The sequence below is a fragment of the Caballeronia choica genome, assembly GCF_001544535.1.
Classification (GTDB): Bacteria; Pseudomonadota; Gammaproteobacteria; order Burkholderiales; family Burkholderiaceae; genus Caballeronia; species Caballeronia choica.
Map to the genome: position 1 here is coordinate 1 of NZ_FCON02000043.1, position 55,197 is coordinate 55,197.

The 55,197-nt window shown below is 64.7% G+C and carries 57 protein-coding genes; 23 read left to right on the forward strand and 34 right to left on the reverse strand.

All coding sequences use genetic code 11. The features are described from left to right. Positions 1–849: YifB family Mg chelatase-like AAA ATPase (locus tag AWB68_RS19530; protein WP_143281964.1), on the forward strand; the 849-nt coding region annotated here is incomplete at its 5' end. Between the two features lie 356 nt (positions 850–1,205). On the opposite strand, the gene AWB68_RS19535 is transcribed toward AWB68_RS19530, so the two are convergent. Beyond that, positions 1,206–1,739 (reverse strand): hypothetical protein, encoded by a 534-nt coding sequence (locus AWB68_RS19535; protein WP_087646046.1) that lies wholly within the window; start codon positions 1,737–1,739, stop codon positions 1,206–1,208. 219 nt (positions 1,740–1,958) lie between these two features. Here AWB68_RS19535 and AWB68_RS19540 point away from each other — a divergent pair, with 219 nt between their 5' ends. After that, positions 1,959–2,495, forward strand: a complete 537-nt coding sequence (locus AWB68_RS19540; RefSeq protein WP_087645995.1) for a peroxiredoxin family protein — start codon at positions 1,959–1,961, stop codon at positions 2,493–2,495. A gap of 57 nt (positions 2,496–2,552) precedes the next feature. Here AWB68_RS19540 and AWB68_RS19545 read toward each other — a convergent pair whose 3' ends face one another. The 3 genes from AWB68_RS19545 to AWB68_RS19555 are packed head-to-tail and all read right to left on the reverse strand — an operon-like array spanning position 2,553 to position 7,206. After that, positions 2,553–3,893, reverse strand: a complete 1,341-nt coding sequence (locus tag AWB68_RS19545; RefSeq protein ID WP_087645996.1) for a sigma-54-dependent transcriptional regulator — start codon at positions 3,891–3,893, stop codon at positions 2,553–2,555. A 25-nt stretch (positions 3,894–3,918) separates the two neighbouring features. Then, positions 3,919–5,889: a sensor histidine kinase gene (locus AWB68_RS19550; RefSeq protein ID WP_087645997.1), complete on the reverse strand. Its 1,971-nt coding sequence runs from the start codon at positions 5,887–5,889 to the stop codon at positions 3,919–3,921. Between the two features lie 33 nt (positions 5,890–5,922). Continuing rightward, entirely contained in the window at positions 5,923–7,206 is a 1,284-nt protein-coding gene (locus AWB68_RS19555) for a dicarboxylate/amino acid:cation symporter (protein ID WP_087645998.1), read from the reverse strand. Between the two features lie 601 nt (positions 7,207–7,807). On the opposite strand from AWB68_RS19555, the gene AWB68_RS19560 reads away from it, so the two are divergent. After that, entirely contained in the window at positions 7,808–8,707 is a 900-nt protein-coding gene (locus AWB68_RS19560; RefSeq protein ID WP_087645999.1) for a glycosyltransferase family 9 protein, read from the forward strand. 86 nt (positions 8,708–8,793) lie between these two features. On the opposite strand, the gene lipA is transcribed toward AWB68_RS19560, so the two are convergent. The 3 genes from lipA to AWB68_RS19575 form a co-directional block, all read right to left on the reverse strand. Beyond that, entirely contained in the window at positions 8,794–9,801 is a 1,008-nt protein-coding gene (lipA, locus tag AWB68_RS19565; RefSeq protein ID WP_087646000.1) for a lipoyl synthase, read from the reverse strand. Beyond that, positions 9,798–10,598, reverse strand: a complete 801-nt coding sequence (gene lipB / locus AWB68_RS19570; RefSeq protein ID WP_087646001.1) for a lipoyl(octanoyl) transferase LipB — start codon at positions 10,596–10,598, stop codon at positions 9,798–9,800. Before lipB ends, lipA begins: the two co-directional genes overlap by 4 nt. A 62-nt stretch (positions 10,599–10,660) precedes the next feature. Next, positions 10,661–10,987 carry a DUF2917 domain-containing protein gene (locus tag AWB68_RS19575; RefSeq protein WP_087646002.1) on the reverse strand — a complete coding sequence of 109 codons (327 nt, stop codon included), beginning with the start codon at positions 10,985–10,987 and terminating at the stop codon, positions 10,661–10,663. 239 nt (positions 10,988–11,226) lie between these two features. Here AWB68_RS19575 and AWB68_RS19580 point away from each other — a divergent pair, with 239 nt between their 5' ends. Further along, positions 11,227–12,180 (forward strand): transcriptional regulator GcvA, encoded by a 954-nt coding sequence (locus AWB68_RS19580; protein ID WP_087646003.1) that lies wholly within the window; start codon positions 11,227–11,229, stop codon positions 12,178–12,180. Here AWB68_RS19580 and AWB68_RS19585 read toward each other — a convergent pair. The 10 genes from AWB68_RS19585 to AWB68_RS19630 form a co-directional block, all read right to left on the reverse strand. Continuing rightward, a complete protein-coding gene (locus tag AWB68_RS19585) occupies positions 12,164–12,460 on the reverse strand; it encodes a YbeD family protein (protein ID WP_087646047.1) in 297 nt (98 codons plus the stop codon). The genes AWB68_RS19580 and AWB68_RS19585 overlap by 17 nt on opposite strands. An 11-nt stretch (positions 12,461–12,471) precedes the next feature. After that, the gene (locus AWB68_RS19590; RefSeq protein ID WP_087646004.1) at positions 12,472–13,374 is read right to left on the reverse strand and encodes a D-amino acid aminotransferase; all 903 of its coding nucleotides are present in this window, start codon (positions 13,372–13,374) and stop codon (positions 12,472–12,474) included. Positions 13,375–13,387: 13 nt separating this feature from the next. Next, complete coding sequence (locus AWB68_RS19595; protein ID WP_087646005.1) at positions 13,388–14,614, reverse strand: D-alanyl-D-alanine carboxypeptidase family protein; 1,227 nt, start codon at positions 14,612–14,614, stop codon at positions 13,388–13,390. Between the two features lie 416 nt (positions 14,615–15,030). Continuing rightward, on the reverse strand, positions 15,031–15,657 hold the full coding sequence (locus tag AWB68_RS19600) for an alpha/beta hydrolase (protein WP_087646006.1): 627 nt from the start codon (positions 15,655–15,657) through the stop codon (positions 15,031–15,033). 14 nt (positions 15,658–15,671) lie between these two features. Next, positions 15,672–16,001: a (2Fe-2S) ferredoxin domain-containing protein gene (locus AWB68_RS19605; protein ID WP_087646048.1), complete on the reverse strand. Its 330-nt coding sequence runs from the start codon at positions 15,999–16,001 to the stop codon at positions 15,672–15,674. Between the two features lie 29 nt (positions 16,002–16,030). Then, positions 16,031–17,203, reverse strand: coding sequence for a VanZ family protein (locus tag AWB68_RS19610; RefSeq protein WP_087646007.1), 1,173 nt, complete (start codon positions 17,201–17,203; stop codon positions 16,031–16,033). Positions 17,204–17,252: 49 nt separating this feature from the next. Beyond that, entirely contained in the window at positions 17,253–17,834 is a 582-nt protein-coding gene (locus AWB68_RS19615; RefSeq protein ID WP_235028417.1) for an ABC-type transport auxiliary lipoprotein family protein, read from the reverse strand. A gap of 160 nt (positions 17,835–17,994) precedes the next feature. Beyond that, a complete protein-coding gene (locus AWB68_RS19620; RefSeq protein WP_087646009.1) occupies positions 17,995–18,954 on the reverse strand; it encodes an MlaD family protein in 960 nt (319 codons plus the stop codon). A 67-nt stretch (positions 18,955–19,021) separates the two neighbouring features. Further along, on the reverse strand, positions 19,022–19,897 hold the full coding sequence (locus tag AWB68_RS19625) for an ABC transporter ATP-binding protein (protein WP_087646010.1): 876 nt from the start codon (positions 19,895–19,897) through the stop codon (positions 19,022–19,024). After that, positions 19,897–21,024 carry an MlaE family ABC transporter permease gene (locus AWB68_RS19630; RefSeq protein ID WP_087646011.1) on the reverse strand — a complete coding sequence of 376 codons (1,128 nt, stop codon included), beginning with the start codon at positions 21,022–21,024 and terminating at the stop codon, positions 19,897–19,899. The genes AWB68_RS19625 and AWB68_RS19630 overlap by 1 nt, the downstream gene beginning before the upstream one ends. Positions 21,025–21,203: 179 nt before the next feature. Here AWB68_RS19630 and AWB68_RS19635 point away from each other — a divergent pair, with 179 nt between their 5' ends. The 3 genes from AWB68_RS19635 to AWB68_RS19645 are packed head-to-tail and all read left to right on the forward strand — an operon-like array spanning position 21,204 to position 23,174. Next, positions 21,204–22,118, forward strand: coding sequence for a biotin--[acetyl-CoA-carboxylase] ligase (locus AWB68_RS19635; protein ID WP_087646012.1), 915 nt, complete (start codon positions 21,204–21,206; stop codon positions 22,116–22,118). Then, complete coding sequence (locus tag AWB68_RS19640) at positions 22,115–22,918, forward strand: type III pantothenate kinase (protein ID WP_087646013.1); 804 nt, start codon at positions 22,115–22,117, stop codon at positions 22,916–22,918. The genes AWB68_RS19635 and AWB68_RS19640 overlap by 4 nt, the downstream gene beginning before the upstream one ends. Before the next feature lie 13 nt (positions 22,919–22,931). Beyond that, entirely contained in the window at positions 22,932–23,174 is a 243-nt protein-coding gene (locus tag AWB68_RS19645) for a hypothetical protein (RefSeq protein WP_087646014.1), read from the forward strand. Positions 23,175–23,186: 12 nt separating this feature from the next. On the opposite strand, the gene rfaE2 is transcribed toward AWB68_RS19645, so the two are convergent. The 3 genes from rfaE2 to AWB68_RS19660 form a co-directional block, all read right to left on the reverse strand. Next, positions 23,187–23,669, reverse strand: coding sequence for a D-glycero-beta-D-manno-heptose 1-phosphate adenylyltransferase (gene rfaE2 / locus AWB68_RS19650; RefSeq protein WP_087646015.1), 483 nt, complete (start codon positions 23,667–23,669; stop codon positions 23,187–23,189). A gap of 149 nt (positions 23,670–23,818) precedes the next feature. Further along, entirely contained in the window at positions 23,819–24,694 is an 876-nt protein-coding gene (locus AWB68_RS19655; RefSeq protein ID WP_087646016.1) for a ferritin family protein, read from the reverse strand. A gap of 473 nt (positions 24,695–25,167) precedes the next feature. Then, entirely contained in the window at positions 25,168–26,151 is a 984-nt protein-coding gene (locus AWB68_RS19660; RefSeq protein ID WP_087646017.1) for a MerR family transcriptional regulator, read from the reverse strand. 240 nt (positions 26,152–26,391) lie between these two features. Between AWB68_RS19660 and AWB68_RS19665 the strand changes: the two genes are divergently transcribed. Genes AWB68_RS19665 through AWB68_RS19675 form a run of 3 tightly spaced genes read left to right on the forward strand, consistent with a single transcriptional unit; the run spans position 26,392 to position 29,819 of the window. Then, positions 26,392–27,693 (forward strand): NAD(P)/FAD-dependent oxidoreductase, encoded by a 1,302-nt coding sequence (locus AWB68_RS19665; protein ID WP_087646018.1) that lies wholly within the window; start codon positions 26,392–26,394, stop codon positions 27,691–27,693. Next, a complete protein-coding gene (locus tag AWB68_RS19670; RefSeq protein WP_087646019.1) occupies positions 27,690–28,544 on the forward strand; it encodes a DUF1365 domain-containing protein in 855 nt (284 codons plus the stop codon). Before AWB68_RS19665 ends, AWB68_RS19670 begins: the two co-directional genes overlap by 4 nt. A gap of 6 nt (positions 28,545–28,550) precedes the next feature. Beyond that, complete coding sequence (locus AWB68_RS19675; RefSeq protein WP_327382898.1) at positions 28,551–29,819, forward strand: SAM-dependent methyltransferase; 1,269 nt, start codon at positions 28,551–28,553, stop codon at positions 29,817–29,819. Positions 29,820–29,825: 6 nt separating this feature from the next. On the opposite strand, the gene AWB68_RS19680 is transcribed toward AWB68_RS19675, so the two are convergent. Both AWB68_RS19680 and AWB68_RS19685 read right to left on the reverse strand, forming a co-directional pair. Next, entirely contained in the window at positions 29,826–30,029 is a 204-nt protein-coding gene (locus tag AWB68_RS19680; RefSeq protein ID WP_087646020.1) for an anti-sigma factor family protein, read from the reverse strand. After that, positions 30,029–30,613 (reverse strand): sigma-70 family RNA polymerase sigma factor, encoded by a 585-nt coding sequence (locus AWB68_RS19685; RefSeq protein ID WP_087646021.1) that lies wholly within the window; start codon positions 30,611–30,613, stop codon positions 30,029–30,031. Before AWB68_RS19685 ends, AWB68_RS19680 begins: the two co-directional genes overlap by 1 nt. Before the next feature lie 201 nt (positions 30,614–30,814). Between AWB68_RS19685 and AWB68_RS19690 the strand changes: the two genes are divergently transcribed. The 3 genes from AWB68_RS19690 to AWB68_RS19700 all read left to right on the forward strand — a co-directional run bounded on the left by AWB68_RS19690 (position 30,815) and on the right by AWB68_RS19700 (position 32,613). After that, the gene (locus tag AWB68_RS19690; RefSeq protein WP_087646022.1) at positions 30,815–31,453 is read left to right on the forward strand and encodes a cytochrome b/b6 domain-containing protein; all 639 of its coding nucleotides are present in this window, start codon (positions 30,815–30,817) and stop codon (positions 31,451–31,453) included. Between the two features lie 15 nt (positions 31,454–31,468). After that, positions 31,469–32,263 (forward strand): molybdopterin-dependent oxidoreductase, encoded by a 795-nt coding sequence (locus AWB68_RS19695; RefSeq protein ID WP_087646023.1) that lies wholly within the window; start codon positions 31,469–31,471, stop codon positions 32,261–32,263. A gap of 89 nt (positions 32,264–32,352) precedes the next feature. Further along, on the forward strand, positions 32,353–32,613 hold the full coding sequence (locus AWB68_RS19700) for a pentapeptide MXKDX repeat protein (RefSeq protein ID WP_087646024.1): 261 nt from the start codon (positions 32,353–32,355) through the stop codon (positions 32,611–32,613). A 76-nt stretch (positions 32,614–32,689) separates the two neighbouring features. Here AWB68_RS19700 and AWB68_RS19705 read toward each other — a convergent pair whose 3' ends face one another. The 4 genes from AWB68_RS19705 to AWB68_RS19720 form a co-directional block, all read right to left on the reverse strand. Beyond that, entirely contained in the window at positions 32,690–33,445 is a 756-nt protein-coding gene (locus tag AWB68_RS19705) for a PhaM family polyhydroxyalkanoate granule multifunctional regulatory protein (RefSeq protein WP_087646025.1), read from the reverse strand. An 86-nt stretch (positions 33,446–33,531) separates the two neighbouring features. Continuing rightward, positions 33,532–34,359, reverse strand: a complete 828-nt coding sequence (locus AWB68_RS19710; RefSeq protein WP_087646026.1) for an enoyl-CoA hydratase/isomerase family protein — start codon at positions 34,357–34,359, stop codon at positions 33,532–33,534. Positions 34,360–34,396: 37 nt separating this feature from the next. Beyond that, positions 34,397–35,515: an ABC transporter substrate-binding protein gene (locus tag AWB68_RS19715; RefSeq protein ID WP_087646050.1), complete on the reverse strand. Its 1,119-nt coding sequence runs from the start codon at positions 35,513–35,515 to the stop codon at positions 34,397–34,399. 161 nt (positions 35,516–35,676) lie between these two features. Further along, a complete protein-coding gene (locus AWB68_RS19720) occupies positions 35,677–36,663 on the reverse strand; it encodes a fumarylacetoacetate hydrolase family protein (RefSeq protein WP_087646027.1) in 987 nt (328 codons plus the stop codon). A 106-nt stretch (positions 36,664–36,769) separates the two neighbouring features. Between AWB68_RS19720 and AWB68_RS19725 the strand changes: the two genes are divergently transcribed. The 7 genes from AWB68_RS19725 to AWB68_RS19755 all read left to right on the forward strand — a co-directional run bounded on the left by AWB68_RS19725 (position 36,770) and on the right by AWB68_RS19755 (position 44,547). After that, entirely contained in the window at positions 36,770–37,606 is an 837-nt protein-coding gene (locus AWB68_RS19725) for an IclR family transcriptional regulator (RefSeq protein ID WP_087646028.1), read from the forward strand. 110 nt (positions 37,607–37,716) lie between these two features. Continuing rightward, complete coding sequence (locus AWB68_RS19730; RefSeq protein WP_087646029.1) at positions 37,717–38,979, forward strand: DUF3108 domain-containing protein; 1,263 nt, start codon at positions 37,717–37,719, stop codon at positions 38,977–38,979. A gap of 63 nt (positions 38,980–39,042) precedes the next feature. Beyond that, positions 39,043–39,831, forward strand: a complete 789-nt coding sequence (locus AWB68_RS19735; RefSeq protein WP_087646030.1) for an alpha/beta fold hydrolase — start codon at positions 39,043–39,045, stop codon at positions 39,829–39,831. Between the two features lie 117 nt (positions 39,832–39,948). Beyond that, on the forward strand, positions 39,949–40,206 hold the full coding sequence (locus AWB68_RS19740; protein WP_087646031.1) for a BTH_I0359 family protein: 258 nt from the start codon (positions 39,949–39,951) through the stop codon (positions 40,204–40,206). A gap of 185 nt (positions 40,207–40,391) precedes the next feature. Beyond that, a complete protein-coding gene (locus tag AWB68_RS19745; RefSeq protein ID WP_087646032.1) occupies positions 40,392–41,477 on the forward strand; it encodes a homocysteine S-methyltransferase family protein in 1,086 nt (361 codons plus the stop codon). A gap of 25 nt (positions 41,478–41,502) precedes the next feature. Then, positions 41,503–44,220: a methionine synthase gene (gene metH / locus AWB68_RS19750; protein WP_200828741.1), complete on the forward strand. Its 2,718-nt coding sequence runs from the start codon at positions 41,503–41,505 to the stop codon at positions 44,218–44,220. A 132-nt stretch (positions 44,221–44,352) separates the two neighbouring features. Continuing rightward, a complete protein-coding gene (locus tag AWB68_RS19755; protein ID WP_087646033.1) occupies positions 44,353–44,547 on the forward strand; it encodes a hypothetical protein in 195 nt (64 codons plus the stop codon). Positions 44,548–44,700: 153 nt separating this feature from the next. Here the strand turns inward: AWB68_RS19755 and AWB68_RS19760 are convergent, their stop codons facing one another. Continuing rightward, entirely contained in the window at positions 44,701–45,027 is a 327-nt protein-coding gene (locus AWB68_RS19760) for a DUF1840 domain-containing protein (RefSeq protein WP_087646034.1), read from the reverse strand. A gap of 300 nt (positions 45,028–45,327) precedes the next feature. Here AWB68_RS19760 and argS point away from each other — a divergent pair, with 300 nt between their 5' ends. From argS to AWB68_RS19775, 3 genes are all read left to right on the forward strand, one after another. Further along, positions 45,328–47,112 (forward strand): arginine--tRNA ligase, encoded by a 1,785-nt coding sequence (gene argS, locus AWB68_RS19765; protein WP_087646035.1) that lies wholly within the window; start codon positions 45,328–45,330, stop codon positions 47,110–47,112. A gap of 128 nt (positions 47,113–47,240) precedes the next feature. Further along, positions 47,241–48,041, forward strand: coding sequence for an SPOR domain-containing protein (locus AWB68_RS19770; RefSeq protein ID WP_087646036.1), 801 nt, complete (start codon positions 47,241–47,243; stop codon positions 48,039–48,041). Positions 48,042–48,183: 142 nt separating this feature from the next. Further along, a complete protein-coding gene (locus tag AWB68_RS19775) occupies positions 48,184–48,837 on the forward strand; it encodes a thiol:disulfide interchange protein DsbA/DsbL (RefSeq protein WP_087646037.1) in 654 nt (217 codons plus the stop codon). A gap of 115 nt (positions 48,838–48,952) precedes the next feature. Here the strand turns inward: AWB68_RS19775 and AWB68_RS19780 are convergent, their stop codons facing one another. The 7 genes from AWB68_RS19780 to AWB68_RS19810 all read right to left on the reverse strand — a co-directional run bounded on the left by AWB68_RS19780 (position 48,953) and on the right by AWB68_RS19810 (position 55,192). Next, entirely contained in the window at positions 48,953–50,287 is a 1,335-nt protein-coding gene (locus tag AWB68_RS19780) for a DUF3443 domain-containing protein (protein ID WP_087646038.1), read from the reverse strand. An 18-nt stretch (positions 50,288–50,305) separates the two neighbouring features. Continuing rightward, positions 50,306–50,866, reverse strand: coding sequence for a DUF2844 domain-containing protein (locus AWB68_RS19785; RefSeq protein ID WP_235028416.1), 561 nt, complete (start codon positions 50,864–50,866; stop codon positions 50,306–50,308). Positions 50,867–51,160: 294 nt separating this feature from the next. Continuing rightward, positions 51,161–51,847, reverse strand: coding sequence for a protein phosphatase CheZ (gene cheZ / locus AWB68_RS19790; protein ID WP_235028420.1), 687 nt, complete (start codon positions 51,845–51,847; stop codon positions 51,161–51,163). A gap of 29 nt (positions 51,848–51,876) precedes the next feature. Then, a complete protein-coding gene (cheY, locus tag AWB68_RS19795) occupies positions 51,877–52,272 on the reverse strand; it encodes a chemotaxis response regulator CheY (RefSeq protein WP_087646041.1) in 396 nt (131 codons plus the stop codon). Between the two features lie 84 nt (positions 52,273–52,356). Beyond that, positions 52,357–53,466: a protein-glutamate methylesterase/protein-glutamine glutaminase gene (locus AWB68_RS19800; protein ID WP_087646042.1), complete on the reverse strand. Its 1,110-nt coding sequence runs from the start codon at positions 53,464–53,466 to the stop codon at positions 52,357–52,359. After that, positions 53,463–54,266, reverse strand: coding sequence for a chemoreceptor glutamine deamidase CheD (gene cheD, locus AWB68_RS19805; RefSeq protein WP_087646043.1), 804 nt, complete (start codon positions 54,264–54,266; stop codon positions 53,463–53,465). The genes AWB68_RS19800 and cheD overlap by 4 nt, the downstream gene beginning before the upstream one ends. Then, positions 54,263–55,192 carry a CheR family methyltransferase gene (locus AWB68_RS19810; RefSeq protein ID WP_087646044.1) on the reverse strand — a complete coding sequence of 310 codons (930 nt, stop codon included), beginning with the start codon at positions 55,190–55,192 and terminating at the stop codon, positions 54,263–54,265. The genes cheD and AWB68_RS19810 overlap by 4 nt, the downstream gene beginning before the upstream one ends. Positions 55,193–55,197: the final 5 nt, after the last annotated feature.

Consider the following 55,197-nt stretch of genomic DNA (forward strand, 5'->3'; position numbering starts at 1 on the left):
GGCGCGGGCAAATCGATGCTCGCCGCGCGCCTGCCGGGCCTGCTGCCGCCGATGACCGACGACGAAGCGCTGACCTCGGCCGCGATCCTCTCGGCGAGTTCGCTCGGCTTCGCGCCCGAGCAGTGGCGCCAGCGGCCGTTCCGGGCGCCGCATCATTCGTCGAGTTCGGTGGCGCTCGTCGGCGGACGCAATCCGCCTCAGCCGGGCGAAATCACGCTGGCGCACATGGGCGTGCTGTTTCTCGACGAACTCCCGGAATTCGACAGAAAAGTGCTCGAGACGCTGCGTGAACCGCTCGAAGCGGGCCGCATCACGATCTCACGCGCCGCGCAGCAGGCGGACTTCCCGGCCGCGTGCCAACTGGTCGCCGCGATGAATCCGTGCCCGTGCGGCTGGCGCGGCGATCCGAACGGCCGCTGCCGCTGCACACCGGAAATCGCCGCACGCTATCTGCGCAAGCTCTCCGGACCGCTGCTCGATCGCATCGATATCCAGATCGAGTTGCCTGCGCTCACGCAATCGGAGTTATCGGCGCGCAGCAGCGTACGCGGCGAGCCGAGCATGAGCGTTGCGCGGCGCGTCGCCGATGCGCGCGAACGGCAGGTGCAAAGGCAAGGCAAGATGAATCGCGAACTGGACGGCCGCGAAGCAGACGCGGTCTGCCGCCCCGATGGGGCCGGCGAGTCGTTGCTGCGCGAAGCAGGCGAGCGGTTCGGCTGGTCGGCGCGGGCGTATTACCGCGTGCTCAAGGTGACGCGCACCGTGGCGGATCTGGCCGGCGCCGACGTGCCCAGCGCCGCGCATGTCGCCGAAGCAGTCCAGTACCGGCGCGCCATGGCGATCGCCTGAGCGCAAGGCAAGCGTGAAATTCGCTTGTCAAGACTTGACTTATGCACAATCGGCCGCTCCGCACGTTGCTTTCGTCCGATCAAACCGTGAATTTTGGACCTTCCCACAGCACATTGATTTTATTGAACTATTTAATTTGCTTCGATTGAAGGCAAAGTAAGAGAACCCGCGTCAGATGGTCATATGAGCGCTAGCCCACACTGTTTTCCACAAAGTTATCCACAGCGCTTGTGGATAGTCGAAAAAACTCAGATAAATCCTCGGATTAGCGATGAAACCTGCGGTGGAACTTTCAATTTGAGATAGCAGTCTGAGCACGCCCGTTCTGTTCCGGCGACGATATTCGAGGCTTCTCTCTAATAGAGTTTGAAGGAGGTAAAGAACTGGTCCGCCTGCTCCGGCGGCGCGGGTTTGGCGGAGACGATCGCCACCTGATACACGTGCGCGCCACGGGCGACGAACTGTGCATGGATCGCGTGCGCCTCGCGCTGTTCGCCGCTCACTCCCTTGACGTCGATCTCGCTACCGGCTACGCGCCCGCCGGCCGCGAGCTGGATCTGCGTCGCGCGCGCGGACGCCGGCGCGTTCACGTTGCTCGCGAGTCCGTGCTGGAGGAAATCGAGGGCGGCGCGTTGCAACGCCGGATCGGCGCTCGGAAGCACGACGGTGCCGACGGCGAACACGGCGTCGCCGGCTTCGGCGGTCTGCATCTTCATCTTCATCGACTGTCCGGCGATGCGGATTTCCCGTTCGTCGGAGCGGGGTTTGGCCGGCAGTGTGATTTCATAGCCGTCGTCGTTGTTCATGATCGTGCGCCAGTCGTAGGCGGGCGTGCAGGCGAGCAACGCGCCGCCCGCCGCAATGGCACACAGCGCGGATTTAATGGGCATCGAAGCAACGCGAAGGCGCTCACGTACGACTGAATGGCGTGCGAAGAAGGCAAAAATTCGGTTCATGACGAAAAAGCGCGGGAAACCATCATTATCGCTTCTGAATACCGGACCTTTCCCTGCGTCACGAACGTCCAACGCGGATTGGCGCTAAAATAGCCGACACTTCTGGCGCTGTTTCGCGCGCACTCTCCCGTCTTTGGTTTCACGAGGTTCATCATGTCCCAGGCCACCCAGGATTCACCCGCGCGCGGCAAGAGCCCTTTGCGCTATATCGTGATGGCGGTGATCGCGGGCGTGATCGCGTGCACCGGCTACTTCGCGTTCGGCGGCCAGCAGCGCGTTCCCGATGCCACATTCACGCTGCTGTCGGGCCAGAAGATTTCGACTTCCGCCGACCTGAAGGGCAAGGTCTATCTCGTCAACTTCTGGGCGACGAGCTGCGAGACCTGCATGAAGGAAATGCCGGAGATGATCAACACCTACAACCGGTTCAAGGGGCGGGGGCTGGAATTCGTGGCGGTAGCGATGAGCTACGACGCGCCGATGTACGTGACGAACTACACCCAGACGCGCAACCTGCCGTTCAAGGTCGCGATGGACGACGGCAGTGTCGCCAAGCAGTTCGGCAACGTGCAACTGACGCCGACCACGTTCGTGATCGACCGGAACGGCAAGATCCTGAAGCGCTATGTCGGCGAGCCGACCTTCGCCGAACTCGATGCCCTGCTGGACAAGGCACTGAACGCCGCCTGACCGGCTGCATCGGACAGAAAAAACCCGCCATCCGGCGGGTTTTTTTTTCACCGGCGTTCACCGCTCCCCTTCATTCTTCACCGCAAGCCCATACCGCTTGATCTTCTCGTAGAGCGTCGCCTTGCCGAGTTGCAGCCGGTCGGCCGCTGCCGCGACCACGCCGCCGCACTGCTCCAGCGCCTCGCCGATCACCGCGCGCTCGAACTGCTCGGTGCGCTCCTTCAGCGACTGCGTCGCGGCATCGAGCGGGACGGCCGTGTCGTCGATCACGCCGAGCACCATCCGGTCCGCCGCGTTGCGCAGCTCCCGCACGTTGCCCGGCCAGTCGCGCTGCATGAGTTCCGCCCGCTGACGGTCGGTCAGCATCGGCGCGGGACGCTCGTAACGCACGGCGGCATCGAGCAGGAAATGGTCGAAGAGCGGCACGATATCCTCGCGACGCTCCGCCAGCGGCGGCAGCGTGATCGTCACCACGTTCAGCCGGTACAGCAAGTCGCGCCGGAAAGTGCCGTCGGCGACGTGTTCCGCCATGTCGCCCTTCGCCGCCGCCACGACGCGGCAATTCGCGCGAATCGGCTGGTTCGAGCCGAGCCGCTCCAGCACGCCGTCCTGTAGCACACGCAGCAGTTTCACCTGCAACGAAAGCGGCATGCTCTCGATCTCGTCGAGAAAAAGCGTGCCGCCCGACGCGTGCTCGAGCTTGCCTACGCGCCGCTTCTGCGCGCCGGTGAAAGCGCCCGCCTCGTAGCCGAACATCTCGGATTCGAACATCTGTTCCGGCAGCGCGCCGCAATTCACCGCGATGAACGGCTTGTCCCGGCGCGGCGACAAGTCGTGCAGGCTGCGCGCAATCAGTTCCTTGCCCGCGCCAGTGTCGCCGTTGATGAGCACGGATGCGTCAGTCGGCGCGACGTTTGCGATCAGCCGCCGCACCTGTTCGATCGCCGGACTGCGCCCGATGATGCGCGGCGCCACGCTGCTCTGCCCCGCAAGTTCGCGCCGCAGCGCCTGGTTCTCCAGCACGAGCTTGCGGCGCTCCAGCGCGCGGCGCACCGCTTCGATCAGCCGCTCGGAGGCGAACGGCTTTTCGATGAAATCGTAGGCGCCATCGCGCATCGCCTGCACGGCCATCGTAATGTCGCCGTGGCCGGTGACGAGGATCACGGGCACTTCGGGCGCGCGCTCGCGACATTGCGCGAGCAGGTCGAGGCCGCTCGCGCCCGGCAGGCGGATGTCGCTCACGATCACGCCGGGGAAAGCCGCGTCGATCGAGCGCGCCGCCGACTCGACGCTGCCGTGTCCGGCGACGTCGAAGCCCGCGAGTTGCAGGCTTTGCACGCTCGCGCGACGCACGAGTTCGTCGTCTTCGATAAAGATGACCTGCAGGCCAGTCGTCATGTCTTGGTCCCGTTTGCGCAAATGGTCAGGCACGTCGCAGCGTCAACACGAATTCTGCGCCGTGCGAGCGATCGGCGTCGGCCTGGGTGCCGCCTTCCGGGCCGTCCACTTCCGGCACCGCCGCCAGATTCCGCGCAACGAGCGTGCCGCCGTAGTCGCGTGCGATCGCCGACGAAATCGCCAGACCAAGCCCGAGGCCGTGCCCCATCTCCTTCGTCGTGAAGAACGGCTCGAACAGGCGCGGCAGGACATCGGCTGGAATGCCGGGACCATTGTCGCGCACGATAAGTTCGATCGCGCCGTCGCGCATGTCGATGAAGATCGAGATGTGCGGCAAATCGCACGAGGCGGCCGCGTCGAGCGCGTTGCCGATCAGGTTGATCAACACCTGCTCCAGCCGCAAATCCTCGCAGCGCACGAACACCGACGCGTTCTCGCCGCCGAGTTCGGGCGCGACATCGAGCGCGACGTTCTGCATGCGCGGGCGCAGCATCGCGAGGACGTTGCGCAGCGCGCGTGCGACATCGGTGCGCGCATTGCGCGGCCGCGCCTTCGCGACGAACAGCTTCAACTGGTTGGTGATGTGGCCCATCCGCTCGGTCAGCGACGCGATTGCTTCGAGATTCTCCCGCGCCGCCACCTGATCGCCGCGCTCGATCAGGACGCGTGTGTTGTCGGAGAAACTGCGCAACGCCGCGAGCGGCTGGTTCAGTTCGTGCGTGATGCCGGCCGCCATCTGACCGAGCGCGGCGAGCTTGCTCGCCTGGATCAGTTCGTCGTGGGCGGCGCGCAGGTCCTGCTCGGCGCGCGTGCGTTCGCTCACTTCCTTCGTCAGTTGCGCGTTGGCGTCCGACAAATCGGCGGTGCGTTCGGCGACGCGCTGGTTCAACTCCGCATACGCGGTCTGCAGCATCTCGCGGCCGCGGATCATGTCGCGTACGCGCACGCGCCGCATGCGCCAGTAGAACGCGAGCAGGCACAGGGAGACGAGCACCAGCCCCGTTACGATCGCCGACGTGCGCGCGGCGCTTTCGACCGGATCGAGGGGCGCCATCGTGGTCAGTTGCCAGTCCGGCTCGCCGATCGAACGGCGCGTCGCGAGATAGCTCGGCGCATTGCGCCCGGCGCCCACGCGCACGATCTGCGCGTCGCCTGGTAGCGACTTGACGACGGTCAGCGGCAGCGGCGTGATGGTCTGCTGCGCATACTGGCGCGTCGCGAACACGGACGCCTCGATGTTCTTCGGCAGCGGCCGCACCGTGTGGTATTTCCACGCGGGCACGGAGGACAGAAAGATCACGCCGTGATCGTCCGTGACGATGAGCGGCTCGGACGCGTCGGCGCTTTGCAGCCATTCGAGATTGAGTTTCACGACGGCGACGCCGGTCAGTTCGCGCGTGCCTTCGCGGTACACCGGCTGCGAAATGTAGTAGCCCGGCTCGCGCGAGACAGTGCCGAGCCCGAAGAAACGGCCGGTATTGCCTTGCGCTGCGTCAATGAAGTACGGCCGGAACTGATATTCCGAGCCGACGAAGGTGTCCGGCGCGCGCCAGTTGCTCGCCGCGACACACAGGCCGTTCGTGCGGATGATGTAGGTGACGGTCGCGCGGGCGCGGCCGTTGAGGTCTTCGAGATAACGATTCGCGCGTGCGATGTTCGGCGCGTTCGGGTCGTCCAGTACGTCCTGGATGAACGGATGGCGCGACAGCAGGTACGGCAGGTATTCGTAGCGGTCGAGCGTGCTCTTGAGCGTGCTCGTCGTGCGGTCGACGCGCAGCGCGGCGTTGCGCCGCAACTCATCGATACCGCGCTGCCAGGCGATGTTCCAGGTCAGCGCGCAGGCCGCCGCGAGCGCGGCGGCGAGCACGATGAACACAAGCAGGCGGCGCATCACGTGAGCGGATTCCGGGAAACTGGATTCCGCGATTGTGGCATACGCTCCGCGCAGGGACGGCTGCGGCGAAGCATCCGTGGTCCGATGCTTCGCCGTGTTCATGGCCGTATCGTCCGGGAGAGTTGGAAGGCGTGGTTAGCTGACCGTTTCGGCTTCCGTGTCCACCGCGCCGTGAGACAGCGCGTCACGCAGCTTGTCGCGGTCGAGCTCCTTCTCCCACGCCGACACCACGACCGTCGCCACGCCATTGCCGACGATATTCGTCAGCGCCCGGCATTCGCTCATGAAGCGGTCGACGCCGAGGATCAGCACCATGCCCGAGAGCGGGATCGTCGGCACGACGGCGAGCGTCGCGGCGAGCGTGATGAAACCCGCGCCCGTCACGCCGCTTGCGCCCTTCGAGGTCAGCATCGTCACGCCCAGCAGCGTGAGCTGCTGCGTCCACGTGAGGTCCGTGTTGGTCGCCTGCGCGATGAAGAGCACGGCCATCGTCATGTAGATGTTGGTGCCATCAAGGTTGAACGAGTAGCCGGTCGGCACGACGAGGCCCACCACCGAGCGCGAGCAGCCGAGCTTTTCGAGCTTCGCCATCAGTTGCGGCAGCGCGGCTTCCGACGAGCTCGTGCCGAGCACGATCAGCATCTCTTCCTTGATGTACGCGATAAAGCGCAGGATGTTGAAGCCGACGATCCGGGCGATGAGGCCGAGCACCACGACGACGAACACGATCGAGGTCAGGTAGAACGTGCCGACCAGCTTGAGCATCGGCAGCAGCGAGCCGATGCCGTACGTACCAATGGTGAACGCCATCGCGCCGAACGCCCCGATCGGTGCCAGCTTCGTGATGATGCGCACGATGCCGAACAGGATGTGCGAGAAGCCGTCGATGAAGGTCGTCACGATCTTCGCCTTCTCGCCGGCCGTCGCGAGCACGGCGCCGAACAGGAGCGCGATCAGCAGGATCTGCAGGATTTCGCCCTGCGAGAACGCCGACACGAACGTGTCCGGAATGATGTGCATGATGAAGTCAGCCGTCGACTGGCCGTGCGCCTTGGCGGCGTACGAAGCGACCTGCTTGCCGTCGAGGGTCGCCGGATCGACGTTGAAGCCGACGCCCGGTTTCAGGACGTGGGTCGCGACGAGGCCGAGCACGAGCGCGAACGACGAGACGATCTCGAAGTACAGCAGCGCCTTGCCGCCGACGCGGCCGACCTTCTTCATGTCCTCCATGCCGGCGATGCCGGTGACCACCGTACAGAAGATGATCGGCCCGATCACCATCTTGATGAGTTTGATGAACCCGTCGCCGAGCGGCTTCATGTTGACGGCGAAGGAGGGAAAGAAGTGTCCGAGCGCGATGCCGATGGCAATCGCGATCAACACCTGCGCGTAGAGCGTTCTATAGAAAGGTTTCTTCACGATGGTTCCAGGCAGATTTCAGGCAGTTGGCAGGAAGAGCCAGTGGCGATGAGCAAGAGGTGCGTCGGTGCAAAGTTGCCGCACATGAAACGCGCCGCGAGCAGCAGCCAGGCCGCTACGACAACGGTTTCAAGGGCATTTCGAAGGAAGGGGGTGCATCGATTTGTCTCCTTGGATTTTATTGAGCGACCTCGGTGGGCCACGTTTCTATATTGCAAGGGCGATGCCAGTTATTGATCTTGTTAAACGATTGATTTCAAACGACTTTTATTGACGCAAAGACCACTTCAATCCGGCTTTCCGGAATTCCGGAAAGCTCCCGTCCGACGATCCGGACGGCTCCCGGGTTTTCCCCTAGAGCCTTTATCTACGGGCTTTCCCGAGGTTTTTTGTGGATCGCGGCGCGGGTCATGCCCGAGACATTTGTCGGTGAATCCGAACGACCCAGAAGCCCCCGTGAAACCGGCCGTAATAGTTCTAGACCAACGCGCCGTAGAAGCCGAAAAGCGCAACTGAGATAATCTGACACTTCATTCGTGCTATCAAAAGGGCAATAGGAGCCCTCCGATTACTGGGAATTCGCGTTCCCAATGGAGCCTTCATGCGCCTCACCGCTGGCCAAACCATCGCGTTCCAGATGTCGCAGTGCCTCGGCGATTCGCTGCTCGCGATGATCGTCGTCAACAACCTCGCCCGGAACGGCTATCGCGTCGTCGTCTTCGGCGACTACATTCATGCGCTGAAGGACTGGTTTCCTTCGTTCGAGATTCATCCGACGGTCAAGCCCGAACATGCTCACGAAGTGCTCGGCCGCTTCGACGTGCTGCTGCACGCTTATCCGCGCAACGTCGTCGAGGGCACGCGCGACTGGCATCCGCAATGTCTCGTCATGGACGAATGGCCGACCTTCCGGCAGACCAGGAACATGGTGGAGATTCATGCCGACATCTGCCGGCTGGACCTGGGCCTCGCCGATGTCGTGCCGGACAACGGACTGGTTGCGCCCGCTCATCTGCGGCATCGGGTTCACTCGAAACGGGTCGCGATTCATCCAACGGCGAGCCTGCGCAAGAAGATGTGGCTTCCGAAGCGCTTCCTGGCGCTTGCCCTGCGACTCCGAAACAATAATTTCGCCCCTGAAATCGTTGTCGCGCCCTCCGAACGCGACGAGTGGATGCACCTTCAGGACCACGGATTGCCCGTTCGGACGTTTGGTTCGCTAAACGAAGTGGCGGAATGGATTCACGAATCGGCGTGGTTCATCGGCAACGACTCGGGGCTTGCGCATCTTGCGTCGAACGTCGGCGTGCCGGCGATTTCCCTGATGGTGCGAAACAAGATCGCGCGACGCTGGCGGCCGGGCTGGACTTCGAGCCGCGCGGTCCTGCCGTTGCCGATATTGCCCGGGAAGATCGCGAAGGATCTGTTGTGGCAGCGTTTCCTGCCCGTGTCGCGGGTGATGCGGGCATTCGCGGACTTGCGGGCCGCCACCGCGCGTTGAAGGATGCGGTCAGGGAGGCGCCCAAAAACAAAAACCCACGCAAGCGTGGGTTTTTTCATGCGTCGCGATAACGCGGAGGCTTGGGCTTAAACCACGCCCGCGTCGTGCGCCTGCTGATCGGCGTGATAGCTCGAACGCACCATCGCGCCGACCGCCGCGTGCGTAAAGCCCATCTTGTACGCTTCTTCCTCGTACATCTTGAAGGTATCGGGATGCACGTACGAACGCACCGGCAGGTGATGTTCCGACGGTTGCAAATACTGGCCGATGGTCAGCATGTCGACGTTGTGCTCCCGCAGATCGCGCATGACCTGAAGGATTTCCTCCTCCGTTTCGCCAAGGCCGACCATCAGCCCCGATTTCGTCGCGACTTCGGGATGCAGCGCCTTGAAGTCCTTCAGCAGCTTGAGCGAGTGGTGATAATCCGAGCCCGGACGCGCTTCCTTGTAGAGACGCGGCACCGTTTCGAGATTGTGGTTCATCACATCGGGCGGAGCGGCGGTCAGGATGCCGATCGCGCGATCCAGCCGACCGCGAAAATCCGGTGTCAGGATTTCGATGCGCGTCTGCGGCGAATGCTCGCGCACCTGCCGAATGCATTCGACGAAATGCGCCGCGCCGCCATCGCGCAGGTCGTCGCGATCGACGCTCGTGATCACCACGTACTTCAGCTTCAGCGCGCCGATCGTGCGGGCGAGGTTCAGCGGCTCCTCGGTGTCGAGCGGATCGGGCCGGCCGTGGCCGACATCGCAGAACGGGCAGCGGCGGGTGCACTTGTCGCCCATGATCATGAACGTCGCCGTGCCCTTGCCGAAGCATTCGCCGATGTTCGGGCAACTCGCCTCTTCGCACACCGTATGCAGGTTGTGCTCGCGGAGAATCTGCTTGATTTCGTAGAAGCGCGAACTGCCGGTCGCGGCTTTCACGCGAATCCACTCGGGCTTCTTCAACTTTTCGATCGGGACGATCTTGATTGGAATGCGCGCCGTCTTCGCCTGGGCTTTCTGCTTGGCGGTGGCGTCGTAGGCGGCGGGAGCGGCCGGGGTTGAAGAAGCGGTGAATTCGCCTGCCAGGTTTCCGGTTGCGTCAGTCATTCGGTCGATCCATTCAGACGGTCAGGCCGTTCTGCGTTTGAGGGGCGGCTCTCGGGGACGCCGTCGATTTGATGGGTTAGCCGTTCGGCGAGACGCCCGGCCACTTCATGCCAGTCTGCCGCGACGCCGAGCGTCGCCATGTCGACTGTTTCAAGCCCTGCGTAGCCACACGGATTGATCGCGAGAAACGGCTGCAGGTCCATGTTCACGTTCAGGCTCACGCCGTGATAGCTGCATCCGTTACGAATCTTCAGACCCAGCGCGGCGATCTTCGCGCCTTCGTGCAGACTGTGCGGATCGGCATCCGGGCCGCCTGCGAGCGGATTTTCGAACGATCGTGAGACGTAGATCCCGGGCGCGCCGGCCTTGCGATCAGTCGCCAGATTATACGCCGCAAGCGTTTCGATGACGGCCTCCTCGATCCGCCGCACGAGTTCGCGCACCATCAGCTTCCGGCGGCGCAGGTCGAGCAGCAGGTACGCGACCACTTGCCCCGGCCCGTGATACGTGATCTGACCGCCGCGATCCACCTTGACGAGCGGTATGCCGCTATCGGCATTCAGAAGATGCGCCGGGTTGCCGGCCAGGCCGAGCGTGAATACCTGCGGATGCTCCACGAGCCAGATTTCGTCGGGCGTGTCGGGCGTGCGGGCGTCGGTGAACGCGCGCATCGCATCGAAGCTTTGCGGGTAGGGTTCGAGACCGCGCCAGCGCAGGGTGACAGGATGCGCGCCGGAGCCGATGAGGCTCGCGGCGGCGTCAGAATGAAGCGGGGAATGGAGCGGCGTGGCGGACATTGTCGCCGTAGTTTACCCAAATCGCGTGACACCCGCCGCACCATGGTTCACGCGATCAAACCTCAAACGGTCCTCCAGCTCGAACGGAACCGGTCGGCCAGTCGCCCGATGCCGCTTGCGATCCAGTTCATCGCCCGCTGGTCGGTGCGCGGCACGATCGTGAACACGATCTGCGCCGGCCGGTCGCCTTCCACGCTCAGCCAGAGCCGTTCGCGTTCGCGCAGCTTCAGCTTGTCACCGGGGGTGAGCCAGTAATCTTCGGTGTCGTTGCTGCGCGTCGCCCAGACGGCGGCGCCGCACACCGAGAGCCGGGTGCTGCGGGTGATGCGCATCGGCACCGTTTCGCCGGGCTTGATTTCGAACGTAACGCTTGTGGAAATTTCTCGCATGACGGCCTCCGCCGAAGTTTGTTTCCCTGGCTACAATCGTAGGCGCAGCAAGGGGCTACACAAAACGAGCAATTTTCACCGCTATGTGAGATAAATTAGCGAACCAGCCGGTTTGCCACGTGCGCTACGAGATCGGAACGACGCCCGCGGACGAGCATTCGACGTCCCCAACCGAAGCGGCCAGAACCACGCCTGAGCAGCGAGCCGCCGGTGAAACACCACCGTTATGCCAAGGACCCATGGACCTCCGCCAACTCCCCGCCCTCAATGCCCTGCGCGCGTTCGAAGCCGCCGCGCGCCACGAAAGCTTCTCGCGCGCCGCCGACGAACTCTTCGTCACGCATGGCGCCGTCAGCCACCAGGTGCGTGCGCTCGAAGCCGAGCTCGGCGTGCCCCTATTCGCCCGCGACGGCAAGCGCGTGCGCCTGACCGACGGCGGCCGCCAGTACGCGGCCGAAGTCCGCGCGGCGCTCGTCACGCTCGCGGAGGCCACGCGCCAGGTGCGCGCCGGCGACCGCGACCGGCGTCTGGTCGTGTCGATGTTGTCGTCGTTTTCGGCGCGCTTCGTGACGCCGCGCGTCGGCGGATTCATCGAAAAGCATCCGGAAATCGACCTCGAATTGCTGTCGACGAACGCACTTACCGACTTCACGCGCGATGACGTCGACGTCGGGATTCGCTTCGGTTTCGGAAAATACGCGGGGCTGCACGCGGAGAAGCTGCTCGATGAGGTATTTTTCCCCGCGTGTTCGCCGAAGTTCAACGGCGGCAAGCTGCCCCGCGCGCCCGCCGATCTCGGCAACGCGCCGCTGTTGCGCTCGAACGACGAACTGTGGCGCCCCTGGTTCGACGCCGCCGGGCTCACCGAGATGCCGGAGCCCAAGCGCGGCGTGCTATACGAGGATTCTTCGAATTTGCTGCAGGCGGCCATCGACGGCCAGGGGATCGCGCTCGTGCGCCGCTCGCTCGCGATGCATGAAATCGTCGCGGGGCGGCTCGTGCGGTTGTTCAATATCGACGGGCCGAGCCCGTGGACCTACTTCTTCGTCTGCCCGCCGGCCTTGCTCAAGGCGAAGCGGGTGCAGGATTTTCGCGCGTGGATCTTCGATGAAGCCGAGCAGTTCAAGCGCATCTACGAATGCACGCCCTGCGCGTGCGATGCGCCTGTCGCCGAGCTCAGAGCACTATCTTGACCATCGGATGGCCGGTGAGCGCGCGATAGATGTCGTCGAGATGGGCGCGGCTTTGGGCGCGCACGGTGACCGTCAGGCCCGTGTAGTTGCCGCCGGACGACGGCCGCGTTTCGATGCGCGTGACGTCGAACTCGCCGTCGTATTCACGGATCACGGTGACGATCGCGTCGTGGAACTCGGGATGCGCCTTGCCCATCACCTTGATCGGGAAATCGCAGGGGAAATCGAACAGATCGTCGGCGGTTGTAGGGGTGCTCTTGGGTGTTTCGGGGGTAGTCATGGCTTTCTCCTTCACTTCGCGCGCGCGGCCCATTCGCTCAGTTCGCGCGCCTTCGCCCGCTGATAGGCGTCATACAAGGCAGCATAGACCGGGCCGGGCCGTCCCGCGCCGACCGGCTCGCCGTCCAGCAAGGTGATCGGCATCACTTCCTTGGTCGCGGAGCTGATCATGATTTCGTCGGCGTCGCGCAACTCGGCCTCGGTGATATCGCGTTCCTCGAACGGAATGCCGGCTTCCGCGGCCAGTTCCTCGATGAGCGCATAGCGGATCCCTTCGAGAATGCGCGGCCCGCGCGGGGCGCCGAGCAGCCTGCCGCCCTTCACGATCCACACATTCGACGACGACCCTTCCGTCAGCAATCCGTCACGCAACTGGATGGTCTCCAGCGCGTCGTTTTCGGCGGCATGCTGCGCCATCAGCACGTTGCCGAGCAGCGACACCGACTTGATGTCGCAATGTAGCCAGCGCTTGTCTTCGGCGGTGACGGCGCGCGCGCCCTGCTCGCGGCTCTCGGCGCTCGGGAAGGTGAGCGGATTGACCATCATGAAGACGGTCGGCTCGATGCCCGCCGGAAACGCGTGGCCGCGCCGTTTCGCGACGCCGCGCGTCACCTGGATATAGACCAGCGCGTCGCCATCGCCGTGATTCGTTTCGATCGCCCGGGCGATCAGCGCGCGCCAGCCGGCGTCGTCGAACGGGTTATCGATGCGGATCTTGCCGAGGCTGCGCGTGAGCCGCGCCAGATGCTGCGTGAGCCGGAACGGCGCGCGGCCGTCCGGCGTCGCGTACAGCGGCACGACCTCATACACGCCGTCGCCAAAGATGAAGCCGCGATCGAGCACCGGAATGCGCGCTTCGGAAAGCGGTCCCCACACGCCATTCAGGTAGACGGTGGGATCGAAATCGTCGCTCATCGCGGCTGCTCCTTTAAGACTTGCGCTTGTCCCACCACAGCAGCGCTGAATCCCACAGGCGTCCGACCATGCCCGCCTCCGGTACGTCCTGCAACGCGACGAGCGGAATCTGCGCGACTTCCTTGCCGTCCGCCATCATCCTGACGGTGCCGATCTGCTGGCCCTTCTTGATCGGCGCGACGATCAGCGCGTTACGCGTGACCGACGGCTTCACCTTGTCGCCCATGCCCTTCGGCACGGTGATGTACTGATCCGATTCGACGCCCGCCTGCACGTTGTTCGCAGCGCCCTTGTACACGCGCGGCGACTCGATGACCTGACCGGCCTTATAGAGACGCACCGCGTCGTAGGCCGAATAGCCGTAGTTCAGCATCTTCAGGCTGTCCTGCACGCGGTTGTGCTCTTTCGGCTCGCCCATCATCACCGCGACCAGACGTCGGCTCGCGTCGGGCGTGCCGGCCAGCGGACGCTTGGACGTCGCGATCAGGCAATAGCCGGCGCCCTTCGTGTGGCCGGTCTTCAGGCCGTCGACGCTCGGATCGATCCACAGCAGGCGATTGCGGTTCGGCTGCTTGATCTTGTTGTACGTGAAATCGCGCACCGAGAAGATGTTGTAGTAATCGGGGAAATCGCGGATCAGGCGCGTCGACAGCACGGCGAGGTCGCCCGCCGTGGTGTAGTGCTGCGGGTCGGGCATGCCGTTGACATCGGCGAAACGGGTGTTCTTCATGCCGATCTTCGTCGCGGTGGAGTTCATCAGCGCGACGAAGTTCGACTCGCTGCCGCCGACGAGTTCCGCGAGCGCGATGGCCGCGTCGTTGCCCGACTGCACGATCATGCCGTAGACGAGATCGTGCACGGTCACCGGCTTGTTCGCCTCGACGAACATGCGCGACTCGTCGGTGCGCACGCGGCGCACGGCCTCGCTCGGCATGACGGTCTGGTCCATGTTGATCTTCTTCGACTTCAACGCGTCGAAGACGAGGTACGCGGTCATCAGCTTCGTGAGCGAAGCGGGTTCGACGCGCTCATCCGCGTTGCCGGACGCGAGCACCTGGTTGCTGGTGGCATCGACGAGCACCCACGAACGCGCGGTCACGTCGGGCGGCGGCACCTGCGCGAACGCGCTGGCAGCCGCGAGCGCGGCGGGCAACACGACGGCCACGGTAACCGCGCGATGCAACGCGCGTTGTGATGTTTCGGGAACGAAAGAGGACAGGCCGGAAGGGGAAAAGCGCATAGGATCGGGTCGGCAGAAATGGCTTCGGCGCTTCGTCGACATCGGGATGGGTCGGCGAAGCGCAGGTTGAACAGGCAGACTGTCGGGCCGGTCGGGCGCGTGGTTTCGCCGGGTGCAGCGCGGGCGGATGCCGCGGGCGCAGCGAAAAAGCGCTCGTTGGACAGACAGTCGCGCGATCGGTTCTCAAGCGGCAAGAGCGGCGGCGCCACGACAACGCTGTGCGCTGAAGCGGCACTGAACGGTCAGGTTGCAGCGCAAAAAGTCTGCGCCATTATACGCGTCGTGCGGAGCCGTTTTGCTTCGGAAACCGCCCGATGTCCCGCCGATTCGCGTCTTTTTCACAGACGAAAAAAAGCGGCGCGAGCCTTCGAATGGCTTGCGCCGCTACCCTTGTCACGCAGGCGATCCGGCGCGCCTCAGCGCCACGCGTCGACGATCACGCGCTTGAGGATATGCAGCTTGCGATGGAAGAAGTGCTCGCCGCCCGGAATCACGACGACCGGCAGTTCCTGCGGACGCGCCCAGTCATACACCGAGCCAATCGGCACGGTTTCGTCCACTTCGCCGTGGATCACGAGCGTGTTCTCCGGCACCTCGGCCACTTCCCAGCGGCTCGCCGCCGTGCCGACGAACACCATCCGCTCGATCGCCTGCCCCGCGTCGCGCAGATGCTTCGCCGCATGCGACAGCACGAAGGTGCCGAACGAAAAGCCCGCGAGCACGAGCGGCACGTCGGCCTGGCCAGGCTGCGCGCGCATGTGGGCAATCACGGCGAGCAGGTCGTCGCGCTCGCCGATGCCGTTGTCGTGTTCGCCTTGCGTCTGCCCTACGCCGCGAAAATTCGAGCGATAGGTCGTATAGCCGAGTTGCACGAAGGTGCGCGCGAGCGTCTGCGCAACCTTGTTGTCCATCGTGCCGCCGAACAGCGGATGCGGATGCGCGACGAGCACGATGCCGCGCGGCGTGCCTTCGGCGCGATCCAGCGCGACTTCGATCTTGCCCGCCGGGCCGTCGATCAGGAATCTTTCGGTTTGCGCGTTCATGGTTCAGTCCGCGTTCAAGCCGGTTGATCGATCAGAAGCCGCTCGACGATCTTGCCGTTCGCGAGATGCGAATCGACGATCTCATCGATGTCGGTTTCATCCACGTAGGTGTACCACGTCCCTTCCGGATACACGACGAGCGTCGGCCCCAGCTCGCACCGGTCGAGGCAACCGGCCTTGTTGATGCGCACCTTGCCTTCGCCCGCGAGACCGAGTTTCTTCACGCGCTTTTTCGCATGTTCCTGCATCGCCTGCGCGTTGCAGTTCGCGCAGCTCGGGCGCGGCGCATCCGGCTCGCGCTGGTTCAGGCAGAAAAACACGTGGTACTTGTAGAAGGAGTCCATGAGCATCGGCAAAAAAGTGTGTCGGTCGATTATAGCGACCGGTGGGAATCGCCGCCGCGGCGCCGCGCGAGCCACGCGCGCTCCGCGACCGACGCGAGCCAGCCGAGCGCCGCATACGGCCAGATCCACGCGAGCCAGTGCAACAGTCCGTTGAAGTGGAGATAGCGCCCTTGCCGCCAGTCGGCGAGCACGATGTCGAAGTACGGATTCACCGGCAGCACGTTCACCAGCACGAGCGCGACGACGAGCGTCGCGCCCGCGAGCGCCGCACGCAGCGCGCGCGGCAGAGCAAGCGTGAGCATCGCGGCCAGAGCGCCGATCGCGATGCCTTCCAGCGCGCCGTCGGTGGCCCAATCGAATGTCAGGCCCGCGCGCGATTGCAGGAACGACGCGCCCGCCTTCGCGCCGAGCGTCGCGGCGAGCAGCCCGAACATCAGCCGCATGCGCGGGGCGCGCTGGCGCATGCGCAACGTCGCGAGCACGAGCGCCGCGTACAGGTTGCACGACGTGATCAGCGCTTCCCACGCGTCGTCGGGGAGCAGGTTGCCGAAATCGTCCAGCCAGCTTCCGATATCCCACGCGGCGGGCACCCAGGCGAGGATCGCGTCCTGCATCGACGGATCGAGCCCGTCCCACAGCACGCGCGGCAAGTCGCCGAGCGCGAACAGGAACGGCGCGGGGAACATCGTTGCGAACGGCCAGAGCGCGGACAAGCCGAGCACATAGGCGGCGTCGCGCTCGAACCAGGTGAAGCGGATGCGCCGCAACAGGCCGCGATCGAGCAGCATGCTCGTCGCGGGCGCGGTGAGCACGGCGCCGAGCAGCGCGCCGAGCGCGTTCGCCGCGAGATCGAGATTCGACGCGACGCGCGTGGGCAAATAGGTCTGAATCGCTTCCATCGAGCCCGACAGCAGCGCGCCGCCCAGAAACGCGGCGCCCACGGCGATGCCGCTGCGCCAGCGCGGATAAAGCGCGAGCACGACGAGCGCGCCGAACGGCATGTAGCCGAGCACGTTCGTCACGACGTCGAACGCCGTCAGGTATTGCGGAAGCGGATCGGTGAGATACGCGAACGGCCCGAGGCCGAGCGAGCGCCAGCCGGTAAACGGATACAGCGACCCGTAGACGACGAGCGCCGCATACACCCCGAGCGCCTGCCGCGCGAACGTCGACGGACGACGCTGCCATTGCTTGACCGTCATCGGTGACCCGAGCGCGCCGCCGGCCGCGCGCGGACGCAGGACGGCGGCGTCATTGCGACGCGACGAGGGGCTGCGCGCCGAGCCATGCGGTCATCTGCGCGATGAGTTCGTCGGAGGCGGCGGCGAGCGCCTGCGCGCCGCCGGCGGCATCGGCCGTGCTGGCCGGCGCGCGCGTCATGAAAGTGCGCTGCGCGATCACGCGGCCCTGCTGCGAGAGCGTCGCGCGCACCGAGACGACGCCGTGGCTTTCGCTGGGCGCGTCGAACACCTGCTCGAAGCCGATCAGCTCGACTTCGAGCAGCGGCGCGCGCACCGTGTCCGCGCCAGTCAGCACCGGGCCGCGTGCCGCGAGCGCCGCGCGCAGGCGCTGCGTGAGCAAGTGCGCGGGCGGCATCGTCCAGTGGCTGTTCGAATAGACGCCGGTGCGCTGGGCATCGGCGTATTGCAGGCGATAGACGAACGCGTCGGAGTCGAGGTCGCGTGGGGCACTGATGCCGACCACCTTGACCGGCGGCAGGGTGCCGGGCGTGCCGATGTCCGGCGGCGCGCCGAGGTCGTAGCGAATGTTCGATGCCGACGCGGACGGCCCCGACGCGCAGCCGGACAGCGCCGCGACTGTGAGCGCGATCATCACGAAGGGAAAACCGCAGCGCCGCGGCAGCGAGCGCAAGCGGCGCAACGCTTCGAAATTCATGTGTGGCATCACGGTTCCTTGTCTTCGTATGCAAAACGTGTCGGATGTCGCTTCTGCGTCGGTATGAGGGTGGGTTGGATACACCAAAGCCCAGCCACTACTGCGCCACCTTCGCCGGCCAGTTGAACCCCGGCTCACCCGGCCCCGGCGCCTGCACCGGAGCACCAAACAGCACACTCCGCGGATTCGTGCTGAAGGTGTCCGCCGCCCGGTCGATCGAACGCGCCGCGCTACTGACGTCGTCCGCGAACGAATTCACACGCGGCAGCGTTTCATACCCCACCCGCGCCGACAATTCGCGCAGCGACTCGTTCATGTCCGACAGCGCGACGCCCGCCTGTTCCGCCGCCGTGCCCGCCTTGTTCAGGTTCGACACGAACGGCCCGTCCGGCCGGTTCAAGGTCTGAATCAGCACATTGGTCGAAGCAAGCGCCTTGTCCAGTTGATTCAGCGTCGCGGGCAAACGCGCCGTCGCCGGTCCGACCTGGCTCGCCAGCGTCGCGATGCCGTCCGCGGCGCCCTTCAGGCTCTCCGTGGTCGCAAGCAGGTGGTCGCGCACGTCGTCCGAGAGGAATTTGTCCGCGTCGTCGGAGAGGCGTTCGAGCTTGCGCAGGATCACGTCGCCGCGCTGCTGCAACTGATCGAAGATGCCGGGACGCATCGGCACCTCGGCCACGTCTTTCACCGACGACGGCAGCTCGCGCGTGTCGCGGCCGGTATCGTCGAGTTGCACGAACGCGATCCCCGTCACGCCCTGGAAGCCGAGCGTGGCGTAGGTGGAATGCGTCATCGGCGCGTTCTTGTCGACGAGAATCCGGATCCTGATCTGCCCCGGATGCGCGCGGTCGAAGCGAATCGACTCCACCTTGCCGACGCCAAGCCCGCGATAGCGCACGGCGGCATCGGTGAAGAGGCCCGTCACGTTGGTCCGCGCGATCAGGTCGTATGGCACGCGCACGGTGCGATCGACGTTGAAGAAAAACACCGCGAGCGCGATCGCCGTGACGAGACCGATGGTGAAGAGGCCAGCCCAGAACGCATGGGATTTGTTTTCCATCGACAGGTTCCTTTTTCGTGCTCGTTCGTTTGCTACTTTTGTGCGCGCGCCGGTGCGCGGGAGCGCATCATCTCAGCCCGAGCGGCGCATCGTCCAGCGCGACGGCCGGCAATCGCGCGCGGCGCTCGGGTGGCAGCGCCAGCAACGCGCGGCGTCCGCGCCGGCCGAGAAAATATTCGCGGATGAACGGATGATCGACCGCCACCGCTTCTTCGACGGGCGCCGCGACCAGCACGCGCCGGTCGGCGAGCACCGCAACGCGCGTCGACAGCGCGACCATCGTATCGAGATCGTGCGTGACCATCACGACCGTCAGGCCCAGCGCGCGATGCAGCGTCGCGATCAGGTCGACGAATTCATCGGACGCCTTCGGGTCGAGCCCGGCAGTCGGTTCGTCGAGGAAGAGCAGTTCCGGCTCAAGTGCGATCGCCCGCGCGATGCCCACGCGCTTGATCATCCCGCCGGAAAGCGCCGCCGGCATCTTGGTCGCGTGCTTGCACGAGAGCCCGACCATCTCGAGCTTGAGCATCACGAACTCGCGGATCAGGTCCTCCGGAATCTTGCCGAGTTCGCGAAACGGCTGCGCGATGTTGTCATACACCGACAGCGACGAAAACAGCGCGCCCTGCTGGAACATCATCCCCGAGCGCGTGCGCAGCATGCGGGCGGTCTCGGTGTTCATGTTCGCCCACTCCTCGCCGAGCACGCGGATGCGCCCCGAACTCGGCGATTCGAGCCCGAGCATCTGCCGCACGAGCGTGGTCTTGCCCGAGCCTGACCCGCCGAGCAGCGCGACGATCTCGCCGCGCCGCACCTCCAGGTTCAGGTGCTCGTGGATCACGGTACGCCCGTAGCGCTTCGTCACGTCCTCGCACTGGATCACCGGCTCCGCGATGACGGGCGGCGGCTGGTGGCGCACGGCGGTGGCGAGTGACGTCGACATCAGAGCCCCACGTTCTGGAAGAGGATCGCGAACACGGCGTCCGCGAGAATCACGATTGTGATCGACGTCACCACCGAGGTGGTCGTCCCTTCGCCCAGGCTCTGCGAATTCGCCTTGATGCGAAAGCCGAAGTGGCACGCTGCGAGCGCAATCAGCATGCCGAACACAACACCCTTGCCGAGCCCGATCCACAGGTTCGCGATCCCGACCACGCCCGGCAGCGAGCGCACGAAGAACGAAAAGTCGATCGACAGCGCGAACTTCGCCGCGAGCGCGCCGCCCGTCAGCGCGATGATGTTGGTCCACATGACGAGGAGCGGCATCGCGATGCCAAGCGCGATCACGCGCGGCAGCACGAGGCGCAGGCCGTGCGGGATGCCCATCACCTGCATCGCGTCGAGTTCCTCGGTCACGCGCATCACGCCGATCTGCGCGGTGATTGCCGACCCGGAGCGCCCCGCGACGAGAATCGCCGACAGCACCGGCCCGAGTTCGCGAATCACCGACAGGCCCAGGATATTCACGATGTACTGGTTCGCGCCGAAAATGCGCAGTTGCTGCGCAGAGAGATAGCTCAGCACGATGCCGATCAGGAACGCGACGAGCGCCGTGATCGCGAGCGCCTGGGTGCCGGCGCTATAGACGTTCGCCGAGATTTCCGTCCACGGAATGCGCTGCGGGCGGCGCACGAGGCCGATCAGGTCGAGCACGAAGCCGCCGAACATCGTGAGGCCGCCGTACAGGTGCTCGAAGAAGGAAAACAGCAGAAGCCCGAAGCGCGTGATGGGACCGGTGTGGTCGATGGGTTCGGGTTCCTCGCGCTCGGCGTCGAGCAGCGCGACGCGCTCGAAAATCTCGCGCTGGGTATCCGAGAGCGCGACGACCTCCGGCATGCGCCGGCCCCAGATGCGCCACAGCGCCTGCCCGCCGACGTGATCGAGCCGTTCGATCGCAAGCAGGTCCCAGTTGCGGATCGATTCCCTGCCGATCGCTCGCAGCCGCCGCGTGACACCGCTCTTTGCGCGGTCGCGCGCGAGTGCGAGCGCCGTCCACTGGCCGGAGAGCCGGACCACCTTGCCCTGCTGACCGCCTTCCACTCGCAGGCGGGGCGGAGTATCGAAGTTCAAGGATTGGATCGCCTTGGGGAAAGGGAGAAGACATTGTAGCGAAGGTTGATGCGGGAAAAGGGCTTAACTCAGCCGAACCCGTCAGCCGAAGCCGTCAGCCGAAACCCGCCCCGCGACCGGCGCCGGACGGCCTTTTCGCGGCGTCCGCGCGCGGCTGCGGCGCGGCTACAATGCAAGACATGAACTCTTCAAACTCGCTCTTCCCGCTCGACGCCCCCTGGCGCATCGACTCCGATCGGCTCACGACGCTCGTCGCGCGGCAGGTGCGCGACTGGTCAATCGAGATCGTCGACGAAACCGGGTCCACCAATGCCGACCTGATGGCGCGCATGAAGGAACGCCCGCGCGACCGGTCGCCGGCGAGCGCGATCGCGCCGCTCGTGCGCGTCGCGTATTCGCAGACGGCGGGGCGCGGCCGGCGCGGGCGTCCGTGGGTTGCGCAGCCGGGCAACGCGCTGCTCTTTTCGATCGCGTGCGTGTTGCAGCGGCCGATCGAAGGGCTCGCCGGATTGAGTCTCGCCGTCGGCACCGGCGTGCTCGACGCCATGGACACGCTGCCGCTGTCGGCATCGGCAAGGCTAGCGCTGAAGTGGCCGAACGACGTGCTGATCGACGACGGCAAGCTTGCCGGCATCCTGATCGAGACGGCCTGGAACACGCCGCAAACGACGGCGGTCGTGATCGGCATCGGCATCAACCTGCACGGCGCGGCTGAACTCGCCGCGCAAGTCGAGGAAGCCAACCGGCAAAGCAGCGCGACAGCGACGACGCCGCCGGGCAACGCGCCAGCGTCGCTTTCGCGCGCCTGGCCGGGCGCCAATCTCACCGATACGCTCGCCGCCATGCTCAACGCGCTCGACGCGACCCTCACGCGCTTCTCCGCCGAGGGCTTCCGGCCGTTCCGCCAGCCGTGGCTTGCGGCGCACGCCTATGCGGGCTGCGAAGTCGTGCTGCTCGAACAAGGCGTGGAAGTGGCGCGCGGCGCGGCGGCCGGCGTCGACGACCAGGGCCAGTTGCAGATCGACACGCCGGCAGGCCTGCGCACGGTCGCGACCGGCGACGTCACGCTGAGGCTCGGGGAGCCGCGTCCGTGAGCGGCACGGCACGGCTTCTGGTCGACGCGGGCAACAGCCGGATCAAGTGGTCGATGATCGCGGAAGACGGGGCGGCGCTCGGCAGCGGCGCGTTCGAACACGCAGCGCAAGCACTCGCGCCCGACTGGCAGGGATTACCCCAGCCGCTCGACGCATGGATTTCGAATGTCGCGGGCGATGCGGCGGGCCAACGCATCGACGCGATCATCGACGCGCGCTGGCCCGGCCTGCCGCGCACGACCGTTCGCGCACAGGCGCGCCAGTGCGGCGTGACGAACTGCTACGCGGAACCGTCCGCGCTCGGCAGCGACCGCTGGTGCGGCCTGATCGGCGCCCACGCGGCGTTCCCCGGCGAAAACCTGCTGATCGCGACTTTCGGCACCGCGACGACGCTAGAAGCCCTGCGCGCGGACGGCACGTTCACCGGCGGCCTGATCGCGCCGGGCTGGTCGCTGATGATGCACTCGCTCGGCACGCACACCGCCCAGTTGCCGACGCTCGATGCCGCCGCCGCCCGCCGCGAGCTCGACAACGGGCTCGGTAGATCACGCAGCGTCTTCGCGAACGACACGCGCGGCGCCGTATCGGCGGGTTGCCTGCTCGCGCAGGCGGGCCTGATCGAACGGGCCTGGGAAGATTTACACGCCGACTGGCGGTCCGATGTGCGTCTCGTCCTCGGCGGCGGTGCGGCGAGCGAAATCGCCGGGGCGTTGAGCGTGCCGCATACTCGCCACGATTCACTCGTGCTGGCCGGACTCGCGCTGATCGCGCGCGATGCCGCCGAACGCAACCTTTCCTGACGGAGCCTCCGACATGCTGCGCTGGCTGATCCCCGTTCTCATCCTGGCTAACCTGCTCATGCTGGCCGTCGCGCATGGTGCGTTCGGTCCGCTGCCGGCGGCGGGCGCGCGCGAACCGCATCATCTGTTGCTGCAGGTGCGGCCTGAAATGCTGTCGACGCGGCCGCTGAGTCCCGAAGATGCCGCCGATCAGGCGATCGTCGGCGGGCCGGCGCCCGTCGCGCGCGTCCAGGCGTCGCCGCTCGGGAAGCAATAAGCGCCGACGTCGTCAGGACTGCGCGCGGACCTTCTTCAGGAGCGCAGTGGTCGAGCGGTCGTGCTCGAACGCGATCGCGAGCGCCTTGCCGCCCCAGCCGCGCACGAGCGCCGATTCGGCGAGCGTGTCCATGTCGTAATCGCCGCCCTTCACGAGCACGTCGGGGCGTAGCGCCTCGATCAATTGAAGCGGCGTCGGTTCCTCGAACTTCACGACCCAGTCGACGCTTTCCAGCGCGGCCAACAGCGCCATGCGGTCGTCCTCCCGGTTGATCGGACGGTCGTCGCCCTTGCCGAGCATGCGCACGGAAGCATCGCTATTCACGCCGACGATCAGCGTCGCGCCGAGCGCGCGGGCGTCGGCGAGATAGGTGACGTGGCCGCGATGCAGGATATCGAAGACACCGTTCGTGAACACGACCGGACCAGCCAGCGTGGGACGAAGGCCTGCGAGCGCGTCGCGGGTGATGATCTTGCGTTCGAAAATGGCTGGCATCGCTGCGTTCAGTGGATTGGGATGGACGGATTTTGCCACGCGTGAACCCGGGGCCCGGATGAGAATGCGGGCCCAGAAACACAACAGCCCGCCGGTCGGACCGGCGGGCTGTTGTGTTTGTTGCCTTCGCAAAAAGGCGGCGAGTACGCTCAGGCCGGCTGTTCGGCCGATCCGGGCGCTGCGGCTTGCAAGCGCAGCACCACTTCCTTGCGATAGCGGTTCAGTTCCTGCGCCGTCGCGAACGAGCGCTCGAACAGGATCGACAGGTTGTGCAGAATCCGCTCGACTACCTTCTTTTCCCAACTGTCGTCGAAGCGGATCTGGTCGTCGAGCCAGCGTTCGAGCCATTCCGGGTCCGGCAGGCGCGATTGAATCGTGTCGCGCGGGAACAGCGCCTGGTTGACGTGCAGGTTCGTGGGATGCAGCGGCTTTTCGGTGCGCCGCGCCGACGCCATCAACACGCCGATTTTCGCGAACGCCGCGCGCGCCGTGTCGCCGGCCTGCGCCATCGCCTTCTTCATGTAACGAAGATACGCGCCGCCGTGACGGGCTTCGTCGCGCGAAATGGTTTCGTAGATCGCCTTGATCACCGGCTCCGTGTGCCATTCGGCGGCACGGCGATACCAGTGGTTCAGGCGGATTTCGCCGCAGAAATGCAGCATCAGCGTTTCGAGCGGCGGCGCGGGATCGAATTCGAAGCGCACCGCGTGCAACTCCTCTTCCGACGGAACGAGCTCCGGCTTGAAGCGGCGCAGATACTCCATCAGCACCAGCGAATGCTTTTGTTCCTCGAAGAACCACACGCTCATGAACGCGGAGAAGTCGCTGTCATGGTGGTTGTCGCGCAGGAACATTTCGGTTGCGGGAAGTGCGGACCATTCGGTGATCGCGTTCATCTTGATGGTCTTCGCCTGCTCGTCGGTGAGCAGGGACGCATCGAACTTGTCCCAGGGAATGTCTTTCTCCATGTCCCAACGAACCGATTCCAGCGATTTATAAAGTTCCGGATAAAGCATGGTGTTCATAGTCCACCCCTGATCTGCCACTTAGTGCGACATTATGTCTGTAGTTACTTTCGGCCCGGCGCGCGAGGCTTGCGCACCGGACAACCAAGCTTTCAATTTTACGCGGGAAACAGGCCCACAGATGCGATAAAACGGCAATAAGCGCCCGCCGCATCGATCTGCGACGTTTTGCCCGTTGCTCGAACGCCGCACAATGTTCGGCGGCCTTGCGTTTTTCTACCTGGGTAAGGAGCGAAAACCCGTGCCTGGGATAGGAAGGAAACCGGCGTCTGGCCCGCGCGGATGGCGCCGATCACGCCGGTCGCGCTGAGTGCGCAGCATGCCTGCGCTACATGACAGTCTTGCGATGTGCGCCAATCCGTGTGCGCGATGCCGTGTTGCGTGCGCCCTTTTCGCGGACTGCCGGCACCCGCCGGACACCCGCCGCGGCGGCTCTGAAACCCGCCAGCGAACAAGCGCGAAACGCTTACCGATCATAGCACGGTGGCCCGCCGCCACGATGCAACCGTATCGTCGATCGGGGTAAGTCCCGGCACGCACGACACGCCGTCGGCCAGCTTGCGGCGCAGCACCGGGCTGCTGCCGCCAACCCAGATTTCGACCTCCGGCGGCAGCAGGCCGCGCAGTTCGGCAAGACCGTTCGTCACGGTCTGCGCGGGCATCGCCGGGGAAAACGACAGCGCCACGACGTCGACCTTGTGCGCGCTCACGGCATCGACGATGTCGTGCAGCGGCGTCTGCGGCCCGAGCCCGATGCATTCGCATTCCGCGAGCGAGAACATCGCTTCCGCCATCAGGATGCCGAGCCCGTGGCTCTCGCCCGTCAACGTGGTGAGCAAGAGGCGCGGCCGGCCGCCGCGACCGCGCAGCGCATCCGACAGCGGCCGCAGCAGGGTGCGCAGCGTCACCTGCATCGCCTCGCTGAACAGGTGCTCGTGATAGACCTGCAGCGTTCCGGCCGCCCATGCGTTGCCGACCCGCGCCGACAGCGGCGCCGCGACGTCGAGCACGAAGCGCTCGAGGCCGTCGCGGGTCGCGCGCTTGAGCAGCTCGAAGCGGAAATTGTCGTAGGCGCCCGTGCGCAGCAGCCCGACCAGGCGATCGAGTTCAGCGTCCGGCGCATCCTGCCCGACGCCCGATTCCTGCGCCAGTTGCTGCAACACCTCGATCGACTGCGCGAGCACCTTGCTCGGCCGATGCCCTGCATCGAGCAGGCGCTTCACGAGCCGCAGCTTCGTCACCTGTTCCTGCGGATAGAGACGTTCGCCGCCCGGTGAACGCATTGGCGTCGGGAACCCGTAGCGCCGCTCCCAGACCCTCAGCGTGTCCTTGGTCAGGCCGATTTCATGCGCAATCGCGCCGATGCCGATGCCCGCGAGCGGCACAAGTTCGTCGTCGTGACCGGCGCCGTTGGACGACGGCGCTCCAGTGACGGGAATTTCTGGTATGTTTGTCATGGACAAAATGCTAAATCTTCCAAGTTTCTAAAATCCTTCGCCACGCCTTAATCCTTATATTAAAAAGGTTTAAGCGTAGTCATGATTTACCCATCATAGACGAATTTTCAGATTTATCATGGACAAATGTTGGTCCGATGTCGAAGTGCATCCGGGTCGGCTCATGCTGCGTAATTCCGGAAGCCACGCAGCACGGAATGCGCCCGACCCTTCGCCGAGCGCTCGAGCCACGGAGATTTCATGAGAGTTGCTGTCATTGGGGCGGGGATTTCCGGGCTTGCGTGCGCGTGGCGGCTCGCGCAACACGGCGCCGCGATCGACGCGACGCTCTTTGAAGCCAACGGATACTTCGGGGGCCATGCGAACACGGTGGACATCTCGCTCGACGGCATGACGCACGCCGTCGACACCGGTTTTCTCGTGTTCAACCACCGCACGTACCCGCATCTCGTCGCGCTTTTCGAGGAACTGGGCGTTCCGACCACCGAAACCGACATGTCGTTCTCCGTCTCGCTCGCGGATCACGCGCTCGAATGGGCGGGCACCAGCCTGAACACGGTCTTCGCCCAGCGTCGCAACCTGCTGCGGCCCATGTTCCTGCGCATGCTCTTGGACATCCCGCGTTTCAACCGCGCCGCGACCGCCATGGCGCTCGGGCATTGCGACAGCACGTTGCCCTCGGAGCCTGTAGGTCGCTTTCTGGAGCGCGAGCGATTCTCCGCCGCCTTTCGCGACGGATACCTGCTTCCGATGATAGGCGCGATCTGGTCGTGCCCGGTCGCGCAGATGCTGGGCTTCCCGATCGGCACCCTCGCGCGCTTCTGCCATAACCACGGCTTGCTGCAAATCGCCGGTCGCCCGCGCTGGCGCACCGTGACAGGCGGCGCGCGCGAATACGTGGCGCGGATGCTTGGCGAAATTCCCGACGCGCGCGCCGGCGACGCCGTGCATTCGGTGCGTCGCGCGACGCGCCATGGCGAACCGTGCGTGCAGGTGCAAAGCGCGCGCGGCACGGAAATGTTCGACCACGTCGTGCTGGCGTGCCACAGCGACGAGACGCTGGCCCTGCTCGCCGATGCATCGCCCGCCGAACGCGCGACGCTCGGCGCGATCCGCTATCTGCCGAACCGGGCGGTGCTGCACACGGACGCCGCGTTGCTGCCGATGAAGCGTGCCTGGTCGGCGTGGAACTACGAGAGCCGGAACACGCAAGGCGACACGCAGGTCTGCGTCCATTACCTGATCAACCGCTTGCAGCCGCTGCCATTCCACACGCCGGTGATCGTCTCGCTGAATCCGGTTCGCGAGCCGCGCGCCGAGCGTGTGATTCGCGAGTTCGCTTACAGCCATCCGCTTTTCGATCAGGCGGCGATCCACGCGCAACGTGCGTTGCCGTCCTTGCAGGGCGAACGCAACACGTGGTTCGCCGGTGCGTGGACCGGCTACGGCTTTCATGAGGACGGCCTGAAGTCGGGGCTGTCGGCTGCGACGAGCCTCACCGAACGCGCAGCCGCATCCGAGCGCGCGGAACTCGTGACATGAACACGCACGACGACGTCGCCTTCGATGCGCCCGACGTGTTGCTTACGGGCAGCGTGCGGCATCGCAGGCTGCGGCCGGTGCGGCACGCGTTTTCGTATCGCGTGTACACGGTGCGCCTGCCGTTGCGCGCGCGGGCGGCGCGGCAGGCGCGTGGCGAAGCGGACGACTCGCGGCTCTTCGCGCATAACCGTTTCGGCCTTTTGAGCTTCCACGATCGCGATCATGGCGACCTTGGTGGCGGCGGTACGCAAACCGCGCTCGAATGGATCGACACGCTGCTGCATTCGAACGGCATCCACGATGCGTGCGGCGAAATCTATCTGCATACGTTTCCGCGCGTGCTCGGCTACGTCTTCAACCCGGTGAGTTTCTGGTTCTGCGAGCGCACCGACGGCGCGCTGCGCGCCGTGCTGTGCGAAGTGAACAATACCTTCGGCGAGCGGCATTGCTATCTGCTGGACACGGGCGGCGCGATCACGAACGGCATGCCGCTGACCGCCCGCAAGGTGTTCCATGTTTCGCCGTTCTGCAAGGTCGAGGGCAGTTACACGTTCCGCTTCCTGTTCGCGAAGGCGACGCGCGGCGAGCCGCTACGCTCGCTCGCGCGCATCGACTATCACGATGCACATGGGCCGCTCCTCGCGACGAGCATCGCGGGGACCGCGCGTGCGCTCGACGCATCGAACGTGCTGCGGGTTTTCTTCGGCTATCCGCTGATGACCCTCGGCGTGATCGCGAGGATCCACTGGCAGGCGCTCAGGCTGTGTCTAAAGCGCGTGACGTTGATCACGAAGTCCGGGCCGCCATGCGCCAAGATTTCCCAAGAGCGGCAAGAGCCGCCGGGAAGGTGACGCGACATGTCAGCCCAGCCCACTCCCGAATCGCAGTTCCGATGTCCGTTCGCGCGGCTTCGGCCGCTGCTGCGCGCACGCGATCCGTCACGCATGCCCGCAGCGGGACGCGTCGTGTTGAAGCTGCTCGACCAACTCCGCTATGGCACGCTCGACCTGCAACTGCCCGACGGCACCGCGCGCCGTTTTGGCCGCGGCATCGAAGGAGGCCCGCATGCGCGGCTGATCCTGTCGAACTGGAACGTGTGTTCGGCCGTGCTCAAAAGCGGCGACACCGGATTCGCCGAAACCTATCTCGCCGGCGACTGGGACTGCGACGATCTCGAAGCGCTTCTCGACATCATGGTCGGCAACCGTGCGTCGATCGAAGCGATGGTCTATGGCTCCTGGCCCGGCCGCGCATTGCAGCGCATGCGGCATCTGCGCCGCGCGAACACGAAGACCGGCAGCCGCCGCAACATCCACGCGCACTACGACCTAGGAAACGCGTTCTACGCGCTGTGGCTCGACGAAACGATGACCTACTCCAGCGCGCTTTTCGACGGCACGCCGGCACAGTCCCTCGCCGATGCTCAGCGCTCGAAGTATCGTCGGCTGCTCGGTGAATTGCGGATCGATGGCGGGAATGCGAACGTGCTCGAAATCGGCTGCGGCTGGGGCGGCTTCGCCGAACTCGCCGCGCGCGAGGCGAACGCGCGTGTGACGGCCGTCACGCTGTCGACGGAACAACGGGTGTACGGACAAGGGCGCATCGCGCAAGCCGGCTTGAGCATGAGAGCCGACGTGCGCCTGCAGGACTATCGCGACCTGCACGGCCAGTTCGACGCGATCGCATCGATCGAAATGTTCGAGGCGGTCGGCGAGCGCTACTGGCCCGCCTATTTCGACTGCCTCGCGCGCAACCTGAAGCGCGGCGGCCGCGCCTGCGTGCAGACCATCACCATCGACGACGCGCTTTTCGAGCGCTATCGAAAGAGCAGCGACTTCATCCAGCAAACCATCTTTCCGGGCGGCATGCTGCCTTCGCCGTCCGTCTTCGTGGAATACGCGCAACGGCACGGGCTGAAGGTCGTCAACCAGATGGCGTTTGGCAGCGACTATGCGCGCACGCTGAAATTGTGGCGCGGCGCGTTTCTCGCGCGCCTCGGCGCAGTGCGCGAACAGGGCTTCGATGAACGCTTCATCCGCTTATGGGATTTCTACCTGTGCTACTGCGAAGCGGCGTTCGTGCATTCGAACACCGACGTCATCCAGTTCACGCTGGAACACGCCTGATACGGATCATTCTCCGGACGCTTCGCCGTCGAGCGTGCGTTCCACCATCGACCGGCACGCTCGCCGCAGCACCTGCAAGTCACGCCGGTAATTGCGGCAGCCGCTGCATGTAATCAGGTGCAGGCGAATCCGGTTCCGTTCGTGCAGCGTGGTTCGCTGGTCCATGTCGTTCGACATCAATTGCGTCGCTTCCTTGCAGGTCAGCAGCATCAGGCACCTTTGTCATCGAACCAGCGGTTCTGCAGGCAGACCCGCAACGCCATCTTCGCGCGATGCAGGATCACGCCGCAATTCGTTTTGGTGATCGCCAGTTCCACGCACACGTCATCGACCGACACGTCGAGGAACTCGCGCATCATGAAGACGCGCGCGGTCGCGGGCGGCAGATGGGTCAGGCAGCCCTCGAACACGGTCCAGAACTGCGTCTGCGCAAGTGTCGCCTCGGGGTCGCCCCACGCCGACGGACGCTCGTCCTTCTTCCAGTGATCGTGCTCGTCGAAAAGCGCATCGAAAGCATCCGCCGGTATTTCGTCGTCGTATACACGGGTGGATGCGCTGCGTGCGCGCGAACGAAACGTATCGACTATCTTGTTCTTGAGGATCGCGAAAACCCACGTGCTGTATTGCGACTGGCCGCGAAATTCGCCGATGCGCGCCATCGACGCCAGCATGGCTTCCTGGACCGCGTCCTCCGCTTCGGTGCGATCGCGCAGTTGCAGCATGGCAAAGCGCAGCAGCATGTCGCGCAGCCGCACGAGATCGGGTCGAAACCCGCGGGAAGTCAATTCGCTCATCGATCAGCGGGGGGCTTTCAGTATGAAATGTGGCCGCGATGCGGCAAGCCTTCCGGACCACAAAATGTTTCGCTCCCGCCCGGCGGGAACGCAATCGCGTCGTGCAAAAATCTTTCGCCGCCGATGTAATGCGCCGGCCCGCCGTACGACTAATCACTCAAACCGGGCCGCAGCACGACGCACAGCTTAAAGGAAACCGAAATGACCGCGCAACACTCGCATGCAGCCATCCCTGGCGGATCGCCGGTCCGCGCCGCCGTCCTCCAGCCGGCGTGGCTGCGCATCTCGCACTGGCTCAACGCGTTGGCCGTGATCCTGATGATTCTTTCCGGCTGGCGCATCTATGACGCATCGCCGGTGTTCAAGGGCTTCGTGATTCCGCCCGGCATCACGCTCGGCGGCTGGCTGGGCGGCGCGCTGCAATGGCACTTCGCGGCGATGTGGCTGCTGTTCTTCAACGGCATCTTCTATCTCGCGATGAACCTCGCGACCGGGCGCTTCGCCCGCAAGCTGCTGCCCGTCTCGCCGCGCGCGATCATCCGCGACCTGATTGCCGCGCTCACCGGCCGGCTCGCTCACGACGACCTCAGCCGCTACAACGCCGTGCAGAAGTTCGCGTATCTGTTCGCTATCGTCGATCTGATCGTGCTCGTGTTGTCGGGGCTCGTGATCTGGAAGTCGGTGCAGTTTCCGCATCTGCGCGAACTGATGGGCGGCTATGACCGCGCGCGCATCGTGCATTTTGTCGCGATGGCGCTGATCGTTGCGTTCATCGTCGTGCACGTCGCGATGGTCGCGCTCGTGCCGCGCTCGCTGCTCACGATGATTCGCGGACGCTGAACGGAGAACACATCCATGAAATCCAACCAACCACGTAAAGACAAGCTGGCCGTACCCGCGACGATCGATCGGGAGTCGCTCCTCATCGATGCACGCCGCGAACTGAAAATGCCAGCGCGGCGCGCGTTCGGCAAGCAACTGATATCGCTTGGCGGCCTCGCGATGCTGACCGGCTGCGGCCTTTCCGACAACAAGTCCGTCGAGACCTTCCTCAGGCGCGTTTCGCGTCTGAACGACAGCGTGCAGGGCTGGCTCTTCGATCCGAACCAGCTCGCGCCCACTTACACGCGCGCCGAGATGACGCGGCCGTTTCCGTTCAACGCGTTCTACGGCATCGACGATGCGCCCGAAGTCGATGGCGCGAGTTTCCGCCTGAAGGTGAACGGGCTCGTCGCGGAAAAGCGTGCGTGGACGCTGCCCGAGTTGTACGCGCTGCCGCACGCGGAGCAGATCACGCGGCACATCTGCGTGGAAGGATGGAGCGCCATCGGCCGCTGGGGCGGCGTGACGTTCTCGGAATTCCTGAAGCGCGTCGGCGCGGATACGACGGCGAAATACGTCGGCTTCAAATGCGCCGACGACTACTACGAAAGCATCGACATGCCGACCGCGCTGCATCCGCAGACGCTGCTCGCCTTCACCTACGACGGCGCAACGCTGCCGGCGAAATACGGATTCCCGATGAAGCTGCGGATGCCGACCAAGCTCGGCTACAAGAATCCGAAGCATGTCATGGAGATTTTCGTCACCAACACGTTCCCTGGCGGCTATTGGGTCGACCAGGGATACAACTGGTTCGGAGGCTCATGACGCGGCGAAACGTGTTTCCTCGTTCGCCGCGACGGAACTTCGATTCACCCCGGCTCGGCCGGATAGCTTTAAAAACACTTGAGGTAGGTATGAAATTTCTGATCACCGCAGCGATGGCTGCCACGCTGGCACTGAACGGTTCGATGGCTTTCGCTCAGGCGAGCGGCGCGATGGCGAACGATTCGATGAGCAAGGACGCGATGTCCAAGGACACGATGAGCAAGGGCGCCATGTCGCAAGACGCCGTGTCGAAAGACTCGATGTCGAAAGACTCGATGAAGAAGCCGCACAAGACCAACAAGGACGCGATGGGCATGGCACACGGCGCATCGTCGTCGATGGCGCAATAGTGCCGTAGCGCTTCATGACAGGCTCGACGCATCGTCTTGCGTCGAGCCTTTTTTAACGCGGCCCGGTGCGATCAGTTCATTCGGGCTTCTTCTTCGGTGCGGCCTTTCTTGCCGGCGCCTTCTTCGCGGCGGCATCGGCCTCGGCATCGGCGGATTTTGCTGCCGGCTGCTCTGCGCCCGCAGGGCTTGCCGCAGGACCGCCGGGAGCCGGCGTCACGGCCTGCGTCGCCTGCGCCATCGCGATGCTCGCAAGCTGGTTGAACTGCGACTGCAGCACGTTCCACCAACCGGACGGATCAAAACTCGCATCGTTCGCACCGCTTTCGCTCGACTTCGCTTCGCTGCGCGCTTCAGGCGCCGGGGACGCTTCCTTCGGCGCTTCGCTCTTCGCGGACGCCGTGTTCATCGGCCAGCCCGCCGCCTTGGGCTTCTCGACCGCCGATTTCGATTTTTCGACCGACGCCTGGGCGTTCTCCACCGAGGTCTGCGCATAAGCGCCGAATGCGCGCAGCGTGGCAAGCGTCGCGCGTTGCACTTCGAGCGCCTGAATCGCGGATTGCAGCATGTTCAGGTTGAGCTTGAGCCATTGTTCGACGGCGCGCATGTCGGTGACGCGCTTGTCGAGTTCCTCGATATTGGTGAGCGGCGCGAGCATGTCGGACATCATCGAGAGCGACGGCCCCACGCCTTGCGTGCCGCCCGGCATCGCGGCCGCTGCGAACGGATTGAGGCGCATCAGTTCCCACATCTTTCCCATCATGTCCGACTGGGAAAAACCGGGGATGCCGGGAAAGCCTGGGAAGGGCGGCGTGCCGCCGGGGGTATCGGTCATGCGAATCTCCTTCGAAGTTGTGAATGCCAAATGTCAGGGGGCTTCAGGTGTTGTTTACACGGCACAAGCCAGGAACAAGCCAGGAATCAGAACGGCGAGCCTCCCGGAAAATCCGGCGGACGACGCTCCCGCAACGAACGCATGCCCTCCTGCACGTCAGGTCCGGCAAAACCCATGAATTCCAGCGCAAGCGAAGCATCGAACGTCGGTCCCGCCGAGCGCAGCCAGTTGTTCAGCGCGTATTTGGTCCAGCGAATCGCCGTTTGCGAGCCCGCAGCCAGCCGATTCGCTACTTCGATCGCCTTCGGCATCAGTTCACTGTCGTCGACCGCCAGCGACACCAGTCCGATGCGCTCGGCCTCCTCGCCGCTCACCGGCTCGCACAGCAGCAGGTAATACTTCGCCTTCGCCATGCCGCACAGGAGCGGCCAGACGATCGCCGCGTGATCTCCCGCCGCGACGCCGAGCCGCGTGTGCCCGTCGATGATGCGCGCCGTCTTCGACGCGATCGAGATATCGGCGAGCAGCCCCGCGACGAGTCCCGCGCCGACCGCCGGCCCATGCATCGCGGACACGATCGGCTTGCTGCAATTGATCACGTTATAGACGAGATCGCGCGCCTCGCGCCAGACGCGCGTGCGCACATCGAAGTCGGAAGCCATTGCTTCGACGAGATCGAGGTCCCCGCCCGCCGAAAAGCCCTTGCCTTCGCCACGGATCAGCGCGACGCGCGTGTCCGGGTCGCGGTCGATATCGCGCCAGATGTCCGCGAGTTCGCGATGCATGTTCGCGTCGGCGGTGGAGAGTCCGCTCTTGTTCGTGCCCGCGCCGCTCATCACGACTTCGAGCACGCCGTGCGGATGCCGCTGCAGTTTCAGCGAGGTGTAATTCGCGTAGAAAGAGAGATCGCTCATGGCGGTTCCTTCGGGTAAGGGACTTCGATGAAGCCCGTCAGTGCGGCTGATAAATCCACTTGCCATCGCGGATTTCCACCATCACGCGCGCACGCTGGTCGAGGCCGATGTGGTCGTTGGGCGTCATGTTGACGAGGCCATTGGTATCGGCGAAATTCTTCGTGCCCTCGAGCGCGTCGCGCAGCGCACGGCGAAACTCCGGCGTGCCGGGTGCGCCCGCTTTCATCGCGAGCGGCATGGCCCGGTTCAGCAACATGCCCGCGTCCCACGCGTACGAGCCGAACGCCGACACCGAACCCGGACCGCGCTGCGCCTCGTACAGTTTGATGTACGCAAGCGCAAGACGTTTCGCGGGATGATCGTCGGGAAGCTGCGCAGCGACGAGCACCGGGCTCGTCGGCAGGAAGGTGCCGTTGCAATCGGCGCCGCACACGCGCAGGAAATCGCGATTCCCGGTGCCGTGGTTATGATAGATCTTGCCCTTGTAGCCGCGCATCACGAGCGTCTTCGGCGGCAGTGCGGCGGGCGTGCCGGCCGCGCCGACGACCACCGCATCCGGCTTCGCCGCGAGAATCTTGAGGATCTGCCCAGTCACGCTCGGATCGGTGCGATTGAAGCGCTCATTCGCGACCATCGTGATCTTGTGCAATTGCGCGAATTTCGCGACTTCGACATAGAACGTTTCGCCGAGCGCATCCGCCTGGCCGATGTAGGCCATCGTCTTCACGCCGTGATCGCTCGCGTGCTCGGCGATGGCGGACGCCATCATCGCATCGGTTTGCGGTGTCTTGAACACCCAGTGGCGCTTGGCATCGACCGGCTCGATGATCTTCGCCGACGACGCCAGCGAGATCATCGGCGTTTCGCCTTCGGCCACCACATCGATCATCGCGAGCGAATTCGGCGTGATCGACGAACCGATGATCGCATCGACGTGGTCCTCCGAGATCAGCTTCTTCGTGGTCTGCACGGCTTGCGTGGTGTCTGAGGCGTCGTCGAGGACGATGTAGTCGACCGGCCGACCGCCCATTTCCTTCGGCAGCAGCGCGACCGTATCCCGCGCGGGAATGCCGAGCGACGCGGCCGGCCCCGTGAGCGACAGGACCAGACCGATCTTCACAGGCGGCGTTTGCGCGAAAGCCGCCGCCGACGTCATGATCGATACACCGATTGCCCACCGCTTCAGCCCTGCTCGCCAACGCTGCATCCGAGTCTCCTTTTTCTAGTTTCTTGTTGTTTGTGCGCACCGCCGGGCAAGTGTAAGGCGGCGCAATGGCGGGCGCATCGGGCGAAACCCGTTGCGCCGCGCGGTGGCGCTCACTCGTGCAACGCCACCACCGCCTGATCGATCGCGCCGAAAATCGACTTGCCGGCTGCGTCGAACATTTCGATTTTCACGCTGTCGCCGAACTTCATGAACTCCGTCTGCGGCGCGCCGTGCTCGATGGTTTCAAGGCATCGCTTCTCGGCGATACAGCAATATCCGCGCTTGGCGTCCTTGTTCGAGATCGTCCCCGAGCCGACGATCGATCCCGCGCGCAGGTTACGCGTCTTCGCCGCGTGCGCGATCAACTGGCCGAAGTGGAACACCATGTCGATGCCGCAATCCGGCTGCCCGACTTTCTTGCCGTTCCAGTGCACGGTCATGGGTCGATGCACGCGGCCTTCGCGCCATGCGTCGCCGAGTTCATCGGGCGTGACCGCGACCGGCGAAAACGCCGTCGCCGGCTTGCTCTGGAAGAAGCCGAAGCCCTTCGCCAGTTCGGCCGGAATCAGGTTGCGCAACGAGACGTCGTTGACGAGCATCAGCAAACGCACGCTTTTCAGCGCTTCATCGGGCTTCGCGGTCATCGGCACATCGGTCGTGAGCGCGGCGATCTCCGCTTCGAAGTCGATGCCGAACGCTTCGGACGCGCACACGATGTCGTCCGCCGGGCCGATGAAGTCATCGCTGCCGCCCTGGTACATCAACGGGTCGGTCCAGAATTCGGGTGGCATCTCGGCGCCGCGCGCGCGGCGCACGAGTTCGACGTGATTCACATACGCCGAGCCGTCGGCCCACTGGAACGCGCGCGGCAGCGGCGCCATGCAGGACTTCGAGTCGAACGGGAACGCGTGGCGCGCGCGGCCCTGGTTCAGCGAATCGTAAAGATCGAGCAGTTGCGGCGCGTAGAAGGTCCAGTCGTCGAGCGCGCGTTGCAGCGTTCCGACAATCGCATCCGCGATCGCCGCCGTGCGCAGGTCGCGCGAAACGACGACCAGTTGGCCGTCGCGCGTGCCGTCCTTCAGCGTGGCAAGTTTCATAAAGCGTCTTATCGTTGGGTGACGTTAAAGGAAATCTATTTTACGATGGTGAATCCGGCGCGGGATATCTGCCGCTCGCTCTTACCTACTTTAATGTCCTCGATTGATGTCCTCGAAATTTCCGCCCTCCTCCGATGAAGCCGAAGACACAAGCGACGCCGCTGACTCCGACGCCACCGAAGAAAAGTTGCGCTCCGGCATTCAGTCGATCGAGGTCGGCTTTCGCCTGCTCGACGTGTTGACCCACGAACCGCGCGCGATGATGCTGCGCGATCTCGCGCAGCGCGCGGGCATGAGCCCGGCGAAGGCGCATCGTTATCTGGTGAGCTTTCAGCGGCTCGGGCTCGCGTCGCAGGACCCGGTTTCGGGCCGCTACGAACTCGGCGGCTTTGCGTTGCAGATGGGGCTCGCGCGTCTCGCGCGCGTCGATGGCGTGAAGCTCGCGCGAATCGCGCTCTCCGAATTGCGCGACAGGCTGGACCAGACGGTCGGCATCGCCGTGTGGGGCAACCAGGGGCCGACCGTCGTGCACTGGATGGAATCGAGCTATCCGGCGAAGGCCTCGCTGAAACTTGGCGACGTGATGCCGCTGCTGTCGTCGGCGACAGGGCTGCTGTTCGCCGCGTATCTGCCGCGCAGCAAGACGAAGGCGATGCTCGATCGGGAACTCGCGGCCACGCGGCAATCGCTGGCGGACATCGAACCTGTGCTCGAAGACGTCCGCCGACACGGCGCGGCGCGCGTGGAAGGCATGTTGCTGCCGACGATCCACGCATTCTGCACGCCCGTCTTCGATTCGATGGGCGATCTCGCGCTCGGGCTGATCGCGCTGGGTCACGAAGGCGCGTTCGATACGCGCTGGGGCGGCGAAATCGATACCGCACTGCGCACCTGTGCCGCGGACCTTTCGTATCAACTGGGGTATGCGGATCACGAGCGCTGAAGCGAAAGCGCAGTGAATGCGCGGAACATCGCTTTCGCCGCGCGTGTCATATGCGATTGCCCCGCGTTTGCCCGCGCTTGCCCCTTTCCACGCTTTTCAAGGCAGTTTCGATGTCGTTCTTCCCCTTTCGCCCCCGCGCCACCGATGGCGCCCCAGCCAACACCGCCGATTCCAGACCGCCGCGCCGCTGGGCTCGCTGGGCGCTGGTGCTGCTTGCGGTCGTCGCCCTGCACTGGAGCGCGGCGCGGTGGATCGGGGGCCATGGGAACGTAGCGAATGCGCCGCCCGTCGAGCATGTGCCTGTGCAGGTCGCGCTGTTGACGGCGAAGCCCGTCGAGCCTGCCGCGCCGCCGCCTCCGAAACCTGCTGTTCCGCCGGCGCCGGCTCCTCGCGCGCCAGTAGCGCCGCGCGCGTCGATTGCGCCAGTCGCGCCCCAGCCGAAGCCCGCACCGGTGATGAGCGTCGCGCGCGATGAACCGGATGCGCAAGCCATCGCAGCCGCGGACGCTGCAAGTGCCGCGGCTGCGTCGCAGGCGGCGGCTGCATCCGCTGCGTCGGCGGCTGCGGCGGCGAGCGCGAACGCCGCCGCCCAGGCCGCGGCCGCCCCTGCTGCCCCCGGCGACAAGTTCGACGTCCCGCCAACGGGCGACCTGCGCTACGACACGCTCGTGAACGGTATGATGAACCAGACGGGCACGATCCACTGGACCAACGACGGCCAGCACTACGCGATGGTCGTATCGATTCCGATACCGTTCATCGGACCGTTCGTGTATTCGAGCGAAGGCCACATCGACCGCTTCGGCATCGCGCCCGAACAGTATTCGCAGCAACGCGGCCGCCGCGCCGCCGACGTCACCATCTTCAATCGCGAAACGAAGCAGCTCGTCTATACGCGCACGCCCGCAAACCAGCCGCTCGCCGATGGCGGACAGGATCGCTTCAGCGTCTTCATGCAGCTCGCGAGCCTCGTGCGCGGCTCGCCCGACACGTACAAGCCGGGCGTCACGCGTCAGTTCAGCGTCGCCGATAACGACAGCAACGAGATCTGGCAGTTCGAGACCGTCGGCGATGAAACCGTGCAGGCGCGCGGCGGCTCGTTCAGCGCGCGGCACTTCACGCGCCTGCCGCGTCGCGAGGGCGACCGCCGGCGTATCGACGTGTGGCTTGCGCCGTCGCTCGGCTGGCTGCCCGCGCGCATCCTGCAGACCGAGCCGAATGGCATGCAGATCGAACTGCTCTGGCGCGGCAAGCTTCAACCGCCAGGCGCGGCGAATAGCACACCGCCCGATGGCGTCGAAACCACCGGTCCGGGCACGCCAGATGCGTCTGACGATTCCGCGCCCGACGCCATGCAACCCGTCAAGCCCTGATGCCTGTCGCGATTTGCTGACGAAGGGCGCTCTATCCGCAACCGCATTGACTACGGAGCCGACATGCAGGTGACGATCAACGGTATCGACACGCGTTATGTGCTGAGCAACGAGGGCGGCGGCCCCTGGCTGACGTTTATCCACCAACTCGCGGGCGATCTGTCGGTGTGGGACCAACAGGCCGGCTACTTCCGCGACAAATACACCGTGCTGCGCTACGACCTGCGCGGCCACGGCGAGACGGCGCTGTCACCCGAAGCGTTCAGCATCGAACAGCTCTCCGACGACCTCGCCGAATTGCTGCACAAGCTGGGGGCGCCGAGCACGCATGTGGTCGGGCTGTCGATCGGCGGAATGGTCGCGCAGCAGTTCGCGGCGGATCATGCGGCACTCGTCGATACGTTGACGGTGGTCGGCGCGCCCGCCTTCACGCCCGAGGAAGCGCGTCCGACATTCGCGCAACGCGCAGCATCCGTGCGCGAAAACGGGACTGCGAGTATCGTGGAGGGAACGCTCGAACGATGGCTTACAGCGGACTTCCGCCGCAGGCATCCCGAAGTCGTCGAGCCGGTCAGCGAGACGATAATGCGTACTCCATCGGAAGGTTTCGCGCGTGCGGCCGAGGCCGTATGCAACTTCGATGTACGCAATAAACTCGCTTTGGTGGCGAAGCCCACACTCGTCGTGGCCGGAAAACATGACACGGGCACGCCATATGCTGCATCGAAGCTGATCGCCGACGCCGTGCCGGGTGCGCGTTTTGAAACACTCGACGCGGCGCATCTGTCCCCGATCGAATCTTCGACGCAATTTACCGCCCTGCTTGAAACATTTTTGCGGAGTTCTGTCTAAAAGAAAGCCTCGATGGGCTTCTGGCAACACGTCGAGGCCACCCCTTGAATTCCAACCCAAGCGCTCCATCTACGGTGCAGGAATTGCCAGGAGCAATCAGGAATAAGGAGTGTCGCCATGCAAATGATCTACAACAGCCCTAACTATTGTGTTGTCGAATTCCCGCCGCAGGACAACCACCTTGCCATGAAGGCCGGTGGCTACGAGATCGTCGACAAGAACATGCAGCGTGAAATCTTCATCGATGGCGCGCTTGCGGCCAAGTTTCGCGAGCATGTTCAAAAGCTGATCGCGGAGGAACAGTCGCTCGAAGATGTCGATGAATTTCTGGGCCAGTTCGATATTCTGATGAACCAGCCGGTGATTCTTCACTGAATCGTTCACCGGCGCCGGCTTCGCGCCGCACTGATGCTGTACAGGTGACACCCCGTGAACCCCGTCGCACGCGACGGGGTTTTTGTTTTTGTGCGCTCCCCGATGGCTGCCGCGCCGGCAACGGCACCGCGCCCGTCCGGCTACAATGGCAGACCGTCTTCCTACTGGTGCAAACCTTGCCTGCGATGAACCAGACCGCCACTCCGACCGCACCGGCCGACGCCGCCGGCCGCCCATCCCGCCGTGCATACACGCGCGGCGCGGCGTTGCCCGCACTGTTGCAGCAGCGCATCCTGATTCTCGACGGCGCGATGGGCACGATGATCCAGCGCTACAAGCTCGACGAAGCGGCGTATCGCGGCGAGCGGTTCAAGGACTACGGACGCGACATCAAGGGCAACAACGAGTTGCTGTCGATCACGCAGCCGCACGTGATCCGCGAGATCCACGATCAGTACCTCGCCGCCGGCGCGGACATCGTCGAGACGAACACGTTCGGCGCAACGCGCGTGGCGCAAGCCGATTACGGCATGGAAGAGCTTGCGGCCGAGATGAACCGCGAGTCGGTGAAGCTCGCCCGCGAGGCCTGCGACAAATACTCGACGCCGGACAAGCCGCGCTTCGTCGCGGGCGCGATCGGGCCGACGCCGAAAACCGCGAGCATTTCACCCGACGTGAACGACCCGGGCGCGCGCAACGTGACCTTCGACGAACTGCGCAGCACGTACTACGAGCAGGCGAAGGCGCTGCTCGAGGCGGGCTGCGACCTGTTTCTCGTCGAGACGATTTTCGACACGCTGAACGCGAAGGCTGCGCTTTTCGCGCTGGATGAACTATTCGAGGATACCGGCGAACTGCTGCCGGTCATGATCTCCGGAACGGTGACGGATGCTTCGGGGCGGATTCTGTCGGGACAGACGGTCGAGGCGTTCTGGAATTCGCTGCGCCACGCGCGGCCGCTGACGTTCGGTCTCAATTGCGCGCTGGGCGCCGCGCTGATGCGACCGTATATCGCCGAATTGTCGAAGCTCTGCGATACGTACGTGTCGTGCTATCCGAACGCGGGCCTGCCGAATCCGATGAGCGACACGGGCTTCGATGAAACGCCTGATGTGACTTCGGGATTGCTGAAGGAATTTGCGCAAGCGGGGTTGGTGAACCTCGCGGGCGGGTGCTGCGGGACGACGCCGGAGCATATTGCGGAGATAGCGAAGGCACTCGCCGATGTAAAGCCGCGCAAATGGCCCTCGCACTATCGCGATGCAGCCTGATCAAGACAACCACACACTGCACACCATGACCGATCACACGATGCGCCTCTCCGGCCTCGAACCGTTCAACGTCACCGAAGGCTCTCTCTTCATCAACGTCGGTGAGCGCACCAACGTGACCGGATCGAAGGCCTTCGCGCGCATGATCCTCAACGGCCAGTTCGACGAAGCGCTCGCCGTCGCGCGCCAGCAGGTCGAGAACGGCGCGCAGGTCATCGACATCAACATGGACGAAGCGATGCTCGATTCGAAAGCGGCAATGGTCCGCTTCCTGAATCTGATCGCATCGGAACCGGACATCGCGCGCGTGCCGATCATGATCGACTCGTCGAAGTTCGAGGTGATCGAGGCCGGCCTCAAGTGCGTGCAGGGCAAGGCGATCGTGAACTCGATCTCGCTGAAGGAAGGCGAAGCACCGTTCCGCCACCACGCGATGCTGATTCGCCGCTACGGCGCGGCAGCCGTGGTGATGGCCTTCGACGAACAAGGCCAGGCCGACACCTTCGAGCGCAAGACGCAAATCTGCAAGCGCTCGTACGAGTTCCTCGTGAACGAAGTGGGTTTCCCGCCCGAAGACATCATCTTCGACCCGAACATCTTCGCGATCGCGACGGGCATCGAAGAGCACAACAACTACGCCGTCGACTTCATCAACGCGACGCGCTGGATCAAGCAAAACCTGCCGCACGCGAAGGTGAGCGGCGGGGTGTCGAACGTGTCGTTCTCGTTTCGCGGCAACGACACGGTGCGCGAGGCGATCCACACCGTGTTCCTGTATCACGCGATCCAGGCCGGCATGGACATGGGCATCGTCAATGCCGGACAACTCGGCGTCTATCAGGACCTCGATCCCGAACTGCGCGAACTCGCCGAAGACGTCGTGCTGAACCGCCGCGCCGACGGCACCGACCGTCTGCTCGAAGCCGCCGACCGCTTCAAGACCGGCGCCGCGAAAAAGGAAGAGAACCTCGAATGGCGCAACCAGCCGGTCGAGGCGCGCCTCTCGCACGCGCTCGTGCACGGCATCACGAACTTCATCGTCGAGGATACGGAGGAAGTGCGCGCGAAGATCGAGCAGGCGGGCGGGCGTCCGATCAACGTGATCGAAGGCCCGCTGATGGACGGCATGAACATCGTCGGCGACCTGTTCGGCGCGGGCAAGATGTTCCTGCCGCAAGTGGTCAAGTCGGCGCGCGTGATGAAGCAGGCCGTCGCGCACCTGATCCCGTACATCGAAGAAGAAAAGAAGCGCATGGCCGATGCCGGCGCGGACGTGCGCCCGAAGGGCAAGATCGTGATCGCGACCGTCAAGGGCGACGTGCACGACATCGGCAAGAACATCGTGTCGGTCGTGCTCCAGTGCAACAACTTCGAAGTGGTCAACATGGGCGTGATGGTGCCGTGCGCCACCATCCTGCAGAAGGCGAAGGAGGAAGGCGCGGACATCATCGGCCTGTCAGGGCTGATTACGCCGAGCCTCGAGGAAATGGCCTACGTCGCGTCCGAGATGCAGCGCGACGACTATTTCCGCGGCAGGCAGACGCCGCTCCTGATCGGCGGCGCGACGACTTCGCGCGTACACACGGCCGTGAAGATCGCGCCGCATTACGAAGGTCCGGTGGTCTATGTGCCGGATGCGTCGCGCTCGGTATCGGTGGCGTCGAGCCTGCTGTCGGATGAAGGCGCGGCGAAGTATCTCGACGACCTCAAGATCGACTACGACCGCATCCGCACGCAGCACGCGAACAAGAAGGCGCTGCCGATGGTCACTTATGCCGAGGCGCGCGCCAACAAGACCAGGGTCGACTGGGCGAACTACACGCCGAAGAAGCCGACGTTCATCGGCCGGCGCATATTCAAGAACTACGACCTCGCGGAACTGGCGAACTACATCGACTGGGCTCCGTTCTTCCAGACCTGGGACCTGGCCGGCCCGTATCCGGCGATCCTGAACGACGAGATCGTCGGCGAATCGGCGCGGCGCGTGTTCTCCGACGGCAAGTCGATGCTCTCGCGCATCATCCAGGGCCGGTGGCTCACGGCGAACGGCGTCGTCATGCTGCTGCCCGCGAACACCGTGAACGACGACGACATCGAGATCTACACCGACGAAACCCGCACCCAAGTCGCGCTGACGTGGCGCAACCTGCGCCAGCAGAGCGTGCGGCCAGTCGTCGACGGCGTGATGCGGCCAAACCGGTCGCTTGCCGATTTCATCGCGCCAAAGGATTCGGGCGTGGCCGACTACATCGGACTCTTCGCGGTGACGGCGGGCCTTGGCGTCGACAAGAAGGAGCAGCAGTTCGAAGCCGATCACGACGACTACAGCGCGATCATGCTGAAGGCGCTCGCCGACCGCTTCGCCGAGGCCTTCGCTGAAGCGCTCCATGCACGCGTGCGCCGCGAGTTGTGGGGCTACGCGTCCGCCGAAACGCTCGACAACGCCGCGCTGATCGCGGAGCAATATCGCGGCATCCGTCCGGCGCCGGGTTATCCCGCGTGCCCGGATCACCTCGTGAAGAAGGACATGTTCGACGTGCTGCAGGCCGGCGAAATCGGCATGAGCGTGACGGAATCGCTCGCCATGTTGCCGGCCGCGAGCGTGTCGGGCTTCTATCTGGCGCATCCGGACAGCACGTACTTCTCGGTCGGCAAGATCGGCGACGACCAGGTGGAGAGTTTCGCGCAACGCATGTCGCTGTCAAAGAAGGACGCAGAGCGCGCGCTGGCACCGTTGCTCTGACCAACATACGCGCTACCTGATACGGAAAAACACCGGGCGCTGCGGTCAGGAATTTTTTATTTCCGTAGACTTGGCGTTGCGAATGCCCGTCATGGCGACGGTCACGCATTTTTTTGTCACGGAGAAAGCCGCATGAAGAAGCTGACGCCCGTCGTTGCCGTTGCCGCAGCTGTCCTGTTCACGTCCGGTGGTTCAGTCGCGTTCGCTCAAAATGCGAGCAGCGTGTCGTCGTATTCACCGCCGGTCACCGAGCACAAGAAGAAGCCCAAGAAGCCCAAGAAAGGCGCGAGCGCGCCGGCCGCGAGCAGCAACGGTCAAACGCAGTAGCAGGAACCGCGGTTTCCCGTTATGTCATAAGAAAAAACCCGCATCGTTTGTCGATGCGGGTTTTTTTTGACTGCGCTGGAGAAAGCGCCTCACCCAGAGCAGGTGTTCAGCGCTTCCTTAATCCCGCAGCAGCGGCGCAAGGCAATTCTGCCTTCACACGCCCCAAAGAATGTCGGTGTTCGCCTTCTGCGCGAGGCGCAGCATGTCGAGGAACGGAAAGGCACGCTGCGCGAGGCCGATCGGAATCTCGTGCGGCTCGTGGCCTTCTTCGCCTTCGTGAAACCGCCCGTCGTGCTCGGCGCGTTCCTTCTTGTCGACGACCACGGCCGATTCCAGTTTCTGGATCGCGACCGGCAGTTCATCGTGCATGATGACCCCGCGTTCGCTGAGATGTTTGCCGATGATGCCGAGCAGATACTCCGCCAGGTCTGCGAGCATCATGACGTCGGGTGCGGCGCTGGTTTTGAAAGTGATCAGCATGGCAAGGTCCTTTTCCTTATGTTGGGTTGTAAGCGAAACGCGTCGGCCGCGTATCGGACGCATAGGCCACGGCGCGTATGTTTCCCAGACGGCTTCCCTGACGACGACCCTGATTCGACATATTAGCACCTGCTAAAATCCGGTTTCGACATCCAAGGCAATCGGAATGGTCGCAAATCGTGAAGCGCGCGAAAGCCGCCGCACGCGCCTCCCCGATCCGATTGACCCGATTGCACGCCGGCCTTCGCGCCCGCGTCACGCCACACCACACTGGACCCGGTCCACTGGATCACACTCAGCATGCTGCCCGCACACAAACACACCCTCGAAACGCTCCTCACCAGCGCGGTCAAGCAGGTCGCGCTCGCCACTCAGGGCGCGTCGGAAGCCGCGTTCGTCGAACCGTCGATCGTCCTCGAACGTCCGAAGGTCGCGGCGCATGGCGACGTCGCATCGAACGTCGCCATGCAGCTCGCCAAGCCGCTGCGCGCGAATCCGCGCCAACTGGCCCAGCAGATCGTCGATGCGGTGCTCGCGAATCCGGCCGCGAAGGGTCTCGTCGACGGTGCCGAAGTCGCCGGCCCCGGCTTCATCAACCTGCGTCTCGCGGCTACCGCGAAGCAAGCAGTGGTCCCGGCCGTGCTCGCGGAAGGCGCGGACTATGGCCATTCCACCCGCGAAGCAGGCAAGCGCGTGCTGATCGAGTTCGTCTCGGCGAACCCGACGGGGCCGCTGCACGTCGGCCACGGCCGTCAGGCCACCCTCGGCGACGCGCTCTCGAACCTGCTCGCGACGCAGGGCTACGCGGTGCATCGCGAGTTCTACTACAACGACGCCGGCGTGCAGATCGGCAACCTCGCGATCTCGACGCAAGCCCGCGCCCGAGGGCTCAAACCCGGCGACGCCGGCTGGCCGGAAGCCGCGTACAACGGCGAATACATCGCGGACATCGCGCGCGACTACCTGGCGGGCGCGACCGTCGCGGCGAAGGACGGCGCGCCGGTCAAGGGCAAGGGCGACGTCGACGACCTCGATGCGATCCGCGTCTTCGCCGTCGCCTATCTGCGCCACGAGCAGGACATGGACCTGACCGCGTTCGGCGTGAAGTTCGACCAGTTCTACCTGGAGTCGTCGCTGTACAAGGAAGGCCGGGTCGAAGCGACGGTCAACGCGCTGGTCGCCGCCGGCAAGACCTACGAGCACGAAAACGCGCTCTGGCTGCGCACGACCGACGACGGCGACGACAAGGACCGCGTGATGCGCAAGTCCGACGGCACCTACACGTACTTCGTGCCGGACGTCGCGTATCACGTCGCGAAGTGGGAACGCGGCTTCACGAAGGTCATCAACGTGCAGGGCTCGGACCACCACGGCACGATCGCGCGGGTGCGCGCCGGGCTGCAGGGGCTGGGTGTCGGCATTCCGAAGGGTTACCCCGACTACGTGCTGCACAAGATGGTTACCGTGATGCGCGACGGCCAGGAAGTGAAGATCTCGAAGCGCGCGGGCAGCTACGTGACGGTGCGTGACCTGATCGAATGGTCGGGCGGCATGGCGCCGGGCAGCGAAACGGCACCGGACGAACTCGACGAGGAAACGATCCGCCGTGGCCGCGACGCCGTGCGCTTCTTCCTGATCTCGCGCAAGGCGGACACCGAGTTCGTGTTCGACATCGACCTGGCGCTCAAGCAGAACGACGAGAACCCCGTGTACTACGTGCAGTACGCGCACGCACGGATCAGCACGATCCTCTCCGACTGGCAGACGCGCTACAACGGCGATCTCGCGCAGGCGGGCCACGCCGACCTCGCGCCGCTTTCGAGCGAACGCGCGATGGCGCTGCTCAACAAGCTCGCCGAATACCCCGACATGCTCGCGCATGCCGCCGACGAACTCGCGCAGCACGCGGTCGCGTTCTATCTGCGCGACCTCGCTGGCGAATTCCACTCGTTCTACAATGCGGAGCGCGTTCTCGTCGATGAAGAGGCGCCGCGCAATGCGCGCATCGCATTGCTCGCGGCGACGCGTCAGGTGCTCGCGAACGGCCTGGCGACAATCGGCGTTTCCGCTCCCGTCAAGATGTAAATGCCACCCGGTGCATCGGCCCGGCCGCCCGTCGCGCAATTCGGACTTTTCGGCGCGTTCAGGCGGCCGGGCCGTGCGCTGGCCCGCTTCGGGCCGCCGTTATAATCGGCGGCCATCCAGAAGACTTTTTGCAGGTGATTCATACGATGGCAAAACCACGCGGCACGTCGAAGCAGTCGAAGCAAGCCGGAGGAACCTTTCTCGGTATCGTGCTGGGCTTGATTGTCGGCCTGGCAATCGCAGTCATCGTCGCGCTGTACATCACGCGCGCGCCCACTCCGTTCGTGGCGAAGGTCGCGCCGCCCACCGACTCGGGCTCGGCGCCCGCCGCCGCGCAGCCATACGACCCGAATCGCCCGCTGCAGGGCAAGACGCCCGGACAGCCCGTGCCGCAAGCCGCGCAACCCGCGCCGCCGAACACCGCGCCGGGACAGACCAACAACCAGACGCAGTCGTCGGGGATGCTTGAAGAGCCGCAGATCGTCGAGGTGCCGCCGGCTTCGAACGGGTCGGCGGCTGCGCAGAAGCCCGCCGCGCCTTCGCAGGGCACGAGTTCGACCATCGCGAAGAAGCCGTCGGCGAGTGCGCCCACCGCCACCAGCACGACCAGCACGGCGAGCGCGTCGGCCAGCAAGAGCACGTCCGCGCCGACCGCCGCCAAAGCCAACCCGCCCGCGCCCGGCGACGTGAACACTGGCTACTTCCTCCAGGTCGGCGCGTACAAGACGCAGGCCGATGCCGAGCAGCAGCGCGCCCGGCTCGGTTTCCAGGGCTTCGAGTCGAAGGTCACGGAACGCGATGCGGGCGGCGTCACGTACTATCGCGTGCGCATCGGCCCGTTCACGAAGTTCGAGGACATGAACAACGTGCGCCAGCGTCTTTCCGATGCGGGCGTCGACACCGCGGTGATCCGCTTCTCCAAGCAATAGGCATCGAAAACCCGCGCCCTTGGCTGTATCGACGTATCGAGGGCGCGGGTCGGGAACGCTGCTTAAGCGTGGCTTAAGTGTCCTGTGTCCCACTGGCGTCCTTGCCCTCATTGGCCTTTTCACGCACCTTCCCCGTCACATCATGAAAAAACTGTTCAGTGCGCTCGCTGTCTCCCTCGGTATTGCAGTCGGCGCGATGAGCGCCATGAACGCGGCTCACGCGTCGCCTGCCGCGCCCGTCGCCGGCACGGACTACACCGTGTTGCAGACCGCCCAGCCCGTCGATGCGGCCGGCAAGGTCGAGGTCATCGAGTTCTTCTGGTATGGCTGCCCGCATTGCAACGAGTTCGAGCCGTACCTCGAGGCGTGGGTGAAGAAGCAGGGCCCGGATGTCGTGTTCAAGCGCGTGCCGGTCGCTTTCCGCGACGACTTCATTCCGCACTCGAAGATGTATCACGCGCTCGACGCGCTCGGCGTCGCAGAAAAGGTCACACCAGCCGTCTTCCACGAGATTCACGTCAAGAAGAACTATCTGCTGACGCCGCAGGCGCAGGCCGACTTCCTGGCGACGCAGGGCGTCGACAAGAAGAAGTACATGGAGGCGTACAACTCGTTCTCGACGCAAAGCGCGATCCAGCGCGACAGCAAGCTGATGCAGGACTACAAGATCGATGGCGTGCCGACGCTCGTCGTGCAGGGCAAGTATGAAACCGGTCCGGCCGCGACCAACAGCCTGCCGGGCACGACGCAAGTGCTCGACTATCTGGTCGCCCAGGTTCGCGCGAAGAAGATGTAAAGGCGGGAGATTACCGCTGGCGCCCGTGGTTGGGCGCTACGCTATTTACGCCGTTTGACGCGCGCATCAAACGGCGTAAAAGCAGCAGCAGCCAAAACCAGAACTAAGACTAAAACTAAAACGCCACGTAGGGCGTGCTCTTCCCCGGCAGATCGAACCCGACATAGACATGCCGCCCGTAGAAGAACGGCAATCCAAAGTCGAAGAACCGCGAGTCGCCGAAATTGCCGGCCAGGCTATTGAACGCGAACTTCCCGCCGCTCGCCGTCAGCGTGCTCGCGCTGACCACTTTGAAATTCACCGTCGATGCCGAAACGCCATCCGTGCTGCGAACCGCATTCGACAACGCCAATTCCGAACCCGGACAGTAGAACGCCGACGACGACTTGCACGCCGGAATCGAACTGTCGCTGAAGAAGGTGCCGTTCGAGCCTGAGTCGAAGAAGGTCGTGACGGAAGCGTTCTTGTAGCTGCCGTTGAGGTTGCCCGTGCCGTCGGTGGCGAACACGGTCACGCCGCTGATCGCGTTGTTGCTCTGCGTGCCGATGCCGAATATCAGCGTGCCGGACGCGGACGCGGCGCCGCTATCGGCGACAGGCGGCATTTGCACGATCACGCCGTTGTTGTCGACCGCGAACCGCGTGACCGGATTGACGACCTGCTGCGCGAGTGGCGCTGCGGTCGGCGAGCAATTCGTGCCGTTCGGGCACGAGTAGTACAGGCTCTGCGCCGCATTCAGGCAGGTCGTGCCGCAATCGTAGATCGCGTTGCCCACGCCGAGGATGCCGTGCGCGCCGAGATCGGCCGTGGTGGTCTCGTTGCTGCCGTTGACGCAGCCGCTCGCCGGAACCGTCGACGCACCGAGATCGCCGATCACCTGCACCGGAATGTTGGACGCCGTTTCGCCGCCGATCTTCACATCGGCCTGACGCACCGTGCCCCAGGTGAAACCATCGGCGAACTGCGTGCATTCGGCGAGCTGGCCGCCGCCCTGCGCGACGCTGACCGGCAGGCTGCCGAGCACCTGCTGCGCGGCGTCGCGGACGATGCGCAGGCCGAACGAGCCGGTGTCGAGCTGGATGTTGTCGATGGTCTGGCAAACGGACGTGCCGGGCGCGCAGATCGTCACCGTCACGTTCGGAATGTTCACGAAATTCGCAGCGCCCGCGTTGACCGTGATCGGCACGGAATTCGAGCCGTTGGGCGTGATCGGCTGGCTGTTCGCGCCGCTCGTCCCGCCCCCGGTGCCGGAGCCGCTGTTCGAGCCGCCACTCGATCCGCTATTCGAGCCGCCGCCCGAACTGCCGCTCGACGAGCTACTGGAGTTGTTGTCGCCACCGCCGCCGCCGCAAGCGGCGAGCGCGGCTGCGAGCATCGCTGTAACGAACCATCGAAGCAGGCGCGTCAGGAATGGCGACGATGAATCGATGCTGTAGGGCGTCGGACGCATGTGAGTTTCTCCCGTCCGTTACTGGATGTCGCTGGCGCTGACGCCGGCGGGCAGCGCGTCTTGCAAATACGCCTTGCCGGCGAACGAGCCCATGTGGCCGCCCGACTGCACGATGAGCCCGGAATCCTCCACGCTGACGGGCCCGCGACTGCCGCGCGCCGCGCGCTGCGCCTTCAGGGCCTGTAAATACTGCGGAAAATAGTTGCCGAGCAGGTTCGGCAGGTCGGGCATCTGCCGTCCCTGCCACGCGATGCCGAACACGACGCCCGCCGCCGAAACGTACTCGTTCACCACCGTGCCGCTGGCCAGCGTCGTCGAGCTGACCGAATACGAAGGGGCCGAGGAGGACGCGGCGGTCTGCGAAGCCGAAGCGCCACCGGGAACGACGGCCGCGCGCGACACCGCGCCGTTGGCCGTGGCGCCATTCGGCGTCGCCATCGGCGCGCCGCCGAGCACGGCGTGGGCCGGCGCCGCGGCGAACGCGGCAACCAGGCTGGCGAGCAAAGGCAGAACGAACCGCGATACAACGCGCGGCGTGGCTGCAAGATGGCCGTTATGGGAATGAACCGGTGACTTCACTGCTCCTCCTGCGTCTTTCATCCGGCCGCTCGATCGCGGGGATCGTGTTTGTCGGCCGAAACGGTATTGCCAAGGAGAACCGACAACCGCAAACACACAGCTTTCGATTCAATTCAACGAAGTATGCCAGCCGGAACCCACGGGCCGGAACTTTGGGAGCACCCGGGCGCTAAGTGATTTCCCTCAAAAATCGGATCATAGGGAAAAAATAGCCGCGCAAATAGCAACGCGGGGCGCAATTATGCGCCCCGCGTCGGATATATCGGACGAATTCTTCGGCCTGGGTCTGGCGGGCTAGAAGCCGAGGCTTGCCAGCAGATCGTCGACCTGCGACTGATCCTGCACGACATCGGTGCGGCCTTCGGGATTGATCTGCGGACCGTTGAGCAGCGTCTCCGGGCTGCCGCTCGCCGAAACGAGCGCCGCCGCCGACGCCGCGAACTGCTCGCGCCGCTCGGGCGCGATGTTTTCCAGCAGCACGCCGAGCAGTTGCTGCTCGATCAGGTACACGACGTCCGTGATCTTCTTGATGACCTGCCCCGTCAGATCCTGGAAATCCTGCGCCAGCATGATTTCGAGCAGTTGAGCGTTGGTCGCCTGCGTGTTTTCCGGCACTTGCTTGAGGAAGCCGCGCGTATCGGCGATCAGCGCGCCCGCCTCGCCCTTCGCGAGCGGCGCCGCGTACCACTCGCCCCAGCGCGCATCGAGCGCTTGCGCGTCGCGCTGCATCGCTTCCTGCATCGGCTTGGCGAGTTCGATCGCGTTCAGCGCGCGCTCGGCGGCCTGCTCGGTCATCGTCGCGACGTATTTCAGGCGATCGCGCGCGTCCGGCACCATTTCCGCCGCCGCCTCGACTTGCTTGTCGAGGCCGAGTTCGCGCATCGAGTCGCGCAGCGTGCGCGTCAACTGGCCGATGCGCGCGAGGATGCGATCACTCGATGGATCACTGTCGCTGTCGGCGACGGCGACGGCCACGGCCAGTCCGCCCTGGTTAGTGAAGTCGTCCACGGTCAGCTCCCGGTTTTCGCCAGCTTCTCGAGAATCTTGGTGAGCTTCTCGTCGAGCGTGGCCGCCGTGAACGGCTTCACGACGTAGCCGCTCGCGCCGGCCTGCGCCGCCGCGATGATGTTCTCCTTCTTCGATTCCGCCGTCACCATCAGCACCGGCAGATGCGAGAGCGTGGCGTCGGCGCGAATCTGCTGAAGCATCGCGAGGCCGTCGAGGTTCGGCATGTTCCAGTCGGAGATCACGAAGTCGAAGCCGCCGCCGCGCAGGCGCGCGAGGCCCGCCGCGCCGTCCTCGGCTTCATCGACGTTCGAATAGCCCAGTTCCTTCAGCAGGTTTCGCACGATACGGCGCATCGTCGGGAAATCGTCGACGACGAGGATCTTCATGTTCTTGTCCATCTTTACTCACTCCAGTGTGTTCTCAATACGGCGTGCGCCGCGTGTGCATTCAAGATTCGAATTCGTGTTCGTGTAGAGCGGCGCTCAGACGCGCTGCACGCGTTCGCCCATCGCTGCGAGCCGCGCCATCACGCGCCGGCTCATTTCCGCGAGCGGCGCGATCTCGCTGACGCCGCCCGTCGCAATCGCCTCGCGCGGCATGCCGAAGACGATGCAGCTCGCTTCGTCCTGCGCGAACGTGTAGGCGCCCGCCTGCTGCATGTCGAGCAGGCCGGCGGCGCCGTCGCGGCCCATGCCGGTCAGGATCACGCCGAGCGCGTTCTTGCCCGCGTGCTGCGCGGCCGAGCGAAACAGCACGTCGACCGACGGCCGGTGCCGGTTCACCGGCGGCGCATCCGACAGATGCGCGACGTAGTTCGCCCCGCTTCTCGCGAGCACGAGGTGAGCGTGGCCCGGCGCGATGTAAGCGTGGCCGGGCAACACGCGCTCGCCGTGCTCCGCTTCCTTCACCGCAATGCGGCACAAGCCGTTCAGGCGCTGCGCGAACGACTTCGTGAAGCCCGGCGGCATGTGTTGCGCGATCATCACGGCGGGCGCGTCGGGCGGAAGCGGCACGAGCAGTTCGCGGATCGCTTCGGTGCCGCCCGTCGACGCGCCGACGATGATCAGCTTCTCGGTACTGACGAGCGGATTGTTGAAAAGCGGCGCCGGTTTCGCGACAGCGCTCGGCGCGCCGGCGTGCGCGTGTTGTGCGTGCGGCGTCTGCCTGACGCGTGCGCGCGACGCCGCGCGGATCTTGTCGGCGAGCTTCTCGGCGTAGTCGAGCATGCCGTCGCGGATGCCGACCTTCGGCTTCGTGACGAAATCGACCGCCCCGAGTTCCAGCGCGCGCAGCGTGATCTCGTTGCCGCGCTCGGTCAGCGACGACACCATCACGACCGGCATCGGCCGCAGGCGCATCAGCTTCTCGAGGAAATCGAGGCCGTCCATGCGCGGCATTTCGACGTCGAGCGTCAGGACGTCGGGGTTGTGCTGCTTGATCAGTTCGCGCGCGACGAGCGGGTCGGGCGCGGTCGCGCATACGTGCATGTCGGGCTGCGAGTTGATGATCTCGGTCATCAGGCTGCGCACGAGCGCCGAATCGTCGACGCACAGCACCTTGATTTTTTGCCCTGCCTGCCAGGTCGTGGTCATGCTTCCTCCACGGTCTTCGTGCCGCGCTCCGCGCGCGCCAGACCGGTAGCGTTCAGCCCTGATGCCGAGCCGAACAATTCGATGCGAGGTTTCGCGGCAGGCTTCGTCGTGCCTTCGGGACGCGCGGTTGCGGTAGCTGTCGCGGCGGCGCCGAACAGCGCCATGCGCGGCTTCACGCCCTGACTGAACAACTCGACGCGCGCCCGCGCTCGCGCGAGCCGTTCCGCGCGCTCTTCCGGCGTGCGCGTGGCAAGCGCCTGCTCACGCTCGACGACGCTCGTCTCCTGCTGCGTCTTCAGCTTCTTGACCATCACCTGGCCGGTGCGCGGCATGAACGCGACCTTGCGCGGATGCATGCCCTGCAAGTCCTCGGCGACGATGCGGATCTTTTCCAGCGCGAGATAGCGCCGCACGAACTCGGAGTTGCGATCGCCGATGTTGATGGTCGTCATGCCGGCGAGCACCGCGCCGCCGCCGAACACCTTCGCCTCGAAGCGTTCGCGCCGTCCGCCGCGCTTGATCATTTCGTTGATCAGCACTTCCATTGCATAGGCGCCGTAGCGCATCGAATCCGATGACGCGTATGACGCGTCCGTGCCGTCGTCGGGCAGCATGAAGTGGTTCATCCCGCCGATGCCCGCCGTGCGATCGTTGATGCATGCCGCCACGCACGAACCGAGCACCGTGACGAGCACCATGTCCTCGCTCGTCATGTAGAACTCGTTCGGCAGCAGCTTCACGCCGGGCTTCTGAAAGTGCGTGTCGAAGTAAAGATTCGACGCGATCGGCAGGCCGCTCATGCGACTTCTCCCGCCAGCACGCGCGCATGTTTCGAATGCGCTCCCGCCTTCGCATCGCGAGCGAGTTCGTACACCGTCTGGCCGCGCAACCTGAACGCCTGCGTCACGTACGTGAAGTTCTCCGAGTGACCGGCAAAGAGCAGCGCGCCCGGCTTCATCAACGGCTCGAAGCGCGACAGCACCTGCGCCTGCGTCGGCTTGTCGAAGTAGATCATCACGTTGCGGCAGAAGATCGCGTCGAACGGCGTCTTCAGGTTGTAGTTCGAATCGGTCAGGTTCAGGCGCTCGAACTTCACGAGCGCGCGCACCTCCGGCCGCACCTTCACCAGGCCCTCATGCACGCCCGTGCCCTTCAGGAAGAAACGCTTCAGGCGCTCCGTGCTCAATGGCTTCACCTGATCGAGCGAATAGACGCCCGCATCGGCCTTCGCGAGCACCTGGCTGTCGATGTCGGTCGAGAGCACCGTGCACTGGCGCGCCGCGTGCTCGCCGAGCGCTTCGATCAGCGTCATCGCGATCGAATACGGCTCCTCGCCCGTCGATGCCGCCGAGCACCACACCGACACCGGCTGCTGCCGGCGCTTTGCGAAATCCGCGAGGATCGGGAAGTGATGCGACTCGCGAAAGAACGCCGTCAGGTTGGTGGTCAGCGCGTTGACGAAAGCTTCCCACTCGGCACTGTCGCCGCTCGCTTCGAGGCGGTCGAGATAGTGCCGGAACGTATCGATGCCGCACGCGCGCAAGCGTCGCGCGAGGCGGCTGTACGCCATGTCGCGCTTGTGGTCGGACAGCGAGATGCCCGCGCGGCGATGGATCAGCTCGCGAATGCGGGCGAAATCCGCCGACGTGAATTCGAAATCGCGTTCGACATCGGAGGTCCTTGGACGCTCAGTCGTGTCGACGCGTACCTGGCGCGTTGCCATCATCGTGC

What these genes read in the sequence shown, in the direction of transcription:
- AWB68_RS19585 (WP_087646047.1), bottom strand. Translation starts at nt 12,460, where the DNA reads ATGACTACCCCCGAAACACCCAAGAGCACCCCTACAACCGCCGACGAT.
- AWB68_RS19780 (WP_087646038.1), bottom strand. Translation starts at nt 50,287, where the DNA reads ATGCGTCCGACGCCCTACAGCATCGATTCATCGTCGCCATTCCTGACG.
- rfaE2 (WP_087646015.1), bottom strand. Translation starts at nt 23,669, where the DNA reads ATGCCAGCCATTTTCGAACGCAAGATCATCACCCGCGACGCGCTCGCA.
- AWB68_RS19580 (WP_087646003.1), top strand. Translation starts at nt 11,227, where the DNA reads ATGGACCTCCGCCAACTCCCCGCCCTCAATGCCCTGCGCGCGTTCGAA.
- AWB68_RS19600 (WP_087646006.1), bottom strand. Translation starts at nt 15,657, where the DNA reads ATGAACGCGCAAACCGAAAGATTCCTGATCGACGGCCCGGCGGGCAAG.
- lipA (WP_087646000.1), bottom strand. Translation starts at nt 9,801, where the DNA reads ATGACTGACGCAACCGGAAACCTGGCAGGCGAATTCACCGCTTCTTCA.
- AWB68_RS19740 (WP_087646031.1), top strand. Translation starts at nt 39,949, where the DNA reads ATGCAAATGATCTACAACAGCCCTAACTATTGTGTTGTCGAATTCCCG.
- metH (WP_200828741.1), top strand. Translation starts at nt 41,503, where the DNA reads ATGACCGATCACACGATGCGCCTCTCCGGCCTCGAACCGTTCAACGTC.
- AWB68_RS19680 (WP_087646020.1), bottom strand. Translation starts at nt 30,029, where the DNA reads ATGCTGCTGACCTGCAAGGAAGCGACGCAATTGATGTCGAACGACATG.
- AWB68_RS19645 (WP_087646014.1), top strand. Translation starts at nt 22,932, where the DNA reads ATGCTGCGCTGGCTGATCCCCGTTCTCATCCTGGCTAACCTGCTCATG.
- AWB68_RS19550 (WP_087645997.1), bottom strand. Translation starts at nt 5,889, where the DNA reads ATGAACACGGCGAAGCATCGGACCACGGATGCTTCGCCGCAGCCGTCC.
- argS (WP_087646035.1), top strand. Translation starts at nt 45,328, where the DNA reads ATGCTGCCCGCACACAAACACACCCTCGAAACGCTCCTCACCAGCGCG.
- AWB68_RS19545 (WP_087645996.1), bottom strand. Translation starts at nt 3,893, where the DNA reads ATGACGACTGGCCTGCAGGTCATCTTTATCGAAGACGACGAACTCGTG.
- AWB68_RS19725 (WP_087646028.1), top strand. Translation starts at nt 36,770, where the DNA reads ATGTCCTCGAAATTTCCGCCCTCCTCCGATGAAGCCGAAGACACAAGC.
- AWB68_RS19540 (WP_087645995.1), top strand. Translation starts at nt 1,959, where the DNA reads ATGTCCCAGGCCACCCAGGATTCACCCGCGCGCGGCAAGAGCCCTTTG.
- AWB68_RS19810 (WP_087646044.1), bottom strand. Translation starts at nt 55,192, where the DNA reads ATGATGGCAACGCGCCAGGTACGCGTCGACACGACTGAGCGTCCAAGG.
- AWB68_RS19560 (WP_087645999.1), top strand. Translation starts at nt 7,808, where the DNA reads ATGCGCCTCACCGCTGGCCAAACCATCGCGTTCCAGATGTCGCAGTGC.
- AWB68_RS19595 (WP_087646005.1), bottom strand. Translation starts at nt 14,614, where the DNA reads ATGCGCTTTTCCCCTTCCGGCCTGTCCTCTTTCGTTCCCGAAACATCA.
- AWB68_RS19590 (WP_087646004.1), bottom strand. Translation starts at nt 13,374, where the DNA reads ATGAGCGACGATTTCGATCCCACCGTCTACCTGAATGGCGTGTGGGGA.
- AWB68_RS19620 (WP_087646009.1), bottom strand. Translation starts at nt 18,954, where the DNA reads ATGGAAAACAAATCCCATGCGTTCTGGGCTGGCCTCTTCACCATCGGT.
- AWB68_RS19690 (WP_087646022.1), top strand. Translation starts at nt 30,815, where the DNA reads ATGACCGCGCAACACTCGCATGCAGCCATCCCTGGCGGATCGCCGGTC.
- AWB68_RS19715 (WP_087646050.1), bottom strand. Translation starts at nt 35,515, where the DNA reads ATGACGTCGGCGGCGGCTTTCGCGCAAACGCCGCCTGTGAAGATCGGT.
- AWB68_RS19695 (WP_087646023.1), top strand. Translation starts at nt 31,469, where the DNA reads ATGAAATCCAACCAACCACGTAAAGACAAGCTGGCCGTACCCGCGACG.
- lipB (WP_087646001.1), bottom strand. Translation starts at nt 10,598, where the DNA reads ATGTCCGCCACGCCGCTCCATTCCCCGCTTCATTCTGACGCCGCCGCG.
- AWB68_RS19700 (WP_087646024.1), top strand. Translation starts at nt 32,353, where the DNA reads ATGAAATTTCTGATCACCGCAGCGATGGCTGCCACGCTGGCACTGAAC.
- AWB68_RS19605 (WP_087646048.1), bottom strand. Translation starts at nt 16,001, where the DNA reads ATGGACTCCTTCTACAAGTACCACGTGTTTTTCTGCCTGAACCAGCGC.
- AWB68_RS19575 (WP_087646002.1), bottom strand. Translation starts at nt 10,987, where the DNA reads ATGCGAGAAATTTCCACAAGCGTTACGTTCGAAATCAAGCCCGGCGAA.
- AWB68_RS19660 (WP_087646017.1), bottom strand. Translation starts at nt 26,151, where the DNA reads ATGACAAACATACCAGAAATTCCCGTCACTGGAGCGCCGTCGTCCAAC.
- AWB68_RS19720 (WP_087646027.1), bottom strand. Translation starts at nt 36,663, where the DNA reads ATGAAACTTGCCACGCTGAAGGACGGCACGCGCGACGGCCAACTGGTC.
- AWB68_RS19635 (WP_087646012.1), top strand. Translation starts at nt 21,204, where the DNA reads ATGAACTCTTCAAACTCGCTCTTCCCGCTCGACGCCCCCTGGCGCATC.
- AWB68_RS19675 (WP_327382898.1), top strand. Translation starts at nt 28,551, where the DNA reads ATGTCAGCCCAGCCCACTCCCGAATCGCAGTTCCGATGTCCGTTCGCG.
- AWB68_RS19775 (WP_087646037.1), top strand. Translation starts at nt 48,184, where the DNA reads ATGAAAAAACTGTTCAGTGCGCTCGCTGTCTCCCTCGGTATTGCAGTC.
- AWB68_RS19615 (WP_235028417.1), bottom strand. Translation starts at nt 17,834, where the DNA reads ATGATCGCGCTCACAGTCGCGGCGCTGTCCGGCTGCGCGTCGGGGCCG.
- AWB68_RS19800 (WP_087646042.1), bottom strand. Translation starts at nt 53,466, where the DNA reads ATGACCACGACCTGGCAGGCAGGGCAAAAAATCAAGGTGCTGTGCGTC.
- AWB68_RS19655 (WP_087646016.1), bottom strand. Translation starts at nt 24,694, where the DNA reads ATGAACACCATGCTTTATCCGGAACTTTATAAATCGCTGGAATCGGTT.
- AWB68_RS19735 (WP_087646030.1), top strand. Translation starts at nt 39,043, where the DNA reads ATGCAGGTGACGATCAACGGTATCGACACGCGTTATGTGCTGAGCAAC.
- AWB68_RS19705 (WP_087646025.1), bottom strand. Translation starts at nt 33,445, where the DNA reads ATGACCGATACCCCCGGCGGCACGCCGCCCTTCCCAGGCTTTCCCGGC.
- cheD (WP_087646043.1), bottom strand. Translation starts at nt 54,266, where the DNA reads ATGAGCGGCCTGCCGATCGCGTCGAATCTTTACTTCGACACGCACTTT.
- AWB68_RS19730 (WP_087646029.1), top strand. Translation starts at nt 37,717, where the DNA reads ATGTCGTTCTTCCCCTTTCGCCCCCGCGCCACCGATGGCGCCCCAGCC.
- AWB68_RS19755 (WP_087646033.1), top strand. Translation starts at nt 44,353, where the DNA reads ATGAAGAAGCTGACGCCCGTCGTTGCCGTTGCCGCAGCTGTCCTGTTC.
- AWB68_RS19625 (WP_087646010.1), bottom strand. Translation starts at nt 19,897, where the DNA reads ATGTCGACGTCACTCGCCACCGCCGTGCGCCACCAGCCGCCGCCCGTC.
- AWB68_RS19665 (WP_087646018.1), top strand. Translation starts at nt 26,392, where the DNA reads ATGAGAGTTGCTGTCATTGGGGCGGGGATTTCCGGGCTTGCGTGCGCG.
- AWB68_RS19670 (WP_087646019.1), top strand. Translation starts at nt 27,690, where the DNA reads ATGAACACGCACGACGACGTCGCCTTCGATGCGCCCGACGTGTTGCTT.
- AWB68_RS19685 (WP_087646021.1), bottom strand. Translation starts at nt 30,613, where the DNA reads ATGAGCGAATTGACTTCCCGCGGGTTTCGACCCGATCTCGTGCGGCTG.
- cheY (WP_087646041.1), bottom strand. Translation starts at nt 52,272, where the DNA reads ATGGACAAGAACATGAAGATCCTCGTCGTCGACGATTTCCCGACGATG.
- AWB68_RS19760 (WP_087646034.1), bottom strand. Translation starts at nt 45,027, where the DNA reads ATGCTGATCACTTTCAAAACCAGCGCCGCACCCGACGTCATGATGCTC.
- AWB68_RS19610 (WP_087646007.1), bottom strand. Translation starts at nt 17,203, where the DNA reads ATGACGGTCAAGCAATGGCAGCGTCGTCCGTCGACGTTCGCGCGGCAG.
- AWB68_RS19745 (WP_087646032.1), top strand. Translation starts at nt 40,392, where the DNA reads ATGAACCAGACCGCCACTCCGACCGCACCGGCCGACGCCGCCGGCCGC.
- AWB68_RS19710 (WP_087646026.1), bottom strand. Translation starts at nt 34,359, where the DNA reads ATGAGCGATCTCTCTTTCTACGCGAATTACACCTCGCTGAAACTGCAG.
- AWB68_RS19535 (WP_087646046.1), bottom strand. Translation starts at nt 1,739, where the DNA reads ATGCCCATTAAATCCGCGCTGTGTGCCATTGCGGCGGGCGGCGCGTTG.